Annotated in this window: 55 protein-coding genes (2 of these 55 running past the window's edge); 28 read left to right on the top strand and 27 right to left on the bottom strand. The window is 62.7% G+C overall.

Features of this window, described 5'->3' with window-relative positions; all coding sequences use genetic code 11:
* From G4D79_RS21985 to mqo, 9 genes are all read right to left on the bottom strand, one after another.
* Positions 1-44 carry the 5' portion of a CBS domain-containing protein gene (locus tag G4D79_RS21985; RefSeq protein ID WP_007735005.1) on the bottom strand. Its footprint begins 385 nt before the window's first position, so the window shows 44 of its 429 coding nt (coding positions 1-44); its start codon is at positions 42-44; its stop codon lies beyond the left edge, outside the window.
* Positions 45-124: 80 nt separating this feature from the next.
* Positions 125-1,621 carry an MFS transporter gene (locus G4D79_RS21990; RefSeq protein ID WP_003942680.1) on the bottom strand — a complete coding sequence of 499 codons (1,497 nt, stop codon included), beginning with the start codon at positions 1,619-1,621 and terminating at the stop codon, positions 125-127.
* Between the two features lie 11 nt (positions 1,622-1,632).
* Positions 1,633-2,859 (bottom strand): uroporphyrinogen-III C-methyltransferase, encoded by a 1,227-nt coding sequence (gene cobA / locus G4D79_RS21995; protein WP_007735001.1) that lies wholly within the window; start codon positions 2,857-2,859, stop codon positions 1,633-1,635.
* Positions 2,856-3,239, bottom strand: coding sequence for a cobalamin biosynthesis protein (locus G4D79_RS22000; RefSeq protein ID WP_007734999.1), 384 nt, complete (start codon positions 3,237-3,239; stop codon positions 2,856-2,858). The genes cobA and G4D79_RS22000 overlap by 4 nt, the downstream gene beginning before the upstream one ends.
* A 13-nt stretch (positions 3,240-3,252) precedes the next feature.
* Positions 3,253-4,629, bottom strand: coding sequence for a cobyrinate a,c-diamide synthase (locus tag G4D79_RS22005; protein WP_054828139.1), 1,377 nt, complete (start codon positions 4,627-4,629; stop codon positions 3,253-3,255).
* Positions 4,623-5,237, bottom strand: a complete 615-nt coding sequence (cobO, locus tag G4D79_RS22010) for a cob(I)yrinic acid a,c-diamide adenosyltransferase (RefSeq protein ID WP_019748043.1) — start codon at positions 5,235-5,237, stop codon at positions 4,623-4,625. Before cobO ends, G4D79_RS22005 begins: the two co-directional genes overlap by 7 nt.
* A 21-nt stretch (positions 5,238-5,258) precedes the next feature.
* A complete protein-coding gene (locus G4D79_RS22015; RefSeq protein ID WP_308252604.1) occupies positions 5,259-7,205 on the bottom strand; it encodes a magnesium chelatase subunit D family protein in 1,947 nt (648 codons plus the stop codon).
* 224 nt (positions 7,206-7,429) lie between these two features.
* Complete coding sequence (locus G4D79_RS22020) at positions 7,430-7,906, bottom strand: GNAT family N-acetyltransferase (protein ID WP_003942808.1); 477 nt, start codon at positions 7,904-7,906, stop codon at positions 7,430-7,432.
* 11 nt (positions 7,907-7,917) lie between these two features.
* Entirely contained in the window at positions 7,918-9,456 is a 1,539-nt protein-coding gene (gene mqo, locus G4D79_RS22025; RefSeq protein ID WP_003942820.1) for a malate dehydrogenase (quinone), read from the bottom strand.
* A gap of 146 nt (positions 9,457-9,602) precedes the next feature.
* Between mqo and G4D79_RS22030 the strand changes: the two genes are divergently transcribed.
* Together G4D79_RS22030 and mtr are read left to right on the top strand one after the other, a co-directional pair.
* Positions 9,603-10,652: an alpha/beta hydrolase gene (locus G4D79_RS22030; RefSeq protein WP_003942674.1), complete on the top strand. Its 1,050-nt coding sequence runs from the start codon at positions 9,603-9,605 to the stop codon at positions 10,650-10,652.
* Positions 10,649-12,025 carry a mycothione reductase gene (gene mtr / locus G4D79_RS22035; protein WP_063316563.1) on the top strand — a complete coding sequence of 459 codons (1,377 nt, stop codon included), beginning with the start codon at positions 10,649-10,651 and terminating at the stop codon, positions 12,023-12,025. Before G4D79_RS22030 ends, mtr begins: the two co-directional genes overlap by 4 nt.
* A gap of 77 nt (positions 12,026-12,102) precedes the next feature.
* Here mtr and G4D79_RS22040 read toward each other — a convergent pair whose 3' ends face one another.
* Both G4D79_RS22040 and G4D79_RS22045 read right to left on the bottom strand, forming a co-directional pair.
* The gene (locus G4D79_RS22040; protein ID WP_003942671.1) at positions 12,103-12,648 is read right to left on the bottom strand and encodes an alpha/beta fold hydrolase; all 546 of its coding nucleotides are present in this window, start codon (positions 12,646-12,648) and stop codon (positions 12,103-12,105) included.
* Positions 12,649-12,857: 209 nt separating this feature from the next.
* Complete coding sequence (locus tag G4D79_RS22045; protein WP_081558794.1) at positions 12,858-13,319, bottom strand: PPOX class F420-dependent oxidoreductase; 462 nt, start codon at positions 13,317-13,319, stop codon at positions 12,858-12,860.
* Between the two features lie 121 nt (positions 13,320-13,440).
* On the opposite strand from G4D79_RS22045, the gene G4D79_RS22050 reads away from it, so the two are divergent.
* Together G4D79_RS22050 and G4D79_RS22055 are read left to right on the top strand one after the other, a co-directional pair.
* Positions 13,441-14,310, top strand: coding sequence for a PhzF family phenazine biosynthesis protein (locus G4D79_RS22050; protein WP_250887560.1), 870 nt, complete (start codon positions 13,441-13,443; stop codon positions 14,308-14,310).
* Positions 14,311-14,395: 85 nt separating this feature from the next.
* Positions 14,396-14,821 carry a DUF6069 family protein gene (locus G4D79_RS22055; RefSeq protein ID WP_007734977.1) on the top strand — a complete coding sequence of 142 codons (426 nt, stop codon included), beginning with the start codon at positions 14,396-14,398 and terminating at the stop codon, positions 14,819-14,821.
* Here G4D79_RS22055 and G4D79_RS22060 read toward each other — a convergent pair.
* The 5 genes from G4D79_RS22060 to G4D79_RS22080 all read right to left on the bottom strand — a co-directional run bounded on the left by G4D79_RS22060 (position 14,818) and on the right by G4D79_RS22080 (position 19,508).
* On the bottom strand, positions 14,818-15,651 hold the full coding sequence (locus tag G4D79_RS22060; protein ID WP_214514635.1) for a GAF and ANTAR domain-containing protein: 834 nt from the start codon (positions 15,649-15,651) through the stop codon (positions 14,818-14,820). The two genes, G4D79_RS22055 and G4D79_RS22060, sit on opposite strands and share 4 nt — an antisense overlap.
* 76 nt (positions 15,652-15,727) lie before the next feature.
* Complete coding sequence (locus G4D79_RS22065) at positions 15,728-16,297, bottom strand: RNA polymerase sigma factor (RefSeq protein WP_007734974.1); 570 nt, start codon at positions 16,295-16,297, stop codon at positions 15,728-15,730.
* Between the two features lie 84 nt (positions 16,298-16,381).
* Positions 16,382-17,893 carry a cobyric acid synthase gene (locus G4D79_RS22070; RefSeq protein WP_003942774.1) on the bottom strand — a complete coding sequence of 504 codons (1,512 nt, stop codon included), beginning with the start codon at positions 17,891-17,893 and terminating at the stop codon, positions 16,382-16,384.
* A gap of 8 nt (positions 17,894-17,901) precedes the next feature.
* The gene (gene map / locus G4D79_RS22075) at positions 17,902-18,759 is read right to left on the bottom strand and encodes a type I methionyl aminopeptidase (RefSeq protein WP_007734970.1); all 858 of its coding nucleotides are present in this window, start codon (positions 18,757-18,759) and stop codon (positions 17,902-17,904) included.
* A 29-nt stretch (positions 18,760-18,788) separates the two neighbouring features.
* Positions 18,789-19,508: a transglutaminase domain-containing protein gene (locus G4D79_RS22080; protein WP_214514381.1), complete on the bottom strand. Its 720-nt coding sequence runs from the start codon at positions 19,506-19,508 to the stop codon at positions 18,789-18,791.
* 53 nt (positions 19,509-19,561) lie between these two features.
* Here G4D79_RS22080 and G4D79_RS22085 point away from each other — a divergent pair, with 53 nt between their 5' ends.
* The 4 genes from G4D79_RS22085 (at position 19,562) to G4D79_RS22100 (ending at position 22,346) form a co-directional block, all read left to right on the top strand.
* The gene (locus G4D79_RS22085; RefSeq protein ID WP_214514382.1) at positions 19,562-19,912 is read left to right on the top strand and encodes a multidrug efflux SMR transporter; all 351 of its coding nucleotides are present in this window, start codon (positions 19,562-19,564) and stop codon (positions 19,910-19,912) included.
* Positions 19,909-20,235 (top strand): multidrug efflux SMR transporter, encoded by a 327-nt coding sequence (locus G4D79_RS22090; protein ID WP_003942819.1) that lies wholly within the window; start codon positions 19,909-19,911, stop codon positions 20,233-20,235. The genes G4D79_RS22085 and G4D79_RS22090 overlap by 4 nt, the downstream gene beginning before the upstream one ends.
* A gap of 55 nt (positions 20,236-20,290) precedes the next feature.
* Positions 20,291-21,127, top strand: coding sequence for an AraC family transcriptional regulator (locus G4D79_RS22095; protein WP_064688756.1), 837 nt, complete (start codon positions 20,291-20,293; stop codon positions 21,125-21,127).
* A gap of 142 nt (positions 21,128-21,269) precedes the next feature.
* Entirely contained in the window at positions 21,270-22,346 is a 1,077-nt protein-coding gene (locus G4D79_RS22100) for an iron-siderophore ABC transporter substrate-binding protein (RefSeq protein ID WP_223304443.1), read from the top strand.
* 17 nt (positions 22,347-22,363) lie between these two features.
* Here the strand turns inward: G4D79_RS22100 and G4D79_RS22105 are convergent, their stop codons facing one another.
* Positions 22,364-22,957 (bottom strand): GNAT family N-acetyltransferase, encoded by a 594-nt coding sequence (locus G4D79_RS22105; RefSeq protein ID WP_050656477.1) that lies wholly within the window; start codon positions 22,955-22,957, stop codon positions 22,364-22,366.
* 162 nt (positions 22,958-23,119) lie between these two features.
* Here G4D79_RS22105 and G4D79_RS22110 point away from each other — a divergent pair, with 162 nt between their 5' ends.
* Together G4D79_RS22110 and G4D79_RS22115 are read left to right on the top strand one after the other, a co-directional pair.
* Positions 23,120-23,518 (top strand): hypothetical protein, encoded by a 399-nt coding sequence (locus G4D79_RS22110; RefSeq protein WP_007734954.1) that lies wholly within the window; start codon positions 23,120-23,122, stop codon positions 23,516-23,518.
* A gap of 75 nt (positions 23,519-23,593) precedes the next feature.
* Entirely contained in the window at positions 23,594-25,039 is a 1,446-nt protein-coding gene (locus G4D79_RS22115) for a hypothetical protein (protein ID WP_054825512.1), read from the top strand.
* On the opposite strand, the gene G4D79_RS22120 is transcribed toward G4D79_RS22115, so the two are convergent.
* Both G4D79_RS22120 and G4D79_RS22125 read right to left on the bottom strand, forming a co-directional pair.
* Positions 25,017-25,394: an SHOCT domain-containing protein gene (locus G4D79_RS22120; protein WP_003942794.1), complete on the bottom strand. Its 378-nt coding sequence runs from the start codon at positions 25,392-25,394 to the stop codon at positions 25,017-25,019. The genes G4D79_RS22115 and G4D79_RS22120 overlap by 23 nt on opposite strands.
* A gap of 133 nt (positions 25,395-25,527) precedes the next feature.
* Positions 25,528-25,779 carry a three-helix bundle dimerization domain-containing protein gene (locus G4D79_RS22125; protein ID WP_007734945.1) on the bottom strand — a complete coding sequence of 84 codons (252 nt, stop codon included), beginning with the start codon at positions 25,777-25,779 and terminating at the stop codon, positions 25,528-25,530.
* Positions 25,780-25,970: 191 nt separating this feature from the next.
* On the opposite strand from G4D79_RS22125, the gene ppk2 reads away from it, so the two are divergent.
* Genes ppk2 through G4D79_RS22145 form a run of 4 tightly spaced genes read left to right on the top strand, consistent with a single transcriptional unit; the run spans position 25,971 to position 32,296 of the window.
* Positions 25,971-26,801: a polyphosphate kinase 2 gene (ppk2, locus tag G4D79_RS22130; RefSeq protein ID WP_085989950.1), complete on the top strand. Its 831-nt coding sequence runs from the start codon at positions 25,971-25,973 to the stop codon at positions 26,799-26,801.
* 27 nt (positions 26,802-26,828) lie between these two features.
* Positions 26,829-29,570, top strand: coding sequence for a cation-translocating P-type ATPase (locus G4D79_RS22135; RefSeq protein WP_214514383.1), 2,742 nt, complete (start codon positions 26,829-26,831; stop codon positions 29,568-29,570).
* Positions 29,571-29,587: 17 nt separating this feature from the next.
* Entirely contained in the window at positions 29,588-31,282 is a 1,695-nt protein-coding gene (locus G4D79_RS22140; protein ID WP_214514384.1) for a SulP family inorganic anion transporter, read from the top strand.
* Positions 31,283-31,330: 48 nt separating this feature from the next.
* Complete coding sequence (locus tag G4D79_RS22145; RefSeq protein ID WP_214514385.1) at positions 31,331-32,296, top strand: endonuclease/exonuclease/phosphatase family protein; 966 nt, start codon at positions 31,331-31,333, stop codon at positions 32,294-32,296.
* A gap of 36 nt (positions 32,297-32,332) precedes the next feature.
* Here the strand turns inward: G4D79_RS22145 and G4D79_RS22150 are convergent, their stop codons facing one another.
* On the bottom strand, positions 32,333-33,331 hold the full coding sequence (locus G4D79_RS22150; protein ID WP_228402203.1) for an Lrp/AsnC family transcriptional regulator: 999 nt from the start codon (positions 33,329-33,331) through the stop codon (positions 32,333-32,335).
* Positions 33,332-33,467: 136 nt separating this feature from the next.
* Between G4D79_RS22150 and G4D79_RS22155 the strand changes: the two genes are divergently transcribed.
* The 7 genes from G4D79_RS22155 to G4D79_RS22185 all read left to right on the top strand — a co-directional run bounded on the left by G4D79_RS22155 (position 33,468) and on the right by G4D79_RS22185 (position 41,867).
* A complete protein-coding gene (locus G4D79_RS22155; RefSeq protein ID WP_007734920.1) occupies positions 33,468-34,811 on the top strand; it encodes a DUF3100 domain-containing protein in 1,344 nt (447 codons plus the stop codon).
* A 52-nt stretch (positions 34,812-34,863) separates the two neighbouring features.
* Positions 34,864-36,078, top strand: coding sequence for an amidohydrolase (locus tag G4D79_RS22160; protein WP_083057414.1), 1,215 nt, complete (start codon positions 34,864-34,866; stop codon positions 36,076-36,078).
* Entirely contained in the window at positions 36,075-37,433 is a 1,359-nt protein-coding gene (locus tag G4D79_RS22165) for an L-serine ammonia-lyase (RefSeq protein ID WP_083057417.1), read from the top strand. Before G4D79_RS22160 ends, G4D79_RS22165 begins: the two co-directional genes overlap by 4 nt.
* 126 nt (positions 37,434-37,559) lie before the next feature.
* Complete coding sequence (locus G4D79_RS22170) at positions 37,560-38,465, top strand: hypothetical protein (RefSeq protein WP_250887561.1); 906 nt, start codon at positions 37,560-37,562, stop codon at positions 38,463-38,465.
* Between the two features lie 126 nt (positions 38,466-38,591).
* Positions 38,592-39,737, top strand: coding sequence for a serine hydrolase (locus G4D79_RS22175; protein WP_214514387.1), 1,146 nt, complete (start codon positions 38,592-38,594; stop codon positions 39,735-39,737).
* A 306-nt stretch (positions 39,738-40,043) separates the two neighbouring features.
* Entirely contained in the window at positions 40,044-40,730 is a 687-nt protein-coding gene (locus G4D79_RS22180; protein ID WP_214514388.1) for a TetR/AcrR family transcriptional regulator C-terminal domain-containing protein, read from the top strand.
* A 9-nt stretch (positions 40,731-40,739) separates the two neighbouring features.
* Positions 40,740-41,867, top strand: a complete 1,128-nt coding sequence (locus G4D79_RS22185) for an NAD(P)/FAD-dependent oxidoreductase (protein WP_214514389.1) — start codon at positions 40,740-40,742, stop codon at positions 41,865-41,867.
* Between the two features lie 15 nt (positions 41,868-41,882).
* On the opposite strand, the gene G4D79_RS22190 is transcribed toward G4D79_RS22185, so the two are convergent.
* Positions 41,883-42,734, bottom strand: coding sequence for an SDR family oxidoreductase (locus G4D79_RS22190; RefSeq protein ID WP_214514390.1), 852 nt, complete (start codon positions 42,732-42,734; stop codon positions 41,883-41,885).
* Between the two features lie 102 nt (positions 42,735-42,836).
* Positions 42,837-43,580 (bottom strand): GntR family transcriptional regulator, encoded by a 744-nt coding sequence (locus tag G4D79_RS22195; RefSeq protein ID WP_007734901.1) that lies wholly within the window; start codon positions 43,578-43,580, stop codon positions 42,837-42,839.
* A 96-nt stretch (positions 43,581-43,676) separates the two neighbouring features.
* On the opposite strand from G4D79_RS22195, the gene G4D79_RS22200 reads away from it, so the two are divergent.
* The 6 genes from G4D79_RS22200 to G4D79_RS22225 are packed head-to-tail and all read left to right on the top strand — an operon-like array spanning position 43,677 to position 49,419.
* Entirely contained in the window at positions 43,677-44,804 is a 1,128-nt protein-coding gene (locus G4D79_RS22200; RefSeq protein ID WP_214514391.1) for a TIGR03364 family FAD-dependent oxidoreductase, read from the top strand.
* A gap of 25 nt (positions 44,805-44,829) precedes the next feature.
* Complete coding sequence (locus tag G4D79_RS22205) at positions 44,830-45,507, top strand: phosphonatase-like hydrolase (RefSeq protein ID WP_042450793.1); 678 nt, start codon at positions 44,830-44,832, stop codon at positions 45,505-45,507.
* Positions 45,508-45,532: 25 nt separating this feature from the next.
* A complete protein-coding gene (locus G4D79_RS22210) occupies positions 45,533-46,582 on the top strand; it encodes a 2-aminoethylphosphonate ABC transporter substrate-binding protein (protein WP_214514392.1) in 1,050 nt (349 codons plus the stop codon).
* Positions 46,583-46,584: 2 nt separating this feature from the next.
* Positions 46,585-47,760 carry an ABC transporter ATP-binding protein gene (locus G4D79_RS22215; protein ID WP_063316573.1) on the top strand — a complete coding sequence of 392 codons (1,176 nt, stop codon included), beginning with the start codon at positions 46,585-46,587 and terminating at the stop codon, positions 47,758-47,760.
* Positions 47,757-48,659 (top strand): 2-aminoethylphosphonate ABC transporter permease subunit, encoded by a 903-nt coding sequence (locus G4D79_RS22220; protein ID WP_214514393.1) that lies wholly within the window; start codon positions 47,757-47,759, stop codon positions 48,657-48,659. Before G4D79_RS22215 ends, G4D79_RS22220 begins: the two co-directional genes overlap by 4 nt.
* Positions 48,634-49,419 (top strand): ABC transporter permease, encoded by a 786-nt coding sequence (locus tag G4D79_RS22225; RefSeq protein WP_058226319.1) that lies wholly within the window; start codon positions 48,634-48,636, stop codon positions 49,417-49,419. The genes G4D79_RS22220 and G4D79_RS22225 overlap by 26 nt, the downstream gene beginning before the upstream one ends.
* A gap of 56 nt (positions 49,420-49,475) precedes the next feature.
* On the opposite strand, the gene G4D79_RS22230 is transcribed toward G4D79_RS22225, so the two are convergent.
* Positions 49,476-51,098: an AMP-binding protein gene (locus tag G4D79_RS22230; protein WP_003942743.1), complete on the bottom strand. Its 1,623-nt coding sequence runs from the start codon at positions 51,096-51,098 to the stop codon at positions 49,476-49,478.
* 178 nt (positions 51,099-51,276) lie between these two features.
* Here G4D79_RS22230 and G4D79_RS22235 point away from each other — a divergent pair, with 178 nt between their 5' ends.
* Positions 51,277-52,086 carry a LuxR C-terminal-related transcriptional regulator gene (locus G4D79_RS22235; RefSeq protein ID WP_042450799.1) on the top strand — a complete coding sequence of 270 codons (810 nt, stop codon included), beginning with the start codon at positions 51,277-51,279 and terminating at the stop codon, positions 52,084-52,086.
* A 4-nt stretch (positions 52,087-52,090) separates the two neighbouring features.
* Here the strand turns inward: G4D79_RS22235 and G4D79_RS22240 are convergent, their stop codons facing one another.
* The 4 genes from G4D79_RS22240 to G4D79_RS22255 all read right to left on the bottom strand — a co-directional run.
* Positions 52,091-53,905 carry a penicillin-binding transpeptidase domain-containing protein gene (locus G4D79_RS22240; RefSeq protein WP_214514394.1) on the bottom strand — a complete coding sequence of 605 codons (1,815 nt, stop codon included), beginning with the start codon at positions 53,903-53,905 and terminating at the stop codon, positions 52,091-52,093.
* 69 nt (positions 53,906-53,974) lie between these two features.
* Positions 53,975-54,811 carry a GNAT family N-acetyltransferase gene (locus G4D79_RS22245; protein WP_003942692.1) on the bottom strand — a complete coding sequence of 279 codons (837 nt, stop codon included), beginning with the start codon at positions 54,809-54,811 and terminating at the stop codon, positions 53,975-53,977.
* Positions 54,812-54,922: 111 nt separating this feature from the next.
* Positions 54,923-56,080, bottom strand: a complete 1,158-nt coding sequence (gene ispG, locus G4D79_RS22250) for a flavodoxin-dependent (E)-4-hydroxy-3-methylbut-2-enyl-diphosphate synthase (RefSeq protein ID WP_007734888.1) — start codon at positions 56,078-56,080, stop codon at positions 54,923-54,925.
* Positions 56,081-56,167: 87 nt separating this feature from the next.
* A protein-coding gene (locus tag G4D79_RS22255; RefSeq protein WP_030535658.1) for an RIP metalloprotease crosses the window boundary here: on the bottom strand, positions 56,168-57,159 show its 3' portion. It continues 220 nt past the right edge of the window; only the last 992 of its 1,212 coding nucleotides appear in the window; its start codon lies off the right edge, out of view; its stop codon occupies positions 56,168-56,170.

The following is a 57,159-nucleotide window of genomic DNA, read 5'->3' on the forward strand; positions in this document are numbered from 1 at the left end:
ACGATGCTGTTGCCCTTGTTTCGCAATATGTCCGCGATCCGCATCACGGCACCCCGATCCGTCGAGACTCTCGGCACGTCCTGCAACGATCGTATCGGCTAGCGAAGCGGAAAAACAGGACTGATCAGGCGATTCCCTGAGCTGCCTTCTCCGCAGCCTGAGCCTGGGCTACCTGAGAAGGTGTGAACCTGATGCACAGCGCCGCGATACCGGCGAACACGGCGCAGACCGCGCAGCCCACAAGTGCGAAGGTGTACCCCTCTCCGAGTGCTATCAATTGCGCCGGATTCATGTCCGCTGCCTTGCCCGAAGTGCCGCCGAGCGAGAGCGTCTTGGACGTCGCCATTGCACCGATCACCGACAGCGCCAATGGTCCACCGAGCGTCTGGGCAACTTGGGAGATTGCGGTCAGCGGGCCGATCTCGGTCTCCGGGACACCGGCGATCGCGCACAGTGGCAAGGGCACCATCGCGAGGCCGATACCGAATCCGATCCCGATCACGGGCACGAACAAGTTGGCCAGGTAGGTGGAGTCGGAATCGAGAGTAGAGCCGTAGAGGAGTCCGACGATCATGATCACGACGCCGGTGAGGACCAGCCAGCGGGGTTGAACCTTCACGGCGAGCTTGGAAGCAACCGACGCGGCGGCGCCCAATCCGAACGCGAACGGAATGAACGCGATACCGGCACGCAACGGCGAATACTGCATGATGTCCTGCACGAACAGCGCGACGAAGGCCGTCATGCTGAACATCGCGCCACCGACGAAGAAGATGGCGAGGAACGTCGCGACACGGTTGCGATCGGCGAACAACGAGAAGGGCAAGAGCGGGTTGTCCGCAGTTCGCTCGACGAAGAGGAAGGCGGCGAGGGCGACCAATCCGGCCGCCAATGCCCCGATGACGGCGATACTCCCCCATCCCATTTCCGGGCCTTCGGTGAGAGCAAAAACAACACCGGTGCACCCGAGAGTCGCGAGGATCGCGCCGGGGACATCCAAAGCCAGACGCGTCTGATTCGTCTCGCGAAGGGCGCGGAACGCCATGCCGACGAGCGCGATGCCGATCGGGACGTTGATGAGGAAGATCAGACGCCACGACACCTCGGTCAATGCGCCGCCGATGATCAGACCGGCGATCGATCCGACGCCCGTCATGGCGGCAAAAATCGCGATGGCCTGATTACGAGCCGGACCCGCGGCGAAAGTCGTGGCAACAAGGGCGAAGGCAGTGGGCGACGCCACGGCTGCGCCGACACCTTGAAGCGCCCGCGCTGCGATCAACATGCCCTCGTTCAGGGCGAGTCCACAGAGCAACGACGCCACCGTGAACAGCGAGACTCCCGCGATGAACATCTTCTTGCGTCCGAACGCGTCGCCGAGCCGACCACCGAGGAGCATGAGCCCACCAAACGCAAGCGCGTAGGAGGTCAACACCCAGTTGCGGCCGCTGTCGCTCAGCCCGAGGTCGGCCTGCAATGGCGCCAGAGCGAGGTTCGCGACAGTACCGTCGAGCACCACCATCATCTGCAAACCACTCAGGACGATGATGGCAAGCCCGATGACTCGAGTCGCTACCGGGGCATTCGCCGAAGCGGTTTCAGATGTTGGGGAGTCAGACACAAGACTTCACGTTACCCAGCGTCGACGGAAAAGCCCGCGACCGGCCCGATCACGATGATCGCCGGAGGCTTGATCTCCTCGTCCTTGACGCGCTGAGCAACGGTCGCCAGATCGGCCCGAAGTTCACGCTGGGTGCGCAGCGTGCCCTCTTGGATGACGGTGACCGGCGTGGTTGCCGGGCGTCCACCGTCGACGAGTGCCTTCGCGAACTGATCGATGCGCTCGACCGCCATGAGCAGCACGATCGTGCCGCGCAACTTGGCCAGCGCCGACCAGTCGACCAGCGAATCCGGATGATCCGGAGCCACGTGCCCACTGACGACGACGAACTCGTGGGTGACCCCGCGGTGGGTGACCGGGATGCCTGCGGCCGACGGGACGGAGATCGCGCTCGTGATTCCGGGCACTACGGTCACCGGAACGCCGGCAGCGGCACACGCTTCGAGTTCTTCGTATCCCCGTCCGAAGACGTACGGGTCCCCGCCCTTGAGGCGGACCACGAACTTGCCTGCCTTCGCGTTGTCGATCAGCGCGGCGTTGATGGCCTCCTGAGCCATGGCACGGCCGTACGGGATCTTCGCGGCGTCGATCACCTCTACGTCCGGACCCAGTTCGGCGAGCAACTCCGGCGGAGCCAATCGGTCGGCCACGACGACGTCGGCGCGGGCGAGCAAACGGCGTCCGCGCACGGTGATCAGATCGGGATCACCGGGGCCACCACCGACGAGAGCAACACCCGCAGCGGCAGGCTCGGCCGTATCGGCGAGCACGCCCGACTGAAGACCTTCGACGACGGCGGTGCGGACTGCTGCCGAACGGCGGTGATCGCCGCCCGCCAGAATTCCGATGCTCATACCGTCGTACTCGGCGCTGGCGGGAGTGACGGCGGTGCCGTGCTTCGCGTTGTCGGCGCGCACGCAGAAGATGTGGCGACGCTCCGCTTCGGCGACGATCGCCGCATTGGTTTCCGGCTCGTCGGTCGAGGCGATGGCGTACCACGCACCTTCGAGGTCGCCGTCGGCGTACGGGCGCTCTTCGACCGTGATCTGACCGGCAGTGGCCATACCTTCGACGGCTGGAGTGAACGCGCGACTGATGACGTGAACGCGGGCACCAGAGGCGACCAGCAGTCCGAGTCGGCGCTGAGCCACAGTGCCGCCGCCGAACACGACCACGCGTCGATCGGTCAGGTTGAGGCCGACCAGGTAGTTGGTCTCGTCTGCGGTGGACTCGCTCACTCGCACTCCGTTTCGTTGTCAGAATTGGTCAAGCTGGAGGGAACTTTACGGGCCGCGGCCACGGTCACTCCATCCCTGGCAGTCTTGGCCAGCACAAGTCGGCCGCCCCCGGACGCGAGGATCGCAGCCGCTTCCGCGACGCTTGCCGTTCCGACGGCGTTCTCGACGCGAGGCGATGGTGACGGAACTTGAACTCGCGCAAGTACGTCCGGGGCGAAACTCACAATCGGGACGTTCAGTTCATGGGCCGCTGTCAGAAGAGCCGAAGACTCAGCTTTTGCCGCCACAGTGGCGAGTACCACGATCTTCCCTTGCGCCGCCGGCACAGCCTTCACCGCAGCGACGATGTTCTTCGCGGTGACACTCGTCGTGAATCCCACGCCTATACAGAGGTCATCCCCGTGCGGCATCGACGAACTTCGCGATCGATTCGGGCTGCCCCACCGGATGAGTGTGGAGATACGACGCGTGGACGCCGCCGCGAACAAATCCTTCGCGGACACTGCCGCCGTCCCAGGGCCGCCACCCCCACGCACTTCCGCAACCGTCCGCGTCTGCCGAGACGAGAGACGTTCGGTGGAACTCGTGACCGGTGACGCGGGAGCCTGCTTCGAAGAGGCTGGAGTCGCTGATCGCCACTGCTTCGCGGTACCCGAGGGTCAGGCGTTTCCCGAATGTCGCATCCACCCCGACAACACCGGCCATGCTGTGACCGTCCAAGCTGCGAGCGAGGTAGAGCAGACCGGCACACTCGGCGTGGATCGGTGCGCCGCCGTCCGCCAGATCGCGAACCTGCTGCAGCAGTACGGTATTGGCCGCAAGGTCTACCGCGTGTTCTTCCGGGAAGCCACCGGGAAGGACCAGAGCGGCAGTTCCCGCAGGAAGCTCGTCCCGCAACGGGTCGAACACCTGCACGTCCGCGCCGGCAGCAGTCAACAGCTCCCGGTGCTCGGCGTAGCCGAAGGTGAAGGCCGGGCCACCCGCCATGGCAACCACAGGCCGAGACTCTGCGTGTGCGCCGACCTCGCCAACCGGATCCCATGCAGCTGCACTCACGTTCGAGGCGGCCAGTGCGCGAACAGCACCCAGATCGACGTGCGAGGCAATCAAATCGGACATAGCGTCCACTGCGGCCACAGCGGCGGCGCCGTGCTCGGCCGCCGGAATCAGGCCGAGGTGCCGGGAGGGAACTTCGAGTTCCGTCAACCGTGGCACAACTCCGAGCACTGCGACGCCGACCTTGTCGCACGCATGACGCAACACCTGCTCGTGACGAGCGCTCCCGACGCGATTGAGAATGACGCCGCCGATGCGCACACCTGCGTCGTAGGTCGCGAAGCCGTGGAGTACGGCGGCCAGACTCTGACTGTGCCCACGGGCGTCGATCACGAGCACTACCGGCGAACCGAGGATCGACGCGACCTGCGCCGTCGATCCCTCCGCCGACGGCTGCGAGTTTGCCTCGTCGATCTTCCCGTCGAACAGACCCATGACGCCTTCGACCACGGCGATGTCGCAACCGGCGGTTCCATGCCGGTAGAGCGGTCCGATGCGATCCGGGCCCACCAGAACAGTGTCGAGGTTGCGTCCGGGCCGCCCTGCCGCGAGTCCGTGATAACCCGGGTCGATGTAGTCCGGCCCCACCTTGAAGGGTGCAACGCTGCTACCGGACCGTCGCAGCGCGCCGATCAATCCCGTTGCCACCGTGGTCTTTCCGCTACCCGAGGCAGGAGCGGCGATCACCACGGCCGGAGTGGAAGGACTTACCATTCGATGCCCCGTTGGCCCTTTCGGCCGGCATCCATCGGGTGCTTGATCTTGGTCATCTCGGTCACGAGGTCGGCGGCGTCGATCAACGCCTGCGGGGCGTCGCGTCCCGTGATGACTACGTGCTGGTTGCCCGGACGATCGCGCAGTGTCTGCACGACCTCGTCGACGTCGACCCAGCCCCACTTGAGCGGATAGGTGAACTCGTCGAGGACATAGAATCGATGCTCCTCGCCTGCAAGCCTTCTCGCGATCTCCTGCCAACCCTCCGCAGCGGCAGCAGCATGATCTTCCTCGCTACCGGCCTTGCGAGTCCATGACCAACCTTCGCCCATCTTGTGCCACTGCACCGGCCCACCGACGCCGGTTTCGTCGTGCAGGTTTCCGAGCGCGCGGAACGCGGCTTCCTCTCCGACCTTCCACTTGGCACTCTTCACGAACTGGAACACGCCGATGTCGAACCCCTGATTCCAGGCACGCAGCGCCATGCCGAAAGCGGCGGTGGACTTACCCTTTCCCGGGCCGGTGTGCACGGCAAGTACCGGCGCGTTACGACGCTGACGCGTGGTCAGACCGTCGTCGGGAACTGTCTCGGGAACACCCTTGGGCATCGTGAACTCCTGAGCTGGGATCTAGGCTGCGGCGCGGACGACACCCGCGACCTGCTGCGCTGACAATTCGGCGAGGCGGACGTATCCGCCACGTAGTTCTCGCGCCAACTCGGCCGCCAGCCCCAGACGCACGAGGCCGGTCTCGCAGTCGACGACGATGGACGCGACGGACGCGTCGGCGAGAAGATGCGCGGCGACGCGGGCGCGGTGCAGCGCGTCCTTGCCGCCGGTTGCCCGGCCGTCGGTGAGTGTGACGACGAGGGCGCGACGCTGCGGGTCACGAAGTCGTTCACGCAGAACCACTTCGCGAGCACGCAGGAATCCCTCTGCGAGTGGGGATTTGCCGCCGGTACGCATCGACTGCAAGCGACGGACAGCGATGTCCACCGAAGATGTCGGCGGCAGTACGAGCTCCGCTTCACGACCACGGACGGTGATGACGGCGACCTTGTCGCGGCGCTGATAGGCGTCGCGGAGCAACGAGACAACCGCACCGGTGACCGCGGAGAGGCGGTCGCGTGCTGCCATCGACCCCGACGCGTCGACAACGAAGACGATCAGATTGCCTTCTCGCCCTTCACGTATCGCGCCGCGGAGGTCAGCCGGTGCCAGCCGCAACCGTCCAGCAGTGCGACCACGGGCAACTTGAGACTCGGCTGCGGCAAAGACCGTGCTCGTCAGATGCAATCCGTGCCCACGCTCCCGCGTGGACCGCACAACTCGTCCACGGGACGACATGGACCGCGAGCGTCGTCCCGGTGCACCTTCACCGACTCCCGGAACTTCGAGGAGCTTGGCCTTGAATTCGCCGGCCGGTGGAGCCGAGGGACGATCGGTGGCGCGCACTCCCCCACCAGGTCCGTCAGGGTCGTCCGGGCCGTCGTCGTCCGGCCCTTCGTCTCCGGGACCGCCGTCATCGGAGCCGCCATCTTCCGGGCCACGGTCTTCGTGATTTTCGGGAGGTTCGGGCTCTCCGTCGCGCGCGTCGTCCTCTACCTGCGACTGAGCATCCTGATCGGCCTGCTCGAGCGCATCGTCCAACTGCTGCTGATCCAAGCCGGGCTCGTCGAACGGATCGCGGCGGCGGCGATGCGGCAGCGTCAGTTCCGCCGCTACTCGTACGTCCTCCGCAGTGACTTCACTGTCGCCACGCCAGGCAGCGTGGGCCGTCGCGGTGCGCGCCAGCACCAAGTCCGCGCGCATACCGTCGACGTCGAACGACGCACACAGCGAGGCGATACGACGCAGTTCGCGGTTGCTCAGCTTGACCGAGTCCAATTTCTCACGCGCCGTGAGGATTTCGGACGCCAACTCCTCATCGGCGGATACGTACCGAGCGACAAATGCATCGGGGTCACGCTCGTAGTCGAGTCGGCGACGCACCACTTCCATGCGAATGTCGACGTCGCGGGAAGCGGCGACGTCGACAGCCAGACCGAAACGGTCCAGAAGTTGCGGACGCAGTTCTCCCTCTTCGGGATTCATCGTGCCGACGAGTACGAACTTGGCCGGATGCGAATGGGAGATGCCGTCACGCTCGATGTGAACCCGACCCATCGCCGCGGCGTCGAGAAGCACGTCGACCAGGTGGTCGTGAAGCAGATTCACCTCGTCGACGTACAGAACACCCTGGTGAGCGGCGGCGAGCAGTCCAGGTTGGAATGCGCGCTCACCGTCACGCAGAACCTTCTCCAGGTCGATCGAACCGATCACCCGGTCTTCGGTGGCGCCCACGGGCAGTTCGACCAAGCGGGCCGGTCGTGTCGTTCCGGCGTCGTCGACCGCGGGCAGCAGCGCAGTCAGCGCGCGCACGACCGTCGACTTGGCAGTTCCCTTCTCACCGCGGACCAGGACCCCACCGATCCCTGGATGCACCGCACACAGGATCAGCGCCAATCGCAATTGATCCTGGCCGACCACAGCACTGAACGGGAAGCCCGCCACTGGTCGATCTTCTTCACTTCGCACGTCGATATCCCTCCACCTCTCGGTTTCCTCGCCGAGAATTTGGCTGCACTCGAATGTCGCGGCAACCTGGCTGAGATCTCCCGGTTTATCGGTAGAGGAGAGATCTTTCACAGTGGCGGGACCGCGCCTGGATCGAACAGGACTTCCCCGCGAACATTCGGTATCGAAAAAACCCTAGTCGGCTCGCTTTCCCACGAGCCGACCAGGGTCAATTCTCCGACAAACTAGCTGACGGCCACGAAAGGCTCTCCCCCACCACGACGCATCGGGGTGTGCGGGATGCCGTCTTCGATGAACTCTTCGCCGTCAGCCTTGAATCCGTGCTTGGCGTACATCTCGACCAGGTAGGTCTGGGCGTTGATCCGACACGGCGCTTCGCCGACCTCGGCCAGTGCGGCCTGCAGGAGGCGGGTCGTGTGGCCCTGGCCGCGAGCTTGACGCGACGTGCACAGGCGTCCGATTCGGAAGCTCTTGTTTCCGTCGTCGTGCTCTTCGAGCAGCCGGAGCGTGCACACCACCTGGCCGTCCTGCTCGAGCCAGAAGTGGCGTGTTTCCGTCAGCAGGTCCCGCCCGTCCAACTCGGGATACGGGCAAGCCTGCTCGACGACAAAGACCTCCACTCGAAGCTTCAACAACTCGTAGAACGTCTTGTTGTCGAGATCGAGTGCCCATGAACGCTTCAAAGCTGCTGTTGCCGTCATGGGTTGGACTATCACACAGTCGCGGCGGTATCCGCGACCGGAGCCGATTCGGAAGCACCGGCGGAATCGAGCTCGAGAACCTTCGAGGACCAATCCCAGACCTGGTTGAACAGGCCTTCGTTGTCGGTGAGCTTGACGCCGATGGACGGAACCATCTCGCGGAGCTTGCCCTTCCAACCCTGGAACTCGGTCGGGAAGCAGCGCTCGAGTACGTCCAGCATCGCCGGGACGGCCGTGGACGCACCGGGCGAAGCACCGAGCAGGCCGGCGATGGAACCGTCCTCAGCGGCGACCACAGCGGTACCGAATTCGAGGACACCACCCTTGCCCTTGGCACGGCGGATCACCTGGACGCGCTGGCCCGCGGTGATGAGTTCCCAGTCCTGGGCCTGCGCCTTGGGCGCGAACTCACGCAGATCCCAGATGCGACCGGCTTCGTTCTTGGCAAGCTCGCTGACCAGGTACTTGACCAGGCCGAGCTCGCTGACACCGACACCGAGCATCGAGAGGATGTTGTTCGGCTTGACCGAGCCGGGCAGGTCCGTGACGCGACCCTGCTTGAGGAACTTCGGCGACCAACCAGCGTAGGGACCGAACAGCAGACCCGGCTTGTTGCCGATGACACGGGTGTCCAGGTGAGGCACCGACATGGGCGGGGCGCCGACGGCAGCCTTGCCGTAGACCTTGGCGCTGTGCTGGTCGATGAGTTCGGGGTTGGTGCATCGCAGGAAGGCACCGCTGACCGGGAAGCCACCGAAGCCCTTGGCTTCCTTGATGCCCGACTTCTGCAGCAGGTGCAGGGCGCCGCCACCGGCACCGACGAACACGAAGCGCGAGCGAACGGTGCGCTTTTCACCGGTGCGACGGTTGGTGACCTTGACGGTCCAGGACTTGTCCGAGTTCTGGGTCAGGTTGGTGACCTCGTGGCCGAAGTACATCTTGCCGCCGGTCTTGCCGATGTAGCCGATGAGCTGCTTGGTGAGCGCTCCGAAATCGACGTCGGTGCCGTCCTGGCTCCAGTTCAGGGCGATGGGATCGGAGAAGTCGCGTCCCTTGGCCATGAGCGGCAAACGCTTGCTGAACTCGGCCGGATCGTCGATGTACTCCATACCGCGGAAGAGCGTGTGGCCGGCAAGTGCGTCGTAACGAGCACGGAGGTACTTGGCGTTGGCCTCACCGTGAACGAAGCTCACGTGCGCGATGGGGTTGATGAATTCCTTGGGCTGTGTCAGGACGCCCTGCTCTACCGCGTGTGCCCAGAACTGGCGTGACACCTGGAACTGCTCGTTGACGTTGACGGCCTTCTTGATGTCGACCGTGCCGTCCGAGTTCTCAGGTGTGTAATTGAGCTCACACAGGGCTGAGTGACCGGTTCCCGCGTTGTTCCAGGGGTCGCTGCTCTCGGCTGCGACGGCATCGAGCCGCTCGAAGGTCGAGATCGACCAATCGGGCTGCAGCTGGCGCAGCAATGCACCCAGCGTGGCGCTCATGATGCCTGCGCCCACGAGCACTACATCCGTCTTCGTCTCTACCGCGTTCTGATTCGACACTGGAGAATCGACTTCCTTGTCATTAGCCGTGCGCGCATCCGCCTGCTGTGTTACGCCGAATAGGTTACCCGTGCGTACACGCGCGGTTCACCACCCCCAATTGTGCTCTACAACGCGCACTCGAAACGACGATTAGATTGTGATTTGTGACTACTTGGGTTCCAGACGTCCTCGGTGACGGATATCAGCAGCTGACGATCCCGCTCGGAACGGATCCGGACGGCGAAGGCGAGGTGGACGCAACACTGGTCCGCTACCAACCGCAGAAGGAGGCGGTGAAGACACACCGTGCCGTTTTGTACGTGCACGGCTTCACCGATTACTTCTTCCAGAAGCACCTCGCCGAGCACTTTGCCGAGCAGGGTTACGCCTTCTTCGCACTCGACCTGCGTAAGTGCGGCCGCTCCCTCAAACCGGGGCACACAGCTCATTACGTCTCCGACCTTGCGCTCTACGACGCCGAACTGAACGAAGCGCTGCGCATCGTCCGCAGCGAGACCGAGGGCAGCGAGGTGCTGCTCATGGCGCACTCCACCGGCGGTCTGATCGTTCCGCTCTGGCTGAACCGTTTGCAGCGCAAGCCCGGTGGCAGCGACGGCGCCGGAATCTGCGGGCTGGTACTCAACAGCCCCTGGTTCGACCTTCAGGGTCCCTCAGTGGTGCGCAACGTCGGTACTACGGCGATCGATGCGCTCGGACGGGTATCGGCGAAGACGGTGATCCCGGGAACTGGGCTACCGACTTACGGTTCCAGTCTTCATGTTTCGGCCAACGGCGTCTGGGATTACAACCTCGACTGGAAGCCACTGGCAGGCTGCCCCGTTACCTTCGGCTGGATGCGGGCCGTCCGAGCGGGTCACGCAAAACTTCACCGCGGCCTAGACATCGGAGTGCCCGCGCTGATTCTGCGCTCGAAGAAGTCGCAGTTCGCGAAGGCGTACAACCCGAGCGTCGACCTCGCCGATTCCGTGCTCGACGTCAAGCAGATCGCACGTTGGGCCGGTTGCCTCGGCGATCGCACCACCATCGTCCCGATCGACGGCGCCCGTCACGACGTGTTCCTTTCGACCGAGAAGCCCTTGGCCACAGCCTTTTCCGAACTCGACCTGTGGTTGGAGTGGCTCGACGGCCACCTCACGCCGGCCGCAGAAAGTTCGGCAAGCACAGCAAGCAACACACAGGAGATCGCGCAGTGACGCACTACGACCTTGCAATCATCGGCAGCGGATCCGGAAACTCGCTGCCAGACGAGCGGTTCGACGGCAAGAAGATCGCAATCCTCGAAGAGGGCACCTTCGGCGGAACGTGCCTCAATGTCGGGTGTATCCCGACCAAGATGTTCGTCTACGCCGCCGAGGTGGCACGCACCGTCACCACTGCCGAGAAGTACGGCGTCGACGCCACGCTCGACGGCGTTCGTTGGTCCGACATCGTCAAGCGCGTCTTCGGCCGCATCGATCCCATTTCTGCAGGTGGCGAGCGGTATCGCAGCGAAGACAGCCCCAACACCACCGTTTACCGCGGCCACGCAACGTTCACCGGCGAGAAGACGATCGACACCGGAACCGGCGAGACGATCACCGCCGATCAGGTGGTCATCGCTGCCGGTTCGCGTCCGATCATCCCGGAAGAGATCGCGTCGAGCGGTGTGAAGTACTACACCAACGAAGACATCATGCGACTGCCCGAACTTCCCGAGCACCTCGTGATCGTCGGCTCAGGATTCATTGCCACCGAGTTCGCACACGTGTTCTCCGCGTTGGGTTCTCGCGTGTCGATCATCGGTCGCAGCCAGCGACTGCTGCGGCACCTCGACGACGAGATCTCCGAGCGCTTCACCGAGTTGGCCGAACAGAAGTGGGACGTCCATCTGGGCTCCCCCCTCACGTCGGTACGCGGCGACGGCGACAACATCGCCGTCGAACTGGCAAACGGCACAGTCGTTTCCGGTGACGTTCTCCTCGTCGCGGTCGGTCGTCAGCCGAACGGTGACCTACTCGGTCTCGACAAGGCCGGCGTCGAACTCGACGACAAGGGCTCGATCGTGGTCGACGAGTACCAACGCACCACCGCCGAGGGCGTCTTCGCACTCGGTGACGTCTCCTCGCCGTACCAGCTCAAGCACGTCGCCAACCATGAAGCGCGCGTTGTTCAACACAACCTGCTCCAGGACGCGTGGAAGGACACGTCCGGGCTTCGCAGCACCGATCACCGCTTCGTACCGGCAGCCGTGTTCACCGACCCGCAGATCGCCGACGTCGGAATGACGGAGAAGCAGGCTCGCGACGCCGGACTCGACATCACGGTCAAGGTGCAGGCTTACGGCGACGTCGCTTACGGCTGGGCGATGGAGGATCAGGAGGGCATCTGCAAGGTGATCGCCGAGCGCGGCACCGGACGCATTCTCGGTGCCCACGTCATGGGTACGCAGGCTCCGACGGTGATCCAGCCGCTCATTCAGGCGATGAGCTTCGGTTTGTCAGCTCAGGACATGGCGCGCGGCCAGTACTGGATCCACCCGGCCTTGGCCGAAGTGGTCGAGAACGCGCTGCTCGGCCTCGACATCTGAGCCCCGCAGCCCTTATGACGCCGAAAAGGCGGGCACTCCTCGCAATGGGAATGCCCGCCTTTTCGTAGGTCAGAGTTTCACCAGGGGCTGGTACGCAGCACGATCTCGGTTGCGAGTTCGGCCGGTGCCGACTTGACGACGTCGTCGACACCCGGAAGTTCCGTCACGCGGAAGTCGGAGTACACGAAACGACCGCTGGCGTCGGCGATGGCCCGACCTCCACTGCCCACGACTACGGTGGTCGGAACCTCGACCGGCGGTACGCCGGCAATATCGCTGGCCGACGGATGTCCACGGTCCACGGCGATCAAACTCGCGAAGCGGCCGAACTGACGTGCAGCCAACAGCCACGCGAGATCGGCGCCCTCCCGGTGACCGACCAGGTTCACCCAGGCGATGTTCAACTCGTCCAGAAGTACCACTGCCGAGGTCTCGTCGAGATTCTCGATCGATTCCACCGCGACGGTCCGCAGATCCGAATGGTGCAGTCGCTCACACACATCGTCGTACAAGTCGACGGGGTCGCCCTTGCCGGGAAGCAGGAGTACCGCATGCTTGCTGACCGGCCCGTCGATCCGAACGGTGCACGAACCACTGCCCACCGCTACTCGAGTCAATTCCATGTCTGGAAACGGTACGCGATCCACACAGCGGAGGACCCTGGAGTCGACAGAAGTATGACCACTCATACATTCACGCGCCGCTACGAGCCCGAATTGTTCGCTCTGTACCGCCTCCACTCGGAGCGAAAGTGGCTTTCGGCGCATCTGAGGCGACGGGCGTACCGTTCGCTCGAAAGTGGGGGTGGGCCGAACTCCAGTGGGGCGCGGGTCTAGGTACCGGACGGCTTGGGGAGCCTCGTCATTCCGTAGACGTGATCCGCGCGCACCGTGAGGATCTGCCGACGCTCTGCCACCATCGCTTCGCGGTACTCCTCCCAATCGGGATGCTCCTGGCCGCTGATGTCCCGGTACAGCTCGACCAGGGCGTCAGACACTTCGTCGTGAGGATCGGCCGCTGCGGGTGTCACCTCGGCAAGTCCTTCGATCACGGCGTAGCTCCAGAAGTCGGGCGCGCTGACGTGAAGGGAAACCCGCGGATCGCGGATCGCATTTTTACTCTTGGCGCGATCAGCTGTGACGGACACGGAAGCCGTCTTCGACTCGACGTCCCAGCGGTAAATGATGTTGGACAACTGTGGGCGGCCGTCACGCTTGACGGTTGCCAACACACCTTGTTTTCCCTCGGCCACGAGTGCGAACAACGCGTCGTCGGTGTCTGTGTCATTGCTCATGTCTGCACCAACGACGCCGTGCGGCCGGTTTGTTCCGGAGGCAGTCCAGTTCGAAGATCGCGGACCGCAATCGCGCGATCACTCTTCCCTCGATGGACGACAGCGGACAAAGATGGTCGACATGGCAACTTCTCGCGACATCCTCCGGCTGACTGCGTTCAGTTCGGATCCGGCCGGCGGTAATCCGGCCGGCGTAGTGCTCGACGCGCGTGGACTCGACGACTCCGAATTACAATCTGTTGCAGCCGAAGTCGGGTATGCCGAGACGGCGTTCCTCATCGAACCGGTGCTCGGAGGCAACCCGCGCCACAGCCGGATCCGGTACTTCTCCCCTATCGCCGAAGTACCGTTCTGCGGTCATGCCACTATTGCGACGGCCATCGCTCTCACCGAGCGAGACGGTGAGGGAACCTTCACATTCGAAACACCGATCGGACCGGTATCCATCGACACGGCGACCGACGAGGACGGAAGGTCCACCGCGACCTTCACCAGCGTCGAACCGTCGGTCTCGCCGATCGATCACGCCGTGCTGACAGCGCTGCTCGGGCTCATCGGCGTCGATTCGTCTGCGCTCGACGCGCGGTATCCCGCAATGCTCTCGTACGCCGGCAACACGCACCCGATTGTCGTACTTCGTGATCAGGCAGCCTTCGACGAGTTCACCTTCGATCCATCCGCAATGCGAACTCTGATGGACGCGCAGGGGTGGGCGGGCACGGTGACGATCCTGCATCCCCTCGACGACAACACCTTCGAAGCTCGAAATCTGTTTCCGGTGGGAAACATCGTCGAGGATCCCGCGACCGGGTCCGCAGCGGCGTCGACCGGCGGTTACCTGCGCAAACTCGAACCCGCGGCCACTCCGCGGCGGATCACCATCCACCAGGGCCGACACGTCGGGCGACCCAGCGTTCTCGCGGTCGAGATCCCGGTCGACGGCGGTATCGCGGTCACCGGCACCGCCGTGCCGACAGACGACCCCCGGTAACCACCAGCGATGAGTTTCTCCCGGCCGGCGGGTCTATTCACCAGAGCGACGTCACAAGAGCATCGCATCGAGCCGGGAGAACATCATGTCTGCAATCGCTTCAACCGCACACAACCTCCACCTCACCAAGCCGCGTGCCGTACTCGGCGCCACGGTCATGGCCCTCGTCGCCAACCTGATCCTGTGGTTGATCGGCCTGGCATCGGGCGGATCGTTCGAGATGACAGATCAGGGAAAGGTGGCGAGCGTAGCTCCCGGCGGGGTCATCACACTTACGGTAGTGCCGTTGCTGGTCGGTTTGTCGCTCGCAATGTTGATCTCACTGAAGTGGGAGCCGATCATCCGCATCGCTCAGGTCGTGGGTGCAGTGTTTGCGCTCGGCACCATCGCCCTGACGATCGCCGCGGACTTCGACGCCGCCAGCACGGTCACGCTCGCGCTGATGCACGTGGTTGTCGCCGCGAGCGTGGTCGTCGCGCTCGAGGCCGTACGTCGGTCTCCGTCGAACTAGACCGCGGTAGGCGGCGCGGAATACGTCTCGACGATCTCGGCTGCCACGTCACGCAACTTGGTGTTCGTGGTCTGAGACTGCTTGCGCAGCATGTGAAATGCGGTGTCGGCGTCGATTCGATGGATGGCCATCAGCATGCCTTTGGCCTGTTCGATCGGCGCCCGAGTCTCGAGCGCGCGTTGCAGGGCGTCAGCTACGGCCTTGGCAGATTTGAAACGGGAGAAGTCTCCGATCGCGCGTGAGACTGTTGTCGTGAGAATCTCCATGACTTCCGCGTCGACGCTGTCGAAGGCCGCTGGGGCACGTCCGTACAGGTTGAACGAACCGAGTCGCTGATCCGGCGTGAAGAGCGGCGCCGCGAGAAAGGACTTGATCCCTTCGTCCTTCGCGGCCGCCGCGAACCGCGGCCAGCGTTCCGCGCTGGTCTCGGCATCAACGACTACGGTTTCACCGGTTCGAGCCGCGTGCAGACATGGTCCGTCGCCGGCGTCGTATTGCTCGATGTCGACGCGCAGGGTCCGCGAATCGGTATGAACGGCGGTGTAGGTCTGCCCGGCAAGATCGATGGTGACGCCGATGCTGTCGGCGCCGTCGATGGCGTCGTTCGCGATTTCGACGGCGCGCTGGAGCAGAACCACGAGTTCGTCCTCGTCGCCGATACTTCCCCCGAGCGCTGCCAGCAACTCTCTGACCGCACGTGCCGTCAGCCGAGTTTCCGCAGCCTCGACGGCGACGTCAGCACCAGTTGCCGTCCCATCGTCCGGCAGTACCGACGGCACCGAATCCTCGGTTCTCGGGTCGAAGCCTCTGGGGTCGAAAGCGGTATCCACGACGAAGCATTCTTCCAGCTTCACGAGCACCAAGGAGAGTGAGTTCGGTGACAGAACCCGGCAAACCGCCGAGTCGTCATCGCCATCGATCGAGTGCGACACCGAGATTCCGCCTCGCCCGAGTGTGCTGGCCACGAACCGCGTCCGGACTCAGTTCCAGGACAACAGCGATCTGTGGATACGTCATGCCCTCCACTTCTCGCAAGACCCAGGCAGCACGCTGACGCAGTGGCAGGCGATCGAGTTCGGATTCCAGGGCGTCGAGAAATGCTGTGCCGCAGACTTCTTCGCTCGGATCACGCAAACGGGGATCAGCTTCTTCCCGGAGTTCGTCCATATCGGCGGCGCAGGAGCCGACTTTTCGATAGAAATCCGAGATCTTGCGAGAACAGATCGCGAACAACCAGGTCTTGGTGCTCGAGCGCCGCTGAAACCCCGGAAGTTGGCGCCACGCAGCGACGCAGGTTTCCTGGACGATGTCGTCGACGTCACTCTCGCTCGCGAGCAGTCGACGGGCAAATCGATACAAGTGCGGGCCGTATCGGCGGACGATGACGTCGAAGGCCGCGTGATCGCCGAGCATTGCCGAGTCGACCAGCACCTCGTCACTGAAGTCGGTCAGCAAGCCGTCGAATTGATCTGTCACCGCGCACACTCCTACTAGGGAGCCGTCGCGGGAGTGAGGCCTGGCTATTCTACCGCGTCCACGTCGACACCCGCAGGAGCGCTCTCAGGCTTCGAGTGCGGAAGCAATGACGGGGAGCCCGATAGGCGCCCCACCGTTGATCAGTTTCTCGAGTAGATCCTGATCGAGGTGCTGCTCGACGAGATCAGCGAGAAGGTCGAGTTGTTGTTCTCGCACCGCGGCAACCGCGGTGTCGGGTGCAGCAACAAAACCGGGAACCGCGAGCTCACGCAGCAGGCTGCGCCGAAAGTCGTCACTTTCCAGGAGACCGTGCCAGTGTGTCCCTCGAACAGGCCCTCGCACACTGCCTTCCGGCATACCGCTCGAGTCCGCCAGCAATGGGTGGTCCCCGTTGCGCACGACGCGTCCGTGATGAATCTCGTACCCGGACACCGAGATACCGTCTGCCGTACCGGTCATCTGCGCCAGCACCTTGTCCGGAGCGAACTCGACATCGAGGTCCAGCAGACCCAGTCCCGCGGTGGTCCCTGATCCTGATTCGACGTCGTCGACGATGGAATTACCCAGCATCTGGTAACCGCCGCAGATCCCCAGGACTGCTTGCCCGCGACCTGCTCGCGCGACGATCTCGTCGGCCAGGCCGGTACTTCGCAACCACTCGAGGTCACTCACGGTGGACTTACTACCGGGGATCACCACGAGGTCCGCGTCGCGAATCCGCGACGGATCGGTCACCCACGAAACTGCCACGCCCGGTTCACATGCCAGTGCCTCGACGTCCGTGGAGTTGGAGATGCGCGGGAGCCGAACCGCAGCAACGGTGAGCCAGGCCGAACCGACGGGTGGGCCCGGGCGCCCTACCGGGGCATTGCCGGTGACGCCAAGCGAATCCTCGGCGTCGAGCCAAAGATCGTCGGCAAACGGGATCACTCCGAGAGTGGGTCGACCGGTGAGGCTGCGCAGTTGTTCCAGTCCGGGTTCCAACAGTGCAACGTCACCGCGGAATTTGTTGATCACAAATCCCGCGATCAATGCCTGGTCGCTCGGCGAGAGCACAGCAACGGTCCCGAACAGATGGGCCAGGACGCCGCCGCGATCGATGTCACCGACGACGACGACCGGAATCCGCGCAGCCTCAGCCAATCCCATGTTGGCAAGATCCGTTGCGCGCAAGTTGATTTCGGCCGGTGAACCGGCGCCTTCACAGATCACGACGTCGAACTCGGATCGAAGCGATTCGAGATCTTCGGCCACGACGGCGCGAAGCCACTGCCGATGCTGCATGTAGTCGCGAGCACCCACTGTGGTCATCGCCTTGCCCCGAACAACCAATTGCGAAGTGCGGTCACTTCCAGGCTTGAGCAGCACCGGATTGAATCGAACACTCGGCTCCAGACCGCATGCACGCGCCTGAAGTGCCTGCGCACGGCCGATCTCTCCGCCGTCCAGCGTGACCACGGAGTTGTTCGACATGTTCTGCGCCTTGAACGGCGCCACTCGGACGCCTCGACGCGCCAACATGCGACACAATCCGGCCACAAGAACGCTCTTGCCCGCATCGGAAGTAGTGCCGGCTACCAGCAGAGCGCCGCGCATCTCCGAACTCAAGGCAGGGTGAGAATCTCTGCACCGGTCTCGGTGACCACCAAGGTGTGCTCGAACTGCGCCGTCCACTTACGGTCCTTGGTGACGACGGTCCAGCCGTCCTCCCAGATCTCGTAGTCGATACCACCGAGGTTGATCATCGGTTCGATCGTGAAGACCATGCCCGGTTCGATGATCGTCTCGACCGCGGGCTCGTCGTAGTGCAGGATCACGAGGCCGTTGTGGAAGGTCTCGCCGATTCCGTGTCCGGTGAAGTCCCGGACGACGCCGTACCCGAACCGATGGGCGTAGGACTCGATGACACGTCCGATCACGTTGAGCGCGCGGCCGGGCTTGACGGCTTTGATGGCCCGCATCGTTGCCTCGTGTGTGCGCTCGACGAGCAAGCGGTTCTCTTCGGACACGTCACCGGCGAGGAATGTCGCATTGGTGTCGCCGTGTACCCCGTTGATGTACGCGGTGACGTCGATATTGACGATGTCGCCGTCCTGGATCACAGTCGAGTCGGGGATTCCGTGGCAGATCACCTCGTTGAGAGACGTGCAGCACGACTTGGGAAAGCTCTTGTAGCCCAACGTCGACGGGTATGCACCGTGGTCGAGCATGAACTCGTGTGCGATGCGGTCGAGTTCGTCGGTCGTGACACCGGGAGCGACAGCCTTGCCGGCTTCCTGCAGCGCGCCTGCAGCGATCTTGCTGGCGATGCGCATCGCCTCGATCGTTTCCGGCGTCTGAACCCAGGGCTCGTTGCCCTCTTTGGCGGTCGGCTTCCACGCGTACTCGGGCCGCTCGATCTTCGAGGGCACAGCGAGGACGGGAGAGACGGTTCCAGGGACCAATGGGGTACGCACAGACATGCAGAACAGCCTAGACCTCGCGTCGCGCGTCAGCCGGATGCACTCCAGTTCCGGAAAACCGGGTCGACGAGAATTCTGACGGGGGTCGACATCGACTGTCCGAATTCCTCGAAGAGCACGTCGCGAGATTCGAAGGTGCCCAGATCGCGGTCGACGAATTCGGAGAAGTCCAAGCAATCACACGAAACAGACTTGCCCCAACTGATCGGAGCGCGTCCGATCGCGTTGAACAGTGTCTCCTCGCCGGTGTTCGTGAACGGTTCGAGCGCTGAGACCACCGCAGGTGAAACGATCTCGGAGATGTCCTGCCAGCGTCCGTCGACCAGAAATTCCGGCCACGCCAGCAGCACTGACTTCGGAATCACCGCATGTAGACGCCGAAATCTCGGGTACCAGAATTCCCCGCGTAGTACGAGACCGCGTACTCGGGTGGCGATACCTCGGCGGCGAGCCAACGCTTCGACGACAGCCAGTCTCTGACTGCAGGATCCGCGCTCTCGACTCAATGTCACCGAGACGGGTTGCCGGTCGTCGAGGCCGTACACCGGCCGAATATTTGCAGCGACGCTGCGATGCGCCGACACCAGGAACTCCTGCGCCGACTGGATCGCACCTTCTGCAATGTCCTCGTAGAGGCGGGCCACGTCGTCGTGGCCCCAGTCGAGGATCGGAGTTGCGGCCACATCGCCACCCGACGCGTCGTGGCGGATGTCACCTTTGCGGATTCCACCGAGCAGTACGCACGTCATGTCTCAACCGTAGTGCGCGACCGGAATCGGTGGAGCCTGACAGAATCCCAACCGTGAAGAAATGGCTGTTGTTGATCACCGCGATCCTCACCGAGGTGTCTGCGACGCTGTCGTTGCGCGCCGCCCTCGATCACCCGGCTTGGTACATCGTGGTCGTCGGCGGATATCTCGCAGCATTCACCGCCTTGTCGTTCGTCCTGCGGGAGGGCATGGGACTCGGTGTTGCATACGGAATCTGGGGCGCAACCGGAGTTGTCCTGACCGCAGTATTCGCAACGGCCCTTTTCGGAGATCCTCTGACGGCCACCATGGGCGGCGGGATTGCACTGGTCATCGGCGGAGTGCTGTGCGTCGAACTCGGCTCTCAGGCCGCCGCCGACAGCGGGCCGGCGGACCCGGCATGACCTTCGTATTTCTGATCGCTGCAATTATTTCCGAGGTCACCGCGACGTTGTCACTACGGATGGCGTCGCAGGACGGCAGCGACAAACGATGGCTCGCGGTTGTCACCGTGGGGTATCTCGCCGCTTTCGCCTTCCTGACCCTTGCGCTCGACGCGGGCCTCACCATCGGCGTCGCCTACGGAATCTGGACCGCATGTGGAGTGGCGTTGACGGCAATCGCATCCCGTATTCTCTTTCGCGAACCGCTGACCAGGCTCATGATGGTCGGGATCGGCCTCATCGCGGCAGGCGTGCTTCTCATCGAACTCGGTGCGAGTCACTGATCGCTGCCCACATCAGTGTAAGGTTTACCTAACTTTGCTCTGGAGGTAGTCCACGGTGCTGATCCCTGCCCTTCGTGAAATCGACGACGGTCCACAGCTGGACGACGATTCCCACTTACGGGAATCCGACCGCCACACTCCGATGGCGCGCGCCGTCCCGGCGCCGTTCCAACTCACGACGTACATCGTCGAGACCGACCACATCACCCGGTGGCCAGAGCACGCTCACGTCGAGCACGAACTGATCTGGTCCGACCGCGGTGTCGTCAACATGATCATCGACAATCAACTCTGGACCGTCACGCCCGGCGTCGGCCTGTGGATCCCCCGCGGGGTCCTCCACGAAGGTCAGGCAAATCCCCACGTCGCATTCCGCGCCACGCTCTTCACTCCCGAGCTGTGGACCCCCGCCTGGAACGAACCGTGCATCGTGACACTGAGTGAGGCAGCCCGGGCACTGCTGATACACCTCGCCCACACCGGAATGCCTGCAGAACAACGCCTTCGGGCACAGCAGGTTTGTGTCGATCTCCTCACGCCGGCATCAGCACCTCACTTCGACGTACCGATCCCCCGAGATCCGCGGCTACGGATGCTCGTCGACAAAGTGCTGTCGGATCCCGCCGACGATCGATCACTCGATCAGTGGGCTCACGTTCTCAATCTCAGCCGACGTACGGTCACCCGGATTTTTGCCGCGGAACTCGCCTTGAGCTTTGCGCAGTGGCGCACTCTGGTTCGTATGAGCACGGCCCTCGGCATGCTCGGGACCGGAATGAGTGTGAACGCCGTCAGCCGCCGTGTCGGTTACGGGACGTCGAGTTCCTTCATCGCCGCTTTTCGCAAGACGGTCGGCTACACCCCCGGCAATGCGCTCGCCGCTGTCAACTGACTCGAGCCTGACCTGTTGTCGACATCGGCTGGCCCCTTCGCTACACGCACGCGCCCTACATTCACTTAGGTAAGCCTGCTCTCATGCGCGTACTGCGCTGAGTCGTGCAAGCACTTCCCTGATCAATCCCGAGGAGTTTCGCGTGTTCAGATCTGCCCGTCAGAGAATTCGTCCCCAGCGGAGGCGACGAATCGTTGTTGCGCTCATGCTGGCGGCGGCACTGCCTCTGACCGCCTGCACACAGTCGTCATCGGACGCCCAGGAAAACAATTCATCGGCATCCGCCGTCGAGGACGGCGCCTATCCCGTGACGATCAAGCACGCTTTCGGCGGGACCACCATCGACAAGGAGCCGACACGGATCCTCACCCTCGATTCCGCAGCGGCAGACACGGTCATCGCCCTGGGTGTCACTCCGATCGCGATGCAGAAGGACTCTTGGGCCGGCGACGCCGACGGGTTCCTGCCGTGGACCCGCGCCGAACTCGAAAAGTCGGGCCAGACGCTGCCCACGCCTGCGCCGTACTACTCCGACAGCGGCGAGCTACTGTTCGAGCAGATTCTCAATGCCGCGCCTGATCTGATTCTTGCCCCGTACTCGGGCTTCTCCGAGCAGGATTACCAGCGCCTGAGCTCGATCGCCCCGACCCTCCCGTACGACACCAAGCCTTATCAGCCCAGCTCGTGGCAAAACCTCGCCACCGATGTCGGCAAGGCACTCGGGCGTCCCGCTCAAACCGCGGCGCTGATCAAGTCGGTTGAGGAATCGGTCCAGGAATCGAAGGCGAGTCATCCCGAATTCAACGGAGTCACTTTCGCCTTCGGTTCCTACATCCGTGAAGGAGAAACCGAAACCGCCATCTACGGTCCGGACGATCCGCGCGTCAAGTTTGTCGAAAACCTCGGGCTCACAGTCGCTCCCGACGTGGTGAACGGCGCCAAGAACTTTGCCGGCGACTCGTTCCTTTTCGGCATCAGTATGGAAAAGCTCGACACGATCGACACCGACGTGTATCTCGGTTGGGCAAGCGATCAGTCGGAAGTCGACAGCACATTGGCCAACACTCTGTTCTCGCGGTGGCCGGTCATCGCCAACGGCAAGGACCTGTGGATCACCGACAATCGCCTGACTGCAGCGACAATGTACGTCAGCCTTCTGAGTGTTCCGTGGGCGACCGACGAACTCGTGCCACAGTTGACCGAACTGGTCGCAAAATAGCAGCCCGCTCGGTCTGATCAAGCAACTGAAGGCCACTCACCGCGAAGTGTCGCGAAAACCACGGTGTCGGTCCACTCGTTCTTGATCCACGCGTTCTGCCGAAAATGTCCCTCTCGCCTCATACCGATCCGCTGCGCGAGTCGCGCCGAGGATTCGTTTCTCGAATCCATTCGCGCGACCACGCGGCGCAATCGGGGTGTCGCGAACGCGAGGTCGATCAGAGCGGTCACTGCTTCCGTCGCGAATCCTCGGCCGCCGAACTCGGGCGAAAATGCCCACCCGAGTTCGGCGGTGTGCTCGACTTCGGCTGTGCAATCAGATTCTTCGACTCGCCAAGCACTCACGCTTCCGACAACCCGGCCCCCGTACTCGACAACAAGTGCCACCGCGCCCGATGCCAGGTCGCGGCGAGACATTCTGGTCTGCACGGCCTCCCGAGCCTCCGCGAGACTCCAGGGTTCGTTGAGCAAATATCGGCATACGTCGCTGCGCCCGTAGAAGGTGAGAAGATCCCGGTGATCGCCTGGGCGGTAGGTACGGAGCACCAGCCGGTCCGTCCGGATCACACCCGGTGCAGGCCTCATCGCCACACCTACGTCCGCCATATCCATGCCGTCACGGTAGGTTCTTTCGAATTCGTAGGCGAATGAATATCGCAATGCTGTGCAGCGCTCAATGTTTGATTTGCCCTCCGACGGGCTACTTCACCACCGTAAAAGGTCGGGACGGGGAAATATGCCAGGCTATTTCGCGCTTGAAATCTAGGGGCGGTCATGTCCGAGGATTCACTGGTAAAGCAGGGTGTGGCAAAAGGAAGCGCGCTGGGCGGAGCCGTTCTCCTCATCACAGTCGGCGTGCTCGAAATCCTCCAAGGCATCTCGGCGATATCGGAGGACGACGTGACAGTCGTCGGCCCGGAATACACGTACCAATTCGACCTCACTTCGTGGGGATGGATCCACCTCGTACTCGGTGTGCTCGTCACCGCTGTCGGAATCATGCTCTTCACCGGCGCGACGTGGGCACGGGTAGGCGCGATAGTCATCTGTTCTCTGTCGATCCTCGCGAATTTCCTGTGGCTACCCCACTCGCCGTGGTGGTCGATCATCATCATCGCGCTCGACGTATTCGTCATCTGGGCCGTCGCGACCTGGAATCCCGAGGTCATCTGAGGTCACCCGCCGAATCATCTTCGCAGTTCAGCATTTCAACTGTGCGCCAGTAGTTTCCGTCCCGGGAGGACCATCATGGCAAACGGCACGAGCGACGGACCACTCCAGGAGGACGAACGTGCCGAACTAGCCCGGTTGCGCGAAGAGGTAGCAACACTTCGCGAGCAGACTCCCAGCGCCCGCGAAACGACCGTCGAGAAAGTCTCCCGACCACCTCGACATGGGCTGCGGTGGACCGCGGTGACAATCCTGCTGGTGCTGGTCGCACTGCTCGCAGTCTTGTCGGTAACCACCCGCTTCGTACGTAGTCAGATCCTCGACACGGACCGCTACGTCAGCACGGTAGCGCCACTGGGTGAGAATCCAGCCGTGCAAGCGGAGATCACGAATCAAGTCACGGACGAGATCTTCGATCGCGTCGACGTCGAAGGGCTCACCACCGAGGCACTCACAGCATTGACGGACGTGTCGAATCTCGAAGCCAACGCCCCCCGCGTGGACCAGGCGTTGGTGGGTTTGGCACCGGTGATCGCCGGCCAGGCGAAGAGTTTCGTCCACGACACAGTGGCCTCGCTCGTTCGGACGCAGCAGTTCGAAGACCTTTGGATTCAGGCGAACCGAGCGGCGCACAACTCCCTCGTCGCCGTCATGACCGGAAACTACGGACCCGACTCGGTCGAGGTCGACCAGAGCGGAACGGTCAGCATTTCACTGAGCACGATCATCGACCGGGTGAAAACGGCGCTGACCGACCGCGGCTTCGCTTTCGCAGACAAAATCCCGTCCGTGGACAAGGAGTTTGTTCTCTTCCAGTCCCCCGAGCTGGTGAAGGCGCAGCGAGCCGTCTCGGCACTCGACAAGGTCTCGGCGGTGCTGCCGTGGTTGGGAATCGCTTGCGCAGCAGCCGCTGTCGCCGTTGCGCCAACCGGTCGCAGGCTTCGTACGCTGTCCCTGGTCGGTCTGTCGATTGCGTTGGGAATGCTTGTTCTTGCCATCGGAATTCTGATCGGACGTGCAATCTACCTCGACAGTGTCCCTACCGATATCCTCTCGCCAGACGCCGCCACCGCTGTCATCGACACAGTTCTGGTTCCGCTTCGGACGAGCCTTCGCGCGGTTGCGGTCCTCGGTGTGGTGGTGGGGCTCGGCGCCTACCTGATCGGTGGGTCGTCGTCGGCGATCGCCGTTCGTCGAGGCTACGGGCAGGCGTTGGACTTCGTCCGGCATTCTGCAAGCGGCCGAACGCCGAATCAGGTGGAGCGGTGGGCCAATCAGCTTCGTGTCCCACTGCGCTGTGCCATCATCGGCATCGCCGCACTGTTGCTGCTCTTCTGGCGCTACCCCACCGGATTGGTCGTTGGTTGGATCGTCGTCATTGCGCTCGTTGCTCTCGTCGCACTGGAAGTATTGGTTCGTCCCGCACGCGCCGCCGCGCAGGACGCCGCGCCTGACGACGGGGGAACCGACGACGCCAGGCCCGGGGCAGAAGATACGAAAACTACGCCAGCGCCTTTGCCTTGATGGCCTGGAATTCCTCTTCGTTGATCGCGCCTGAGTCGAGAAGCTCTCTGGCGTCGGCGATCTGCTGAGTCGGCGATTTCCCGGCGACCTTTCGAATGTAATCACTCTGCGCGTGTATGTGCTGTTGAGCGGCTTCCATCGACCGCCTCGTCATTCCGTCATTCTTGACGACCACGTAGATCATCGCGGACAGGAATGGAATGACGAAGAGGAATATCATCCACAACGCCTTGGCCCAGCCCGAAGTCTCGTGATCACGGAACAAGTCGGTGATGATCGAGAACAACACGCTCAAGTACGCCACAAAGGCAAAGCAGACGAAGATGAACCAGAAGAATTCCCAGAAGCCTTCCATGTCAACGCTCCCTGTACTCGGTTTTACACATCAGGAGTTCGGGAGGCTGACGTTCCGCGCCTGAGCTCCTGCATTCGGCCAGAACTCCCTGGTCCAAGGTCATTTCAGTATGCGCCGACGATCCCCGTTCCGGCTACAGCTCGAGAGAGTTCAGACTCGCCGAGCGCTCATCCATTATCGGAATCACGATTCTCCGATCCGAGATCTCTTGTCTGGCCGCCTTTTCGACCAGAAGAGGCACGAAGTCGCGGATCCGACATCCCGCAAAACGCTGGTGAATTGTTCGCACTCTGTTTTCGATCTCCGGTGGAGGAACGGCGGGATAGCGGGAAATGAGGCGAGTGATCACCCGCTCGACGTGGAGCAACTCTTCGTCGCCAGTCATCCATTAATGGTCGTCCGTCCAGCCGAGCACGTCAAGACTCGGAAAGGGTTCGAAAACAACACGATTCGGGTCTCGATTGCGAAGAGAATAGGTTCACCGAATATGGGGCATACACATAAGGGCGGACGGTTCCCCGCGCGCTCGCGTTGCGCTCATGATGCCAGGGAGTGGAAGTGGGAAAGAACGCTCGGATTCTTCACGACGACACCCCGTCGACCCTTACCGACGACGCGCCGCCCGTGGCAGAAAAGCCGATGAAGAACAAGGTGTACCGCCGCAAACTCAAGCCGTTGCACGGCGAACTCGTGGCTTTGCAGGAGTGGGTCAAATCGTCTGGAGCCAAGGTCTGCATCGTATTCGAAGGTCGAGATACCGCGGGGAAGGGCGGTGTCATCAAAGCCATCACCGAGCGAGTGAGTCCGCGAGTGTTCCGGGTCGTTGCGTTACCCGCCCCGACCGAGCGAGAGCATTCGCAGATGTATGTCCAGCGCTACGTCCCGCATCTTCCGGCTGGCGGTGAGATCGTCATCTTCGACCGAAGTTGGTACAACCGTGCCGGTGTAGAACGAGTAATGGGCTTTTGCACCGAAGAACAAGCACATCAATTTCTCCAGCTCATTCCGACCGTCGAACGCGCGATCGTCGAATCGGGAGTCATTCTGCTCAAGTACTGGCTCGAGGTCAGCGAAGAACAGCAGCTCTTACGTCTGCAGAGCCGGATCGACGACCCTCGAAAGATCTGGAAGCTGTCGAATCTCGATCTGAAGTCGTTCAGTCATTGGTACGACTACTCGCGTGCCCGCGACGAGATGTTTCGCTTCACCGACACCGGCTGGGCGCCATGGTATGTCGCAAACAACAATGACAAGAAACGCGGACGACTCAACATCATCAGCCACATTCTGAGTCAGATCCCCTACGAGCCCGTGCAATCCACGGACATCACCCTGCCGAAACGGCAGAAGGCTCACGGCTACCAGACGCCCAAACAACCGCTGCACTGGATTCCGACCCGGTATTGACGATCGCCAAGGAAAGGATGTGCGGTCATGAGCCCCACGCCGTGGCATGCGCAGAGTGGCGAATCAGTCGTGTCCGTACTGCAGTCGGACCCGGAGCGCGGACTGCAGTCGGATGAGGCCGACCAACGGCGACGACGCTACGGGTCGAACGAAATCACCTCGACGCCACCGCCGTCGACGTGGTCGATCGCGCTGTTGCAGCTGAAAGATCCGATGAACTTGATGCTCGTCGCCGTGGCCGCGGTCAGCATCGCCATCGGTGAAGTGCCGACAGCAATCGTGGTGGCGGTGCTCGTCGTGCTCAACATCGTCCTCGGAACTCGACAGGAGTTGAAGGCACGGGCCAGCGTCGACGCCCTCGCCAAGATGCAGACGCCCCAAGCACGGGTCATTCGTGACGGGAACCTGATTCAACTCGACGCTACCGAACTGGTGCCGGGTGACATCGTCCAAGTCGAGGCAGGAGACATCATCGCTGCCGACGGACGGTTGCTCGCCACCACCACCCTGGAGACGCAGGAAGCCGCATTGACCGGGGAAAGCGCGCCGATACCGAAGGACCCGAATACGCTGAACAACGAGGATATTCCGCTCGGAGACCGCAGCAATCTGGCCTTCCAGAACACCTCGGTCACCCGCGGCACGGCGACCATGGTGGTCACCGAGACCGGGATGCAGACGCAGATAGGCCGGATCGCGTCGATGTTGTCGGCGGTCGCCCCTGGCAAGTCGCCACTTCAACGTGAATTGGACTCTCTCACCAAACTTCTCGGAATCATCGCGTGGACGGCAGTGATCGTCATCGTCGTCATCGGGCTCCTTCGTGGGCAGGACCTGACTACGCTTCTGCTCCTTGGTATCGCAATGGGAGTGTCCGCGATTCCGACCGGCCTGCCAACATTCGTCCAGGCGATGCTGGCCTACGGTGCCCGTCAACTGGCCGACGCCAAGGCCGTCGTGAAGAACCTGACCGACGTCGAAACACTCGGCGCGACCAGTGCAATCAACTCGGACAAGACCGGCACGCTGACCATGAACCAGATGACCGTCCGATCGCTGTACGTCCACGGCCGTTGGTACACGGTCGAGGGCGAAGGCTATGCCAAAGCGGGAAGGATAACGCAGGTTGCCGGCGAGGCGCCGCCCGACTTCACCCTTCTCGCATACGGACTGTGTCTCGACAGCGATGCAACGGTTTCCGATTCCGGGGAAGTTGTCGGCGACCCGACCGAGGCCGCGCTCGTGGTGCTCGCGGCAAAGATCGGTGCCGACGCCCCACTCACCAGACGGACCTACCCGCGGGTGGCGACGGTTCCGTTCGATTCCGCGTACAAGTTCATGGCCACGTACCACCATCTCGAAGTCGACGGCGTAAGTCAGTTCGTCGGATTGGTCAAGGGCGGACCCGATGTCGTCCTCGCTCGGTGTTCTTCGGCCTTTCTCCCCGGCCGTCGGCAGGTCCCGATCGAGGAAGTCCGAGACGAACTCACGGCAGCAAATCAGTCCATGTCCGAAAAGGGTCTTCGGGTGCTGGCATTCGCGGTCAGACGCCTCGACGGACGGGAAGACGCTGTCGTGGCCGACCCCATGTCCTTTGTCGAGGACCTGACGTTTGTCGGTATGGCAGGCATCATCGACCCGCTGCGTCCGGAGGCGGTCGATTCGGTGCGAACCGCACACCGGGCCGGCATCGAGGTCCGCATGATCACCGGCGACCATGCCATCACCGCCGCAGCGATCGGTGCCGAACTCGGACTCGGCCCGGGCTCGGTGGGCGGAGGAGAGTTGCAAGCGATGACCGATGAAGAACTGTCGACCGCGTTGCCGAACCTGCACGTGTTCGGCCGCGTCACTCCGCAGGACAAACTTCGCTTGGTCGATGTCATGCAGAGCGGTGGCGCCGTCGTCGCGATGACCGGAGACGCGGTCAACGACGCCGCCGCGTTGAAGAAGGCAGACATCGGCGTCGCCATGGGCTCGGGCAGTGAGGTGACCAAACAGGCGGGCAAGATGGTGCTCACCGACGACAACTTCGGCACCCTCATCACCGCGATCACTTTGGGCCGCAACATCTACGGAAAAATCGTCTCATACATCCGCTACCAGATGTCGAAACTCTTCTCCTTGGTTCTCCTCTTCCTCGCTGCGAGCATCTTCAACATCAACGAGGGTGTGGCACTGACGCCACTGATGGTGCTGTTCCAGCACTTCTTCATCACACTGTTCCCCGTCGCCGTGATCATGCTCGACCCGCCGCCACCGGATCTGATGAACAAGCCTCCGCGCGATCCCAAGATGCCGATCGCACATCGAAGCGCAGTCGCTCAGTGGCTCGCGTACGGTGTCCTGCAATTTGCCGTGACACTCGCGGCGATGCTTCTCGCACCCGGTGAAATGAGTACTTCCGAGGCGAATGTTCCCATGACCACAGCATTCGTAGTGCTCTCTCTCGGTTCGATTCTCGCGGGGCTGACCATGCGGCGTGATCCCGAGTCCGGCGTGGTTCCACCGGTTCTCGGTGCCATCAAGATCTTGACGATCCCCACGGTCGTGACCGTATTCGCCGTCGAGGCGGGCGTCCTCCAGGACCTCCTCATGACAACCTCACTGACCGGCGCCCAGTGGCTCGCCTGCCTGGGTTGGTCGCTGATCATCCCGGTTGTCGTCGAGTTGGACAAGGCAATTCGACGCCGCCGCCTCGCACAGGCACCTGCGCCCCTCCCTGCGACCACCGCGGTTGCCCCCGAGCGCGCCCGTTCGCTCCACTGAGGGAGGACAATCAAACGATGATGTGGGCGGAGAGTCTAGGTCGGCTACCGGGCGTCGCGACTGCCCGTGGGTATCGCCGCGAGTGGTTGCGAACAGACGTCACTGCCGGACTCGTCTTGACTGCCCTGCTCATCCCGGCAGGCATGGGCTACGCCGAGGCCGCCGGGTTGCCTGCGTACGCCGGGCTGTACGCCACCATCGTGCCTTTGCTCGCGTACGCGGTAGTCGGGCCCTCGAAAATCCTTGTACTCGGACCTGATTCGTCACTGGCGCCGCTGATTGCCGCCGCGGTCATACCGCTGGCAGTGGTCGGCGATTCGGAGAATGCGCTTGCACTAGCCGGTGTTCTCGCCATTCTTGTCGGACTCATCCTCGTGATCGGCGGATTCCTTCGTCTCGGCTTCGTGACCGAACTCCTCTCGAAACCGATCCGTCTCGGCTACCTCAATGCCATTGCAGTCGTCGTCGTAGTTGGTCAGATTCCCAAGCTGCTCGGATTCTCCGTCGACGCGTCCGGTCTACTCGGTGAAATCGGCGGGATCTCAAAGGCCCTGGTGGGTGGCGACGTCGACCCCCTCGCTGCCGCCATCGGTGTCGGTTCGCTAGTCGTCATAGTCGCCTTCCGGCTCTGGGTACCTGTTGTTCCCGGCGTTCTGGTGGCCGTTGTCGCGGCCATAGTCTTGTCCGCTGCCGCCGGTCTCACCGATGACATCGGCATGGTCGGCGCACTACCGGAAGGACTCCCCCTCCCTTCCGTCGGTGGAGTCACCTGGCAGGACGTCGGCCATCTGATCGGGCCCGCCGCCGGTATCGCATTGATTGCCTTCGCCGACACCGGCGTTCTCTCGCGCACCTTCGCCGCCCGCCACGGCGAGGACGTGAACGGCAGTACCGAAATGAAGGCGATCGGTGTCGCGAACGTGGCCGGCGGGCTGTTCGGCGGGTTTCCGATCTCGGCGAGCGGGTCACGAACTCCGGTAGCCGAACAGAGTGGGGCGCACACACAATTGGCCGGCGTCGTCGGGGCGCTCGCGGTCCTGGTGTTCGTCCTCGTCGCTCCCGGACTCACGGCATATCTGCCCGATGCAACACTGGCCGCCGTCGTCATCGTCGCCGCGTGTGCACTGATCGACGTGGGCGGCATGGTCCGCATGTGGCGCATGAGCACCGTGGAATTCGGCCTCGCCGTCGCGGCGTTTCTGGGCGTCGCCCTGGTCGGTGTGCTACAAGGCATCCTTGTAGCGATCGGACTGTCCTTCGCAGCGGTCATCGCGCAGGTATGGCAGCCACATCGAACCGAACTCGTCGAGACGGGCGAACCCGCCGGATTCCACGACATCGAACGCCATCCAGATGGGCATCGCATCCCCGGCCTGGTGTTGGTGAGGTTTGACGCGCCACTGTTTTTCGCGAACGGCGAGATCTTCGACGAGTACGTTCGCTCCGTCGTCGCCAAGGCGCCAGATCCGGTCGACTGGGTGGTTATAGCCGCCGAACCGATCACCGGACTCGATACAACGGCAGTCGACGAACTCGTCGATCTGGATACATTCCTCGAAGGCAAAGGAATTCGGTTGGCATTCGCAGAGATGAAAGGTCCGATCAAGGATCGACTCATCCGATTCGGAGTCGGGGATCGATTCGATTCGACGCACTTCTACCCGACCGTCGAAGCCGCCGTGAACGCATTCCGCACCCGAACCGACGACTGACAAACGCCAGGCAGTCGGGAGCCGTGGCTGCATTGGGTACCGTTTGGTATGGGATTCACGACGGACAATGTTCCGGCACGCCGTATCGCTCAGGTCGCCGGCGTGGGCGGTATCGCCGTCGGCGTTGTCTCGCTGATCGCGTTGTACTCCACCAAGCCGATCAACCCGTTGATCGCCGTGGCCTCCTTCGTCCCGATACTGCTTGCGGTCACACTCGCAGCGTCCCTGATATGCCTGGTCTTTCGCCGCTGGATCCTGCTGGCGATCTCGGTGGTACTGATTGCGGTGGGCGCGTCGGTGATCAGTCCACTGTATGTGGCAAACAGTTCCGAAATCGACGGGCCGACTCTGCGCGTAATGCAAGCAAACCTTCTCTTCGGGCAGGCAGATCCCGCCAGTTTGACTGCGACGGTGCGCGAGAAGGCAATCGACGTCCTGACGGTTCAGGAACTGACCACATCACTCGAAGGCTCTCTCAGAGATCAAGGACTCGAGCAACTGCTGCCGCATCACTACTTGGTACCGGACGAGGCCGGCGGGGGTGGCGCCGGTATTTACAGCCGTTATCCGCTGACGGAAACTCGGGAATTGAACGGATTCGGACCGACCAATCTTGTTGCCGAAGTGGGCTTCTCGACCCCGTTCACCCTTCTGGCGGTTCACCCCGGACCGGCGTACGTGACCCCGCCCGACGTGTGGACTGCCGAGCTGAGCACTTTGCGAAACGCGCTCGACGCTGCTGCCGCCGAGGAAACCGTCATCGTCAGTGGCGACTTCAACACCACATTCACGCACAAGCAATTCCGTGACCTCCTCGATGTCGGCTACTCCGATGCCGCAGACCAATTGGGAGTAGGCATCGTGCGCACCTATCCGGCGGACAAGAAATTTCCCGCGATCGTCGGCATCGACCATGTACTTCTGCGGGGCGGACAGGCGAAGTCACTCGAGCGGATCGAGATCGAAGGTTCCGATCACTTCGGCTTGATCGTCGACGTGGCGATCCCCAACTAGTCGGAGAGCACCCGACCCGAGCGAACGAGTTGCGGATCACCCGTGCTTCGGCATGCTTCGACCCGACACATCGATCGTCCGATGCAGGTGATGCGGCGTACGCAGGACGATCGACCGGTCCACCACGGATACGCCCGGAAACTGCTCGGCGAGATAACCTTCCAGACGCTGCACGTCGTCGATCGAGCGCAGCCACACCGCCAATGCGATGTCGTAGCTGCCGATCGTAGAAGCAACAAGCCTCGCCTCACGCAGGTGCGAAAGACGCTGAGCAATTGCCTCCTTTCGCCCGTCGAGACGTAAGAAGTACCAGGCGTAGACCGGCCAGCCGGAGTAGGGCCGAGCAATCTCCGTGCGGACGACCAGTCGCCCCGTCGACAGCTCGTGAGAAAGGAGCGCCCCAGCGCGAGCCGGCGTGACTCCGAGGGCCGCAGCGAGTGCCGAGACGGTGACACGTGGTTCGCGAGAAAGAATGTCGAACAGCTGCGACTGTTCCTCTTCGCCGGCGCGTACACCACGAATCTTTCCCGCCGGGGCCGACTCGAGCGCGGCAATTTCTTCCGCATCGAGAGCACGTAGACGCCAGTTCCTCGCGTCGGAGTTCGCCGAGGACACGATCTGAGTTCGCATCGCGGTGATCATCGGCAGGGATTGTGTTCGCTCCAACACGTACCTGGACAATTGATCGAGGTCAGTGCAGGTGAGCGTGACGAGCAGATCCCGATTGCCGGTTGTGAGATCGACTGTGAGAACTTCGGGATCGTGCGCGATCTGTTCGGCAACGCTCATGGTCTGTGCCGGTGCGCATTCGATCTCGAGAAGTGCGGTCGCCGACACGATGGGTCCACCACGGTACGCAGCGATCCACGCTATTCCTTGCGAGTGCAGACGCTCCCAACGCCTGGTCAGGGTGACCGGGTCGGAACCGATCGCGCGTGAAAGCTCGGACCACGACGCTCGCGGCCTGATCTGCAGTGCGTTCAACAGCCGAAGATCGTCGTCCTTGAGCATCTGATCCTGCACCGAGGACCTCACTTTCAGAAGAATGCTGCACCGAAACAGGATCGAAACGCGTCGATCCTAACTTCATCACATCAATAGTCCACCAAATCCTGAGCCTCGAGAACCCTTACTTCTTGCGTTCGTTCGCCCCCTCGAGAAAGACACCGACATGACCGAAGCATTCCCTGTCTCGCATGACGATTCCCCAGTCAGCGATCAAACCGCGACGCAAAAAGTCGTTTTTGCCATGCGGTCGCCACGGCTGTGGATCGTGGTGATTCTGCTCCTCGGGCTTGCGGCAGGCGCGCAACTGATCGGCCCCGCAGTGATTCCCGTCGGCGCTGCCGCCATCACGATCCTGCCCATGGTGTGGGGACTGATTGCCGGCGGTGTCGTCTCGAGCCAGAAGTGGAAACCACTCGGCCTCGACCTTCAGGCTGCGGCCTCGGCAATCATGGGCCTGGCTGTTCTCTTGCTTTGTGCAAGGTTGTCTTTCACCATCGGCCCGAACATCCAATTGTTGTTCGAGGCGGGCCCCGCACTGCTACTGCAGGAATTGGGGCACTTGTTCGGCACTATCGCTCTCGCACTCCCGCTGGCGGTACTCCTTCGGATGGGGCCGGCCACCGTCGGAGCAACCTTCTCCATCGACCGCGAGGGTTCCTTCGCGATGGTCAGCGAACGCTACGGCCCCGATTCCGACCAGTACCGTGGAGTCCTGTCGATGTACGTCTTCGGCACTCTGTTCGGTGCCGTGCTGATCAGCCTGATTGCGTCACTGGCTACATCCTTCAACATCTTCGACCCCCTCGCATTGGCGATGGGTGCCGGCGTCGGATCCGGCTCGATGATGGCTGCCGCTGCCGCCAGCGTCGTTTCGGCGCACCCCGAGATGGCCGACCAGGTACTCGCCGTGGCGGCCACATCCAACATCATCACCGGCCTCCTCGGCGTGTATGTCGGCATGTATGTCGCACTCCCCCTTGCTGATCGAATCTACGGCGCACTCACCAAGCGCTCGAAGACGACCAGCGAACGGAAAGCCGACACTGCCCCACGAGCGGTTGCGCCGAGCGTCACCGTGCCGCTGACCACGATCGTTCCGATTCTGTTCGTCGGTGGGGTCATCGTCTCCTCGATCGCAGCGGGTGGCGTATCTCGATCGATCATCGTCGGTTACTTGATCCTCACCGGATTGTTGCTCCTGGGCGTCGGCGTGGCCCGCCTGACCCGCGGCAAGATCGCGGCGATGATCGCAATCATCACCATCGGCGCCTTGGCGACAACACCGTGGTCCCCCATCGGTGATTTCGTCTCGAGCACCGTCGGGACTGTCGACTTTCTCTCGATCTGCACCCTCACCTTGACTGTCGCAGGTCTCAGCCTCGGCAAGGACCTTCCCTTGCTCAAGACGATCGGCTGGAAGATCGTGCCCGTCGGAATCGTCGCGATCCTCGCCTCTTACCTACTTTCCGTGGTCGTCGCGGAGTTCGCGCTGGGCCTCTGGCACTAGAACTGCACCCGAAAACGCTGAGAACCAAAGATGTTGAAAGGAACCAATACCCATGTCCATCGCTGACCCCCGCACCCGCACAGACTCGGTTTCGAGCACGATCGAGAAGTGGGCATCACGCCTCATCGACGTCAGCCACACCATCCATGCTCACCCAGAATTGGCATTCGAAGAGCATCATGCGTCGGCCCTCTTGGCGGACGCCGCGCAGGAAGCCGGCTTCACGGTTACTCGCGCCGCCTACGGCCTCGAGACGGCATTCGAAGCGGTGCGGGGCTCCGGCCCTTTCCGCGTCGTCGTCTGCGCCGAGTACGACGCCCTTCCCGACATCGGTCATGCGTGTGGACACAATGTCATCGCCGCTGCCGGACTGGGAGCAGCTGTCGCGCTCGGAGAGGTCGCGGAGGAACACGGCCTGACCGTCGTCCTTCTCGGTACGCCGGCCGAAGAACATGGCGGCGGGAAAGTCTTGCTGCTCGAACGTGGCGCATGGGAGGGCGCGGCGATGTCGATCATGGTCCACGGCGCTGCAGGTGAAGACGTCAGTTGCACCGTCACCGGAACGCAGGCAGTCGACCGGTTCGACGTGACCTACACCGGAAGAGCCGCACACGCGGCCGCTGCGCCACACAAGGGCATCAACGCAGGTGACGCCGCCACGATCGCCTTGGTCGCCATCGGACTTCTCCGTCAACAACTTCCGTCCGACGTCAGGCTCAACGCCTATGTCGAGCACGGCGGCGAAGCAACAAACATCATTCCGGCCTCGACGTTGGTGCGAGCGGAAGTTCGGGCCGCAGAACTCGACGTGCTGTTGGACGCCAAGCGTCGTATGCTCTCCTGCTTCGAGGGCGCAGCTGTGGCCAGCGACTGCTCCTGGTCGACCGAACGCGCCGAACCGCGCTACGAGGAGCTTGTTCAACATCGCGTGCTGGCGACGATCTGGGACGAGGAGATCGCGAGCCTGGGCCGCACCGCGGCCGCCCGAACTCCCCTGACCGGCGGCTCGACAGACATGGGCAACGTGTCGAAGGTGGTTCCCTCGATCCACCCGATGATCGCGTTACGCGGCGTTACCGGAGTTCCTCACACGATCGAGTTTGCCGCTGATGCCCGCTCCGCAGCGGGCGACGAAGCTGTTCTGCACGGAGCAATTGCAATGGCGCGCACTGTGATCCGAGCCGCCACCGGAGACTCGCGCTCCAACCTCCTGACGATTGCGGCCCAGCGCGAGTCAGGAGCGACTACCGTCACGAGCGCCGAATGAGCACCACCGGCGTCTATGTTTCCGCGCTCGAATTCTTCTCCATCGGCATCGGGCCCTCCAGTTCACACACGGTCGGTCCGATGCGAGCCGCCCGCACTTTTGTCGGCGAGCTCTCCGACGCCGGCTTGACCGCGTCGGTCGACCGAATTCGCTGCAATCTGCACGGCTCTCTCGCCGCCACCGGAATAGGGCACTGCACTCCCGACGCGGTGATCGCGGGACTTCGTGGGTTGGATCCTGAAACGTGCGAGCCGAACGACGTTCACGGGCGTTGGGCCGAGCTCTCGGACGGCGGATCGGTGAAGCTCGTCGGCGGCTCACTCAGGCACGTTGTGTTCACTCACGAGGACATGGTGTTCGAGCCGCTCGTTCGCCGTCACGGGCACCCCAACTCGATGACACTGACCGCCTTCAGCGGTCGCGAAATCGTCTGTACGAGTACATATCTGTCGATCGGTGGCGGATTCGTACTGCGCGCCGGAACGGAGACGCAAGCAAGCGCGCATTCGATCAACTCACGCTATCGAACCGCGAAAGAGCTACTGGCGGAATGCGGCTCCGGAACTATCGCCGAGTTGGCACTGTCGGACGAAATCGCGATGCACGGCCAGGATCGGGCATTCACCGGCATCGACGCGATCTGGTCCGCGATGCGCACATGCATCGAACGCGGCACCCAGACCGAAGGTGTATTGCCCGGGCGTCTCGGAGTTCGCCGAAGAGCACGGTCTGCGAACATTCAACTGGAACAACGTAACTGCGCCCCCTCCTCACGCGAGTGGCTGACCGTCTACGCCATGGCGGTCAACGAAGAAAATGCAGCAGGTGGCCGCGTGGTAACGGCTCCGACGAACGGCGCTGCGGGCATCGTGCCGGCGGTGCTCTATCACCACATACGCGCTACGGGCGCCGGCGTTCACGACGTTCGAACCTTTCTCCTCACCGCTGCCGCAATCGGATCGATCATCAAGGCGAATGCCTCGATCTCGGGCGCGGAGGCGGGGTGCCAAGGCGAGGTCGGAGCTGCCTGCGCGATGGCGGCAGCCGGCTTGTGCGCTGTCATGGGCGGATCACCACGACAAATCGAGAATGCAGCTGAGATTGCCATGGAACACCATCTGGGGCTGACCTGCGATCCGGTTGGTGGCCTGGTCCAAATCCCCTGCATCGAACGAAATGCCGTAGCCGCCTCGACTGCAGTCACCGCAGCTCAGCTCGCATACCTCGGTGACGGGACGCATGTGGTGAGCCTCGATACCGTCATCGAAACCATGCGCCAAACCGGAAACGACATGTCCGTGCGTTACAAGGAAACAAGTGAAGGCGGGCTCGCCGTCAATGTCGTCGAGTGCTGAGGAGGATGTCGACGGCAGCGGCGAGGGCGGGCGGACGCCGTCGCCGGAAATATCATCCTCTCGAACGATGAAGTCCGGTGTACCGATTTCTACACTCGGTGACATGACTTTGTGGACGGTGACCAGATGATCGCTCATCACGCTGGAGGAATCCCACTGCACAATTCTTCACGGCACAACACTGCGGGGCCGTCGCGCTCGACGCAGTCCTCAGGTCGCAAGATCGCCGCGTTGATCGCGTTGGTCGCCGGTTTCTCCGCTGCCTTCGTTCTCGCCCCGGGCATGCTGACGAGTAGGCCGGGTGATGGGTACGCAGACCAGGGAGAACTCGTCGAGACGGTCCGCGCCGCGTTCGTCGAATACTGGAGTTCCGGTGTCCAAGCCTTCTCGCCGAGCTTGGAGTCCGCTGTCGACTACTGGCTGCGGTACCACGTGGCCAAGGCCGTGATCGCGGTAATCCTGCTGACGGTTCTGCTCGCACTCGGCCGGATGCTCAAGGCGTCGTTCGTGAACGCCGGCCCTCTGACGGCTGGAAAGAAACTCGCATTCGTCTCGGCGGGAGGGCTGGTCACGCTCCTCGCGATGTTTTCCTCGGTACTCGTGATGGCAAATATCCAAGGTGTCGTTGCACCCTTCTCCTCGCTGATCTCGATGTTGCCCGTGGCCCAGACGGATGGGGCACTCTCCGAAACTGTCGGGCAGGTCCGACAACAGCTCGCTCAGTCGACGGGCACCGGAAATCAGCAAAGTCCCGCCCTCGAACTGATGATCAGCGACTTCGCGCGGTATCACTTGGCCATGGCGGTGATCGCGCTGATCGCGACAGCAATATCACTGGCCGTGACTGTGGTCGTGTGGGCACGCTTCGCGAGAACGGCACGATCCGAGCGACGGACGAGATTCATGTCGGGGTCGATAGGTCTTCTCACTGCACTGTTCACGCTGGGATTGATCGTTGTCGGCGTAGCAAATATGGGCACCGCGGCAGACCCCGCGCTGGCCCTGGCGGCGTTCTTCGACGGCGGGCTCTGACCCAAGTCAAGGGTTCAGACCAGGGTTCCGTAGTCCCCCGGTACCGGTTGAGGAGGTACCTGGGGACTGCGTCTGCCGTACCCGGGGTCGATGTGTGAGTGCCCTCGGACAGGCAGAGTTCGACTCATGAAAACCGGAGCAAGACGCATCATGCTTGTCGGCCTGTGCAGCGCCATGGTTGGAGCTGTAATCAGCTGCAGCACGGACAAATCCACAGACACATCCGACAAGATCATGGACTCGACCATCACCGACCAGCTCGATTCGATCGTCGACGCAGCGGTGAATTCGACCGGGATTCCCGGTGCGATGGTGGGCATTTGGGGGCCCGACGGCAACTACGTCAAGGTTGCAGGAGTCTCGGATACGGCAACCAAAGCGCCGATGGAAACCGACTTCTACCACCGGATCGGTAGCGTCACCAAAACATTTACCGTCACCGCCCTGCTGCAATTGGTCGACGAGGGAAAGATCGGTCTCGACGATCCGATCTCCCAGTACGTCGACGGCGTCATGGAAGGCGATGCGATCAACCTGCGCCAGCTGGCGGGGATGCGCAGCGGCCTCGTGGCCTACACGACGTCCGAACAGTTTGTCATGGATGTTCTTTCCGACCCTCGCCGATCATTCACATCCGAAGAGCTCTTCGGATACGTCAAGGACCTCCCACTCCAAATTCGACCAGGAACCACTGTCGATTACTCGAATACCAACACCCTTCTGCTCGGCATGGTCATCGAAAAGGTCTCCGGCTCAAAACTGTCGGAAGTCATCGACACCAAGATCACGACACCACTCGGAATGGAGCACACCAGCTTTCCCACCACCAACGCGTTCCCGACACCACACGCTCAGGGGTACACCAACCAAACGCTCGACGAATCCGTGACCGCGGCGACGGACTGGAATCCGTCGTGGGGCGGCGCCGCGGGTGCAATGATCTCGTCGTTGGACGACATGCGCATTTGGGTTCCGGCGCTGGCCAAAGGCGATCTCCTGACCGACGCCACTCAGAAGCAGCGCCTGCAAACCGTGAGCTTGAGCGAAGGGGACGACAGCTCCGGCTACGGACTCGGTTTGTTCAACAGCGGCGGCTGGATCGGTCACAACGGAAGCCTGCCCGGCTACAAGACAGTCTCGGTCTACTTGCCTGAGAAGGACACAACCCTGGTCGTCTTCATCAACACCGACATCGACGGAGAGACCGACCTGACCAGTGCTTTGATGGTGCCGATCACCAAGTTGATCAGCCCGGGCAACGTCTACGGCTGATCACCTCGGGTCCGATCCACAATTCGGACGAAAGTGACATCACGGGTTTCGATCTGTCGATAGGCTCGACCGTCGACAGATCGAAACCCGAAAGAGGCACTCATGGGATCGTTGAACGACTGGCTTCTCGACAGCGACAGCCCGCTCGTGGGGATTGTGGGTGGCATCCTACTGACGATCGCAATGCTCTCCGGCGGTTCAGGCATGTAACCCACCGCTCCCGATATGGCTCCGCACAGCGGTCGACGTTCAGTGCGTGATCCAACGAACATGTTCGTTACGAACATGTTCGTGTACCGTGAAATCATGCCCACTCAGCCAACAAGTCCGTCGAGCCGTCGCAATCGTCCGGCCAAACCCGCTCTGACACGCGAGGGCATCGTCAGTACCGCGGTGGAAATCTTGCGGTCGGAGGGCTTGCAGAAAGTGACGATGCGTCGACTCGCCCTCGAACTCGACACCGGGCCGGCATCGATGTACGTGTACGTGCGCAACACAGTCGAGCTGCATGCCGCGGTTCTCGACGAACTCCTCGGAGTCGTGGACCTCGCCGAAAATTCCTCCGGCACTTGGCAAGCTCGCCTTGAACGGGTGTTGACCTCGTACACGGCCGTGCTGTTCGATCATCCCGGTCTCGCCCAGTCGGCACTCGTTTCCCGACCCAGCGGAGTTCACTACGTGCGCCTGCTCGAGCGCCTGCTGGCATTGCTCGACGAAGGCGAAGTCCCTCCAGGTCAGGCCGCGTGGGGCGTGGACTTGCTACTGCAGTACGCGACGTCCACTGCCGCCGAACACTCTGCGCCGAACAATTCCGCCGACGCGGATGCCCGATGGAGCGCGTTGACCGACGCAATCCAGAACGCAAACCCGCAGACGCACCCACTCGTCGCAGGCCATGCAACAGCTCTACTTGCCGGTGAACCCTCGGCGCGCCTCTCCTGGGGATTCCGCACGCTCATCACGGGCATCGAGAACACCCCACTCACTTCTTAGGAACCCACCATGAACCACTACCCCATCGCAATCATCGGCGCCGGCCTCGGCGGCCTCACCCTCGCCCGAGTCCTCCATCTCCGCGGAATCGATTCGGCGGTATTCGATCTCGAATCCGGACCGACAGCCAGAACTCAAGGCGGGATGCTCGACATCCACGAAGACTCGGGTCAGATCGCGCTTCGTGCCGCCGGCCTCTATGAGGAGTTCCGCGCCCTCGTTCATCAAGGCGGGGAAGAGACACGCGTCCTCGATCGAAATGCCGTCGTGCACCTGAGCGAGCAGGACACCGGAGACGGCGACCGCCCGGAAATCGACCGCGGCCAGCTGCGTGACCTACTGCTCAGCTCAATTCCGAAGGAAACACTCCACTGGGGAGCCAAGGTCCGCAGTGCGCATCCGTTGCCGGATGGTCGACACGAAGTTCACCTCGCGGATGGCACCCACTTCACCACCGATCTCCTGGTCGGCGCCGACGGTGCGTGGTCGAAAATCCGTCCATTGGTTTCAAACTACACTCCTGCGTACACCGGAATATCTTTCGTGGAGTTCGACCTTCACGACGCCGACAACCAGCACGTGGATGCCGCTGAAACCGTCGGCGGCGGAATGATGTTCGCACTCAGTGCCGACAAGGGCTTCCTTGCCCACCGTGAGACCGACAACAGTCTGCACATCTATGCCGCCCTGCGAGTTCCCGAGAGCTGGGCAGCGAGTGTCGACTTCTCCGACGATCACATCGCGAAGAAGGTTCTGCTGGAACACTTCTCGGACTGGGACGAGTCACTGCGTTCACTGATCGTCGAAGCCGACAGCTCGCTGATCCCTCGCCCCATCCATGCCCTTCCCATCGGCCACAGTTGGAGCCGTACTCCCAGGGTCACTCTGCTCGGGGACGCGGCACACGTCATGTCGCCGTTTGCCGGAGAGGGTGCGAACCTGGCAATGCTCGACGGCGCGGAACTCGGCCAGGCGATCGCGTCGCACAGCAGCACGGAGGAAGGGCTAGCTGTCTACGAAGAGCGCCTATTCCCACGCAGCGCCGCGGCGGCACAACAGTCCGCTGATGGACTGGACATGTGCTTCGGCGAGAACGCACCCCAGGGGCTCGTGGACATGTTCACCTCACTCCCGTGACCTGACAAACTCGGATCAGGTCGTCACGTCCACGTGGGCAAGCGACGAGGACAAACCGCGATGGGCTTCAACTTGATCGAGTAGTTGGTGGGCTTTCTGCTCGACCACGGACACTGCATCGGCACCGGCGACCCAACGACGTGGGGGTAGCGGCGAATCGACAAGTGCCACAAGTGCCGCGGCAAGTTTCACCGGATCCCCGCCCTGGGCACCGTTCATACTCTTCCACGCTTCGACGGTCTCGCCGGTCCGAGCGTCGTAATCGTCTATCGACAATTCCGGCCAGACCGACGACACACCCTCGACAAGCAGTTCGGTCCGGAAGAATCCCGGCTCCACGATCATCGTCCCGATTCCGTACGGTTCGACATCGAATTGCAATGATTCCATCCAACCCTCCAGCGCAAACTTCGACGCCGCGTAGGCTGCGCAAAACTCCTGACCAACCAGGCCCGCAAGCGAGCTGACAGTCACGACACGTCCACTCCGTTGCCTACGCATTACCGGCAACACCGCCCGTGTCACATTGATCGGCCCGAAAAAGTTGGTCTCCATCTGAGCGCGAAGTTGCGCCGGACTGACAACCTCGAAGAACCCGGCGTAGAAGTTTCCGGCGTTGTTCACCAGTACATCGATTCCACCAAATCGTGCAACTGCCGTGTCCACCGCAGCATATGCGGCTTGATCGTCGGTGATGTCCAAGGCAATCACCAACCGGTCGTCATGCGCACCGATCGCTGCAGAAACACGGTCCGCATCACGCCCCGTTGCCACCACCGCGTGCCCGGCGGCAAGAGCCGCCTGAGCAATATCGACTCCCATCCCCCGGCCTGCGCCGGTTACGAACCAGACCTTCTTGTCACCCATGTTCACTGTCCTCCCGTTTGATGGAGTCCAGTACAGAACAGATTCCACGGGCCTGGGAGTGCCTATCGTTCCCGGTAACAGCAGACCCCCTCGACGCCCCTCCTACTCGCGAAGAGTCGTCAAGAAGGCAATACGGTCGCCGCGGTAGAGCGAACGAACGCGCTCGATCGGCACACCGTCCGGGTCGACAGACGTCCGGTGCAATAGAAGCATCGGCATCGAGGTGGTGGACTCGACGAGCGTTGCCTCCCGCGGTGAAGCGAGCACCGTCTCGATCCGTTCGGTTGCGGAGGCAAAGACCACGCCGATGGAACGGATAGCCGCGTACAGCGACGTCGTCGCATCGAAAGCGTCGAGCATCTCACCGAACCTGCTGTCCGGCAGGAACGTTGATTCGAGTCCGATCTTCTCTCCGTCGGCGAAGAGAACACGCTCGAGATGAACGACGCTGTCACCTGGTTCGATACCCAATTCCGTGGCGAGACCGTCGTCGGCCGACATTCGTTCGAAGGTCACAACCTTACGACTGGGTACTCGCCCAGCGCTCAGAGCACCTTCGGTATAGGAACGAATCGATAGCGGCTGAACCAACTTCGGACTCGCGACGACAGTGCCCCGCCCCCGCCGCTCGATTCGCCCTTCGACAAGAAGATCACGAAGCGCTTGACGGACCGTCTCGCGAGCGACTGTGAACCGCGCCGCCAATTCCCGCTCGGACGGGACTGCGTCGCCCTCCTCGAGCCCACTGAGAATGGTCTCGATCTCGGTGCGCACCCGGTAGTACTTCAACTCCGGTTCGATCACGACGCTCGAGGTCCCCGGCCCGGTGGACGTCTGCTGATTCATGGCGCAAGCGTACAAGAATTCGGTCTATACCAATTGTTAACCTGGAGTTCGTCTCGATTCCCCCTATTGGTCTAGACCAAACGTCACTATTTCTACATGCGAATTTTGATTGTGGGCGGAGGGATCCTCGGAACGGCGCACGCCGACGAGGCAATCCGTCGGGGACACGACGTCATCCATCTCGAACGTGAGCCCGAAGCCCGCGGTGCCACGGTACGGAACTTCGGCCTCGTCTGGGTATCCGGGCGAGCCCCGCACGAACTCGAAGCTGCGCTGCGCTCGCGCGAACTGTGGGCAGACCTTGCCGCCCGTGTCCCCGGCGTCGGATACCGCCCAGCCGGCTCCATCACCCTCATGCGCACCGAGGAGGAGGTCGCGGTCGCGCAGGAAGCGTTCTCTCGGCCGGACGCCGACAACCGAGGGTTCGCGGTTCTGGATCCCGACGCCGTTCGCGTCGTCAACCCCGCGCTCCGGGGCAAGTTTCTCGGCGGACTGCACTGCACGCTGGACGCCGCTGTCGAGTCACGGCAAGCGCTCCCCGCCATCCGTTCTTACCTGGAATCCACCGGCCGTTACACTTTCCACGCCGGAACGGAAGCCCGCGAGATCACGACGACCACCTCCGGCGCACACATCCGCGACGACCACGGTCGCAGCTTCGACGCCGATCTCGTGATCGTCTGCCCCGGAGCGACACTCGGCGGATTGGCTCGCGATCTCGCCGGCGATCTCCCGTTGCGCCGTGTGCGCCTGCAGATGATGCAGAGCGCCCCACTCGGCGAAAAGCTCACCACCGCAATCGCTGACGGTGACAGCTTCCGCTACTACCCCGGTTTCGCCGGATCTGCCCTCGATCACCTCCGCACAGTGCAGCCGCAGGAACCGACTGCCGAGGAACACCGCATGCAACTCCTGTGCGTGCAGCGCTTGCACGGCGGGCTGACCATCGGCGACACCCACGAATACGAGGAACCCTTCGACTTCGATGTCGACGAGGCGCCCTATCGCCATCTGTCCGGAGTCGTGGAAACACTTCTGGGACGCGATCTTCCGCCAATCGTCAAGCGTTGGGCGGGCGTCTACAGCCAGTGCATCGACCCCTCACAACTTGTTCACCGCGCACAAGCCGCCGACAACGTCTGGGTGGTTGCCGGCCCCGGTGGCCGCGGTATGACGCTCGGCCCGGCACTGGCGGAACAAACCGCCGACCAGCTCGGTCTCTGAATCTCTCCGACAAGAAAGACTTCTCATGTCTCCGATCACCCTTGCCGTTCTCGACATGGCCGGCACCACCGTCGCCGACGACGGACTGGTTCTTCGCGCCTTCGCTGCCGCCGCTGAAGCCGGCGGACTGCCCGCCGAAGGCCCGGAAGCCGACGCCGCTCGCCAGTACGTCCTCGACACGATGGGCCAGTCGAAGATCGTCGTGTTCCGGGCGATCTTCGGTGACGAAGACCGCGCCCAGGCCGCGAACGCCGCCTTCGAAACCACGTACGACTCCCTCATCGACCAGGGCCTGGCCGAGCCGATCCCCGGCGCCGAGAAAGCCATCACCACTTTGCGCGAGGCCGGCATCAAAGTTGCCTTGACCACCGGGTTCAGCCGATCGACCCAGGACAAACTCCTCGTCGCGCTCGGCTGGAAAACCCTCGCCGATCTCACCCTCTCCCCCGCCGAGGCCGGTCGCGGTCGCCCGTACCCCGACCTGATTCTGACTGCCCTGCTCAAACTTTCGATCGACGACGTCCACCAGATCGCCGTACTCGGCGACACGTCCAACGACGTGCTCAGCGGCATTCGTTCCGGCGCATCCGTCGTCGCCGGAACTCTGACCGGCGCACATGACGAGCAACAGCTTCGCGACGCCGGAGCCACCCACATCGTCCCGTCCGTGACGGAGTTCGCCGAACTCCTCACCCACTCCTGATCTCACCTCCGAAAAAGGAATCGTCATGCGTCTACGCCCGAGCATCGCTGCGGCCGCTCTCGCCGTGTCCGTCCTTTCGTTCACCACTGCCTGCGGTGGCACCGGCACTGCTGCCGGATCAGATACCGAGACCGTCACCGTCTACAGCGCCGACGGCCTGTCCGGTTGGTACAAGGGAAGATTCGACGCCTTCACCGCGCAGACCGGTATCGCCGTCAACCTCGTGGAAGCCGGATCCGGCGAGGTCGTCTCCCGCGTCGAAAAGGAGCAGTCCAACCCACAGGCAGACGTGATCATCACGCTGCCCCCGTTCATCCAGAAGGCCGACGCCCAAGGTCTGCTCGAGCCCAGCGGAATCGACACCTCCGCCGTTCCTGCCGACGAGAAGGACGACGCCGGCAAGTACGTGCCCGTCGTCGAGAATTACCTCTCGTTCATCGCCAATCCGACTGCATCACCCGCCCCACAATCTTGGGACGATCTGCTCACTGACCAGTTCAAGGGCAAGTTGCAGTACTCCACGCCCGGCCAGGCCGGCGACGGCACCGCGGTGCTCTTGCTGCTCCAGAACCTGATGGGTAAGGAAGGAGCACTCGACTACCTCGGAAAGCTCCAGGCCAACAACGTCGGACCCTCGTCTTCCACCGGAAAGCTCCAGCCCAAGGTCAGTAACGGAGAGCTGCTGGTCGCCAACGGTGACGTCCAGATGAACCTCGCCTCCATCGCCGACGACGGATCGAAGTTCGACATCTTCTTCCCCGCTGGAGCCGACGGCACTCGCACCACCATTGCACTGCCCTACGTGATGGGCCTCGCCAAGAGCGCACCGAGCAGCGAACAAGCCAAGAAGTTGATGGAGTTCCTGCTCTCCGAAGAATCCCAGAAGACCGTCGCCACCGATGCACTCGGCGTATCGGTCCGCGAGGACGTCCGAAGCGCTGCCGGTGAATCCACCGACAAGAACACGCCTTCCGGAGTTCTGCAGGGCGTCAACGTGTGGACCCCGAACTGGAACGACGTCCTCAGCTCGCTCGACGCCGACATCGCCGCTTACCAGAAAGCCACCGGGAGCTGATCATGGCAAGAACCAGACTGGGGCGGACGCTCCCCGAGACCGTCGGTGTTCACGGAGCGATCGAACATTCTGCTCCGGCCATCACCTTCGATCGCGTCAACGTCGCCTACGGCCGCGGGAAGACCGCAACCCATGCACTCGTCGATTTCAATCTGCGAGTGGCACCCGGTGAAACTGTGGCACTGCTGGGGCCCAGTGGATCCGGCAAGTCGACCGCCCTGAAGGCCCTCGCGGGATTTGTCCGCCCCACGTCCGGTTCCGTCAAGCTCGGCACCCGAGACATCACCAATCTGCCTCCCGCACAACGCGGTATCGGCGTCGTCGTCCAGTCGTACGCTCTCTTCCCGCACATGCGTGTATCCGAAAACGTAGCCTTCGGACTCCGAGCCCATCGCGTGCCGCGGTCGGAGATCGGCCCTCGCGTGGCCGAAGCCCTGGACATGGTCGGGATGTCGGCGTACGGAAAGCGGCTTCCCCGTGAACTTTCCGGCGGTCAACAGCAGCGAATCGCCATTGCCCGAGCGTTGGCAATTCGCCCTGGAGTACTCCTCCTCGACGAACCACTGGCCGCCCTGGATGCTCAACTTCGCGAGAGCATGCTCGGCGAACTGGCGAGACTGCGCGCAGCACTACCTGACACAGCCATGCTCTACGTGACGCACGATCAGAGTGAAGCCCTGGCGCTGGCAGACCGAATCGCAGTGATGCGCAACGCCAGACTCGCGGACATCGACACCGCTGAGGCCTTGTGGAAACGTCCGCCGTCCAGCTTCACCGCGGCGTTCCTCGGGGGTGCCAACCTGCTGCCCTGCACCGTCACACGCGTCATCGGCACCTCCGCGCTGGTCTCGATCGGTGGCACGCCGTTCACTGCTCACGCCCCGCAGCCCGAGATCGGGCACATCGAATGGGAGTCCGACATGGACGCCTACCTGTGTGTTCGTCCACACGCGGTAGCCGTAACCGGCCTCGGCGCACGAGGATCATTCCCGGCGCGCATCGTCTCGAGCGTCTGGCGCGGTTCCACGACGCGTCTGACGCTGGCTGTACGTGGCCTCGACGATGTCCGCGTCGACGCGGATGTTCCAGGGCACGACGAACGACCGGTCGACACCGAAGTGGGCGTCGTCCTGCCCACGGACGGCAGTGTCCTGGTTCCGGCGGATCGCCACCCATGACGACAACCCTGGAACGCCCCGAAACCGCTGCGCCCCAGCACAAAGACCCGATCCCGTGGCGCCGGATCGGCTGGACGCTGCCACCACTGCTTCTTGTCCTCGTGTTTGCTGTCTATCCCACCGCACGTGTCCTCACGGAATCTCTGAGCACCGCAGATGGCACCGGGTTGTCCACGTGGTCTTCGGTGCTCGGTTCGGAACTGTTCAGAACCGCGCTCTGGCGGACCATCCAAATCGCCGTGGCGTCGACCCTGGGTTGCCTGATCCTGGGAACCTTCCTCGCCTTGGTGCTTGCCTTCGTTCCGTTCGCCGGATCCAAGGTGGTGGGGCGATTGATCGACACGGTGCTCGCCCTGCCGTCTTTCCTGATCACGCTGGCGTTCACGTTCCTGTACGGGACAGCCGGCGCCGTCAACGCCTTGATCGTCCGCATCACCGGCGATGCGAGCGGCCCACTGAATTTCCTCAACACTCCGTTCGGTGTGATCGCGGCCGAAATCACTTTCTTCACACCCTTTGTCGTGCGTCCACTATTGGCAGCGTTCACCCAGATTCCGCGTGAACAACTCGACGTGGCAGCCAGTCTCGGCGCGTCACCCGTCCGAGTTCTGCGGCAGGTGGTGATGCCGGAAGCGTGGCCGGCCCTCCTGGCCAGTGGATCGCTCGTGCTTCTGATGACGCTGAATGAATTCGGCATCGTGCTCTTCACCGGGGCTAAAGACGTCGTAACTCTGCCGGTCCTCATCTACACCCGCGGCATTGTCACCTTCGACTTGCCCGGCGCAGCAGTGATCGCGACGGTCCAGGTCGCACTCTCACTCGGCCTGTACTGCCTCTACCGATTCACCTTCAACAGATTGATGGGAGGCAGCCGTGCTGCTGTGGACACGAAGCTCTAGGGCCCTCGTACTCGGATTCTTCACCCTGGTCGTCGCGGTGGTTTTTGTCGCGCCCATCGCCACCGTCGTCGCGGCTGCCTTGGCCGGATCGTGGACCGGTCCACTTCCGTCGAATCTCGGCGGCAAGAACTTCTCCACGGCGCTGTCCGACGAGAACTTCGCCAGCCTGATCGTCAGTTTGCAGACTGCATTCATCGCGGGGGCATTGGCATTGATCGTCGGAACGTGGGCCGCGCTGGCCGCGCGTGAGGCACCGATGTGGCTGCGGCGCATCACCGATGCCGTATTCCATTTACCGATTGCGGTTCCGTCGGTCGCGATCGGCTTGGGTCTGCTCATCACTTTCAACGAGCGCCCGCTACTGCTCGGCGGCACCAAGTGGATCGTGATTCTCGCTCACACGGTTTTGGTGCTTGCCTTTGCCTTCAGTTCCGTATCGGCCGCGCTCGAACGGCTCGATCCCGCCTACCGTCAAGCTGCCGAATCACTCGGCGCCGGCCCGGTGCGGGTGCTGACACGGGTAACGCTACCGCTGCTGCTCCCAGCGTTGGGTGCGGCCGCCGGGCTTTCCATCGCACTGTCGATGGGTGAGCTGGGCGCAACGGTCATGGTCTACCCGGCGACATGGAAGACCTTGCCGGTCAGCATCTTCGGACTCACCGACCGTGGCCAGGTATTTCTTGCCGCAGCAAATACGACACTGCTGCTTGCAGTCACCCTGGTCGCCCTCATGGTGGTCGGCAGAATTCGTCGGCGCTGACCTTGCTGTGCGCCTTTATTAACCGCCGGGGGTTAATAAAGGCGCACAGCAGGGGTTTATCCCTTCCGCAAGATGTACCGCTGAACCTTGCCACTCGGGGTCTTGGGCAGGTTCGGAACAAAGTGCACCGTGCGTGGGTACGCGTGCGCGGCGAACTTCTTCTTCACCAACGTCTGCAGTTCCTTCTCGAGTTCGTCGTCGCCGTCGACGCCTTCGCGAAGAACGACGAACGCCTCGAGAACCTCACCGCGCAACTCGTCGGGCATGCCCACCACGGCGGCCTCGATGACGTGCTCGTGCATGACCAGCACGCTCTCGACGTCGAAGGGACCGATGCGGTAGCCCGCCATGATGATGACGTCGTCGTCGCGCGAGGAGAAGAAGAAGAATCCGTCCTCGTCCGTCATTCCCGCATCACCGGTGATGTACCAGCGGCCGTCTTCGCTGAATCGCTGCTTCGTCTTCTCCGGCGCATCGACGTACCCGGTGAACCACATCAACGGGCTGTTGTGAGTATCGATCGCCACGCGGCCCTGAGTGCGGGCCGGTGCAATGTCATCCGAATTGTCTTCCAGCACAGCGGCAGACCAACCCGGCAACGGACGACCCATGGATCCGGGACGGACATCGTCGCGAAGTCCGTCGGCCCAGGCGTTGACGATGAACATGCCGTGCTCGGTCTGGCCGTAGTGATCACGGACCTCGACGCCCAACGAGTTCTTCGACCACGCAACAACATCCGGAGTCAAGGGCTCACCGGCCGAGGAAGCGCGGCGCAGCGAGATGCCTTCCGGAACGGGAGCCTTGTCGGCACGCAGACTGCGGTAGACAGTCGGAGCGGCGGCAAAATTGGTGACACCGAACTTCTCGATGATCTGCCACGTCAGCGGCGCGGAGAATCCGGCGTGCAGCAGCAAGCTTCGCGTGCCGGCGGCAAGCGGGCCGAGCAACGCGTAGTACAGCCCGTACGCCCAGCCCGGGTCTGCGGCGTTCCAGAACACGTCGTCCTCTCGGACGTCGAGGCCGAACTCCTGGTATGCGTGGAACGAGGCGAGCGCGCGCACCGGAACCGGCACGCCCTTGGGTGTTCCCGTGGTGCCACTGGTGAACAACTGCACCATCGGTGCGTTGCCGCCGACTGCCTGAGCAGCGCCCTTCGGGTCTTCGGCATCCTGAGCTGCGACAAGTGCGTCGAAGTCCAACTCGTCACCGGCCGCGCCGCCCGCGACGATGACCTGCCACGCTGCGTCGGCGGGGATGTCCTCTCCCGGCGCGAGCTTCTCGAGCTGATTGGCGTCGGAAATGACCACCTTCGCGCCACTGGCCGTCAAGCGGAAAGCGATGGCCGGCGAAGCGAACGCCGTGAACAAGGGCACGTGGACCGCTCCGCGGCGCCAGATTCCGAGGAGCGCGACCACCAGGTCCGCAGACTTACCCATCAAGGTCGCGACGTTGTCACCCGGCTCGACTCCGAGGTCGGCCAGAGCTGCCGCGAAACGCGCCGACTGCTCACGTAGATGACCGTAAGTGAGGTCCACCGAGCTAAGGTCTGCCTCGACGACGGTGAATGCAACGCCATCCGCGGGATGCCGATCGCAGAGCAATTCTGCGGCGCTGGCATGCGGGGTGTCGTACTGGTCCAGCAGCTCGCGCACCCGTGCGGTGGGATCGGTGCTCATCAACTTGCTCCTTATCGATCGTCGTATGGTTGGCCCGACCGGTTACGTTGGCGGCTCGTCATACGTACTGTTCACCCCCTATGATCTAGCTCACAAGAGAACTTCACTACCCCCAGAAAGGGGTACCTGCGTGAACCGACATGCTTCGTCACTTCTGCGCCCCCGCGACGGGGACGCAATGCGAGGTGAACTCCGAACAATCGCAGCTCAGGGCGTTGTTCCCGTGCTGTTCGGAGGCGAGGTCCAGGACGGAACCCTGCACCTGAGCGAATTCGTCGGCACCCGCACCAACAACCTCAAGGGCTTGGCCATCCCGCCGCGCTCGGGCATGGGCGGACGCGTCGTAGCCCAGGGTTCACCGATCACCGTCAACGATTACGGCAATTCGCAGTCCATCACTCATCACTTCGACCGTCCTGTTCTCAGCGAGGGCCTGCATTCGATCATCGCCGTTCCGGTCATGGTTTCGGGAAAATCGCGCGCTGTGCTCTACGCCGCGATCCGCGATTCCGCTCCGTTGGGTGACCGCACAGCAGACGTCATGGTCGGCGCATCCCGGCGTCTCGGGATGGAGTTCGCCATCCGCGACGAAGTCGATCGTCGCCTGCAACTACTGCAGGCCGCCGCCGCGACTACCGCCGACGGTATGTCTTCGGAAGAGATCCGCGGAGTCCACGCCGAACTACGCAGTGTCGCCCAGACCGTCACCGACACCGACTTGCAGACCAAACTCCGCGGACTCTCCCAGCGTTTGGCCAACCTGCTGCGTCCCACCGCCGACGCCGAATCCGACGTCACGCTCACACCGCGTGAAGTGGATGTTCTCTCTCAGGTCGCACTCGGCTGCACCAACATCGAAGCCGGCCAACGGCTTTCCCTTCGCCCTGAAACAGTCAAGAGCTATCTGCGAAGCGCGATGGGAAAGCTGGACGCGAGCTCACGCCACGAAGCCGTGGTGACCGCCCGGAGGTTGGGACTGCTCCCCTGACGGGTCAGTAGCCTTCAGGCAGGGCGGTGAGCATGTCGCGGGTGACTGCGACGGCGTTGTCCGAACTTCCGCCCCGCACAACCAGAGTCGCGAAGGCCAGGTTCCCGCGATAGCCGACGAACCACGCGTGCGATCCCCCTTCGACCTCGGCTTCCCCGGTCTTGCCGTACACCTCACCCTGATCTTCGACGCGTTCTGCAGTACCGCTGGTGACCACGAGTCGCATCATTCCGCGCAGGCCGTCGACCATGGCGGGCGAGATCGCCGGGCGCTCGCCGTCGATGGTGGTTTCGCGCCCTGAAATCAGTTGCGGCACCGGAGTCGAACCGTTCGCGACCGTCGCCGCTGCCATCGCCATTCCGAACGGACTGACCACGACCTTTCCCTGACCGAACCCGTCTTCGGTCCGCTGCACCAGGTCCGACGCCGGCGGCACCGAACCGGAATCGATCGGCAATCCCACCACGTTGTAGTCCTGGCCGATGCCGAACTGCGCTGCGGCAGTGGTCAACGTGTCTGGTTGCATCTCGCTGGCCAGCTTGGCGAAGGACGTGTTGCACGAACGCGCGAAGGCCGTTGCCATCGGCACCGTGCCGAGTGAGAACTCGTTGTAGTTGGGGACGCTGCGCTCACCGATCTCGATCCGGCCAGGACATGGCACCATCGTGTCGGGGGTCGCCTGACCGGTCGAAATTGCGGCGCCTGCCGTGATGATCTTGAACGTCGAACCGGGCGGGTACTGACCCATCGTCGCGACCGGTCCGTCGCGGTCTGCTGCCTTGTTCTGTGCGACAGCCAGGATCGCCCCACTCGACGGTTCGATGACCACCATCATCGCCTGATCCTTGTTCACGTTCACGGCACGCTGAGCAGCGATCTGAATGTTGCGGTCCAAACTGATACTGAACGACGGAACAGGTTGCGGCGCAGTCTCGGTCAGCACATCGGTGTCGACGCCGTTCTGGTTGACCGTGACGACACTCCAGCCGGCTTTGCCGTCGACCTCGTCGATGATCGTCTTCTTGATCTGCCCGAGAAGGTCAGGCGCGAACTCCGGGTCCGTCGAGACGAGATCCGATTCGTCCGAGACAGATACTCCCGAGATGGCTCCCAGTTGCGCCGATACCTGGTCGTAGTCGTCACTGCGCAGGCGGGTCACCAGATAGTCGCCCTTGACGGCCGTCGAGGATTCGGCGATCGATTGACCCGTCAGCGAAGAATCGAACCGACCGAGAACACTTGCGAGACTGTTCGCGGAACCGATGATGTCGTTGCTCTTGGAGCGATCGAACTTCACTCGGTAGACAATTCCCGGCACCAGGACATCCGTGCCCGAATGCTCGTTGACCCGCGCTCGCGGCGCCGCGGTTGCCCGCAACGACATCGTCTGCTTGTCACCGAGGCGCGGATGAACGTCCGTCGAACTCCACCGGACGGACCAGTCACCGTCCTTGCGTCCCATCTGCAGCTCGCCGTCGTACGTCCACACACGGTCTTTCGGAAGGTGCCACTCGTAGGTGTAGCCGACCGTCGCTGTGTCACCGTTCATCTTCACCGACGTCGTCTCGGCAGTCATCGACTCGGCCTGGAGCGCATCCCAGGTGTCACTCAATACAGGACCCGCGGAATCAGGCCGGTCCGTCAGTTTTGCTGCCTCGTCGAAATCCCTGTCACCGAACGCACTCAGGAACTGCTGCGCGACGGGCTCGGGGCCGGCGGGTTTCGGAGTACACGAGCTGATCCCCACCGCCAAGAAAATCACGGTGCAGGAGGCCAACAGTTGGGCCGAGCGACTACGAGAGAAATGCCGAGTGTTCATCGAGCCCCATAGTAGGGCGACAAATGCTCCACCCAGCGTAGGCGCGACCATTGCACGCAGCTTGTACGGTCAGTCGAGCAGCACCGTCGAGAAGGTCGCGACCTGTCGGAACCCCACCCGCGAATAGGTCGACCGCGCAATCGTATTGAAGCTGTTGACGTACAGGCTCGCAATGCGACCGGTCGCCATGATCGACTCCGCTACAGCCGCTGTACCGGTCACGCCGAAGCCCTGCCCACGAAATTCCGGGTTGACCCACACACCCTGGATCTGGCCACAGCGAGCAGACATCGAACCGACCTCCGCCTTGAAAACGACCTGGCCGTCCTCGATGTGCGCCCACGCTCGACCAGCGGCGATCAGGCTAGCGACACGGTGCCGGTATCCGCGCCCACCGTCGTTGGCACGCGGGTCGACTCCGACCTCTTCGATGAACATCGCGATCGCGGCAGGCAGATAGATCTCGAGTTCGTCCGAGCGAACCTGCCGGACCAGTGGATCCGACGGGCACGCCAGCGGCTCGGAAACCGCGAGCAACGGCTGTTCGGGGCGCACCTCCCGCGCAGTTCCCCAGTCGAGCTCGAGCATCTCCCACAGCGGCAACGCCAATTCGGCGCGGCCGACCACCGACGAGCACATGCGCGGAATCCGACAGGCACGGTCGGCGAATGCCCGAATGTCATCCGGATCGCCTCGAAGCGGAACCAGATTCGCCCCGGCAAAGCACAGTGAGGACAACGGCCCGCCTCGACTCCACAGCTCGCCGTGAATCATTCGTGGGTCGACGCCGCATTCTTCGACGCGCGCGGCAATCATGCAGGCCGCCACCGGATCGGCGTCGAGTACCCGTCGGACGTCTTCGAGATCTCGACTTCCGACCTGCTTGGCTCCGAGGAGTTTGAGCATCCGTCAACCCCCTCGACTCGACTGCGCGTCCACGAATATCACTACCCGATCATGATGCACTCAGATTGCCACGAACCTGACACCGACGGGGAAGATTCATCCGGCAATCACTCAACTCACGGTGACGACCGGCGCACCCTCCGAGGCGTCACCCTCCATGCTTTCGGCAATTTTCATCGCCTCTTCGATCAACGTCTCGACGATCTGCGCCTCGGGCACCGTCTTGATGACCTTGCCCTTGACGAAGATCTGGCCCTTGCCGTTGCCGGACGCCACACCGAGGTCGGCCTCACGCGCTTCACCCGGTCCGTTCACGACGCAACCCATGACTGCCACGCGCAGCGGAATCTCCATGCCTTCGAGGCCGGCGGAGACCTCGTCGGCAAGCGTGTAGACATCGACCTGTGCACGGCCACACGAGGGGCAAGAGACGATCTCGAGCTTGCGGGGACGCAGGTTCAGAGACTGCAGAATCTGGTTACCGACCTTGATTTCCTCGGCCGGCGGGGCCGAGAGCGAAACCCGGATCGTGTCGCCGATACCCTCCGCGAGCAGCGCACCGAAGGCGACCGCGGACTTGATCGTGCCCTGAAACGCCGGCCCTGCCTCCGTGACGCCGAGGTGCAACGGGTAATCGCATTTGGCGGCGAGTTGGCGGTAAGCCTCGACCATGATCACCGGATCGTTGTGCTTGACGGAGATCTTGATGTCACCGAAGCCGTGCTCTTCGAACAACCCGGCCTCCCACAGCGCGGACTCGACCAACGCTTCGGGCGTCGCCTTGCCGTACTTCTCCATCAACCGAGGATCGAGCGATCCCGCGTTGACACCGATACGGATCGGAATGCCTGCGTCACCGGCAGCCTTGGCCACCTCTTTGACACGGCCGTCGAATTCCTTGATGTTGCCCGGATTGACGCGCACCGCAGCGCATCCCGCATCGATTGCCGCGAAGATGTAGCGCGGCTGGAAGTGGATGTCGGCGATAACCGGGATCTGGCTCTTCTTCGCAATGATCGACAACGCGTCCGCGTCTTCCTGACGCGGGCAGGCGACACGAACGATGTCGCAACCGGACGCGGTCAGTTCCGCGATCTGCTGCAGCGTTGCATTGACGTCGTGCGTCTTCGTGGTGCACATGGACTGCACCGAGATGGGGAAATCGCTGCCCACACCTACCGTGCCGACCTGCAGCTGCCGTGTCTTGCGTCGAGGAGCAAGAATCGCTGCGGGTGCCGAGGGCATTCCCAGTCCGATAGGGATGGTCACGTCTGTGCCTTCTTTCATAGCTTCACTGCAAGTTTAGCCGGGCGATCGCCGCACTACCGCGCGGCAACCGTCACCCTTCTCACACGGTCAGAAGATCTTGATCGGATTGACGATGTCAGCCGTGAGTGTCAGCAACATGAACGCGCCACCGATCACGATGAATACGTAAGTAATCGGAAGGAGTCTGGTGTAGTCGACCGGGCCGCCGGGAATCAAGCCTCGGCGGGCGCGGAACCAATCACGGATCTTCTCGTAGAAGACCACCGCGATGTGACCGCCGTCGAGCGGCAACAGCGGCAGGATGTTGAAAACACCGAGGAAGAAGTTGATCGATGCGAGCAGTCCGACGAACATCGGCCACTCGGCTCGATCTGCGGCCTCGCCACCGATCACGCTGGCACCGACCACGCTGATCGGTGTGTCCTGGGCGCGTTCGCCGCCCGTGATCGACTCCCACAGAGCCCCCACCTTCGACGGAATGTCAGCCAACGCCTTCACCGAGTCGACCATGATCTGGCCGGTGTAGTCGAAGGCTGCCGGAACAGCCGTGAGAGCGTTGTACTCGACCAGCGCCGAGCCCGGTCCACCGATTCCGACAGCGGATACTTCCTGCTTCACGGGAACGCCACTGGCCGAGTTCACATATCGCTGGACTCGTTCGGGCACGACCGTGATCGACAAGGCCTCTCCGTCGCGATCAACCGACAACACGATCGGACCATCCACACCTCGAATAGCTGCTGCCACCTCAGGGAAGGTGCTCGTCGACTTTCCGTCGACTGCGGTGATCCGATCTCCCGATTGCAGGCCCGCATCTCCCGCGGGGCCCCCACCCGAGCACTCTGTCAGCTCGAAGTTGCCGTCCTGGCCCAGCTGATCGGGGGCCACACACGTGACCTCTTGGACCACTGGCTGAGCGGGCTCAGTTCGGCCCCAGCCGAGAAGCAATGCGTAGATCAGGAGGAACCCGAGAATGAAGTTCATCGCGATACCGCCGGACATGACGACGACGCGCTTCCACGCCGCCTTCTTGTACATCGCGTGCGGCTCTTCTTCAGGCGTCATCTCGTCGAGGGCCG

The sequence above is a fragment of the Rhodococcus sp. WY5 genome (genome assembly GCF_018588185.1).
Lineage (GTDB): Bacteria > Actinomycetota > Actinomycetes > Mycobacteriales > Mycobacteriaceae > Rhodococcus_F > Rhodococcus_F qingshengii.

Bases quoted from the DNA above. Each gene is read 5' to 3' on its own strand.
- G4D79_RS22005 (WP_054828139.1), bottom strand. From the start codon at position 4,629: ATGGTAAGTCCTTCCACTCCGGCCGTGGTGATCGCCGCTCCTGCCTCG.
- cobO (WP_019748043.1), bottom strand. From the start codon at position 5,237: ATGCCCAAGGGTGTTCCCGAGACAGTTCCCGACGACGGTCTGACCACG.
- G4D79_RS22020 (WP_003942808.1), bottom strand. From the start codon at position 7,906: ATGACGGCAACAGCAGCTTTGAAGCGTTCATGGGCACTCGATCTCGAC.
- G4D79_RS22040 (WP_003942671.1), bottom strand. From the start codon at position 12,648: ATGGAATTGACTCGAGTAGCGGTGGGCAGTGGTTCGTGCACCGTTCGG.
- G4D79_RS22045 (WP_081558794.1), bottom strand. From the start codon at position 13,319: ATGAGCAATGACACAGACACCGACGACGCGTTGTTCGCACTCGTGGCC.
- G4D79_RS22050 (WP_250887560.1), top strand. From the start codon at position 13,441: ATGGCAACTTCTCGCGACATCCTCCGGCTGACTGCGTTCAGTTCGGAT.
- G4D79_RS22055 (WP_007734977.1), top strand. From the start codon at position 14,396: ATGTCTGCAATCGCTTCAACCGCACACAACCTCCACCTCACCAAGCCG.
- G4D79_RS22070 (WP_003942774.1), bottom strand. From the start codon at position 17,893: ATGCGCGGCGCTCTGCTGGTAGCCGGCACTACTTCCGATGCGGGCAAG.
- map (WP_007734970.1), bottom strand. From the start codon at position 18,759: ATGTCTGTGCGTACCCCATTGGTCCCTGGAACCGTCTCTCCCGTCCTC.
- G4D79_RS22080 (WP_214514381.1), bottom strand. From the start codon at position 19,508: ATGACGTGCGTACTGCTCGGTGGAATCCGCAAAGGTGACATCCGCCAC.
- G4D79_RS22090 (WP_003942819.1), top strand. From the start codon at position 19,909: ATGACCTTCGTATTTCTGATCGCTGCAATTATTTCCGAGGTCACCGCG.
- G4D79_RS22105 (WP_050656477.1), bottom strand. From the start codon at position 22,957: ATGGATATGGCGGACGTAGGTGTGGCGATGAGGCCTGCACCGGGTGTG.
- G4D79_RS22110 (WP_007734954.1), top strand. From the start codon at position 23,120: ATGTCCGAGGATTCACTGGTAAAGCAGGGTGTGGCAAAAGGAAGCGCG.
- G4D79_RS22115 (WP_054825512.1), top strand. From the start codon at position 23,594: ATGGCAAACGGCACGAGCGACGGACCACTCCAGGAGGACGAACGTGCC.
- G4D79_RS22120 (WP_003942794.1), bottom strand. From the start codon at position 25,394: ATGGAAGGCTTCTGGGAATTCTTCTGGTTCATCTTCGTCTGCTTTGCC.
- G4D79_RS22125 (WP_007734945.1), bottom strand. From the start codon at position 25,779: ATGACTGGCGACGAAGAGTTGCTCCACGTCGAGCGGGTGATCACTCGC.
- G4D79_RS22135 (WP_214514383.1), top strand. From the start codon at position 26,829: ATGAGCCCCACGCCGTGGCATGCGCAGAGTGGCGAATCAGTCGTGTCC.
- G4D79_RS22140 (WP_214514384.1), top strand. From the start codon at position 29,588: ATGATGTGGGCGGAGAGTCTAGGTCGGCTACCGGGCGTCGCGACTGCC.
- G4D79_RS22145 (WP_214514385.1), top strand. From the start codon at position 31,331: ATGGGATTCACGACGGACAATGTTCCGGCACGCCGTATCGCTCAGGTC.
- G4D79_RS22155 (WP_007734920.1), top strand. From the start codon at position 33,468: ATGACCGAAGCATTCCCTGTCTCGCATGACGATTCCCCAGTCAGCGAT.
- G4D79_RS22160 (WP_083057414.1), top strand. From the start codon at position 34,864: ATGTCCATCGCTGACCCCCGCACCCGCACAGACTCGGTTTCGAGCACG.
- G4D79_RS22165 (WP_083057417.1), top strand. From the start codon at position 36,075: ATGAGCACCACCGGCGTCTATGTTTCCGCGCTCGAATTCTTCTCCATC.
- G4D79_RS22170 (WP_250887561.1), top strand. From the start codon at position 37,560: ATGATCGCTCATCACGCTGGAGGAATCCCACTGCACAATTCTTCACGG.
- G4D79_RS22175 (WP_214514387.1), top strand. From the start codon at position 38,592: ATGAAAACCGGAGCAAGACGCATCATGCTTGTCGGCCTGTGCAGCGCC.
- G4D79_RS22180 (WP_214514388.1), top strand. From the start codon at position 40,044: ATGCCCACTCAGCCAACAAGTCCGTCGAGCCGTCGCAATCGTCCGGCC.
- G4D79_RS22185 (WP_214514389.1), top strand. From the start codon at position 40,740: ATGAACCACTACCCCATCGCAATCATCGGCGCCGGCCTCGGCGGCCTC.
- G4D79_RS22190 (WP_214514390.1), bottom strand. From the start codon at position 42,734: ATGGGTGACAAGAAGGTCTGGTTCGTAACCGGCGCAGGCCGGGGGATG.
- G4D79_RS22195 (WP_007734901.1), bottom strand. From the start codon at position 43,580: ATGAATCAGCAGACGTCCACCGGGCCGGGGACCTCGAGCGTCGTGATC.
- G4D79_RS22200 (WP_214514391.1), top strand. From the start codon at position 43,677: ATGCGAATTTTGATTGTGGGCGGAGGGATCCTCGGAACGGCGCACGCC.
- G4D79_RS22205 (WP_042450793.1), top strand. From the start codon at position 44,830: ATGTCTCCGATCACCCTTGCCGTTCTCGACATGGCCGGCACCACCGTC.
- G4D79_RS22210 (WP_214514392.1), top strand. From the start codon at position 45,533: ATGCGTCTACGCCCGAGCATCGCTGCGGCCGCTCTCGCCGTGTCCGTC.
- G4D79_RS22215 (WP_063316573.1), top strand. From the start codon at position 46,585: ATGGCAAGAACCAGACTGGGGCGGACGCTCCCCGAGACCGTCGGTGTT.
- G4D79_RS22220 (WP_214514393.1), top strand. From the start codon at position 47,757: ATGACGACAACCCTGGAACGCCCCGAAACCGCTGCGCCCCAGCACAAA.
- G4D79_RS22230 (WP_003942743.1), bottom strand. From the start codon at position 51,098: ATGAGCACCGATCCCACCGCACGGGTGCGCGAGCTGCTGGACCAGTAC.
- G4D79_RS22235 (WP_042450799.1), top strand. From the start codon at position 51,277: ATGCGAGGTGAACTCCGAACAATCGCAGCTCAGGGCGTTGTTCCCGTG.
- G4D79_RS22240 (WP_214514394.1), bottom strand. From the start codon at position 53,905: ATGAACACTCGGCATTTCTCTCGTAGTCGCTCGGCCCAACTGTTGGCC.
- G4D79_RS22245 (WP_003942692.1), bottom strand. From the start codon at position 54,811: ATGCTCAAACTCCTCGGAGCCAAGCAGGTCGGAAGTCGAGATCTCGAA.